Below are 57479 nucleotides of genomic sequence, written 5' to 3'. Positions count from 1 at the left end.
ACGGCGTACCGCCGTCTTGAGCTCGGTCGCCTGACGGCGATCGAACTGGTTGCGCAGTGCGCTGGCCTAGGCGTGGCTGTCGTCCTGGCAGTACAGACGAGGTCTGTCTGGTCCTTCGTTTTTGCGACACTATGCTCTGCCGCTCTGACTACCGCGCTGAGTTTCCTGTGGCTTTCCGGTCGCGGGAACCGGTTCAGGCTCGATAGGGATTGCGTGAGAGATCTGATCCGCTTCGGAAAGTGGGTGATGCTTTCCTCCACATTCACCGTGGTAGCGAGCAACGGTGACCGGATCTTGCTAGCAGGATGGGTGGGGCCGGCGACGCTTGGCCTCTATATCCTGTCATTCAACCTCGTGTCGATGTTGGAGGGCGCGGGTAGTCGCCTGTTCCACTCTGTTGCCGTCCCGGCTTTGAGCCAGATCCGCCGGGAAAGTCCGGAGGGGCTTGCTCAGGCCTATTGGAGGCTAAGACTGCCGTTTGACGTCTTATTCGTCACGGCAGCCGGTGCCATTTTCGCTACGGGCGATGTCCTGGTAGCGGTGTTGTACGATTCTCGTTATGAAGCCGCCGGGTCGATGCTGAAAATCCTCTCGTTCAGCCTGCTTTTCAGCCGCTTCGGTATCTTTGCCAATGTCTATTTCGCTATGGGTGAGCCACGTATACTCACCGCCTTCAACTTTGTCCGTGGGCTCTCGATCTTCCTACTTCTTCCGATCGGATACCTCTTGTTTGATATGGATGGGGCTGTCTGGGCCGTGGCTCTGCATGGAGCGCCATCTTTCTTATTGCTCCTATTCTTCCAGGTGCGGCATCGACTGAACAATCTGAAGCTCGAGCTCTTGGTTCTTCTGGCATGGCCGCTCGGCTATGTTGCAGGGCTATCAGCCGAATGGATGCTCTCCCCGGTTGTATCCTGCCCCAACTGGCCGATCGGTGATTCGGTAGTAGCTTAACTACTCCGATGGGCGGAGATCCTTAGCGCATCTAGTGGATTGCTCTACCCTGTACGAGCACCGTAGGATTTCTCTGGTTGGGGGATGCGTAGCGACGCCGAATTCGCGGACGTCAAGCGATTCATCCTTTTGGTCAAGATTCTGAGAAGAGGCCGCAGTTCGCCAGCGCGGACTGCGGGGACCGGTCGGCTCGCGATGATGAACGCTGCAGAAATGACTTGCGCAATTCGAGCGCCAACAGCGGGAGCCGTGTTGGCAAGTGGTGACGGCAAAGCCATGCCTGACCGTCGTCGCCGAGTTCTTCTCATCGCCGAGGCCGCCAATCCCGATTGGCCAAGTGTGCCCCTCGTTGGATGGAACCTCTCACGGGCGATAGCGCAACGTGTCGACGCCCTGATCGTCACGCAGGTGAGGAATAGATCTGCCTTCCTCCGCGAAGGTCTTATTGAGGGCGAGGATTTCATCGCCGTCGACAATGAAACGACGGCTAGGCTCTTTCATGGGATCGGCGAGATCCTACGGGGCGGTGACAATAAAGCATGGACGCTGGTGACGGCGCTATCGTCCTTGGCCTACTACAGCTTTGAACGAGAGCTGTGGCGAAAGCTCAAGGACAGGATTCGAGCCGGCGAGTTCGCTCTGGTGCATCGCATCACGCCGCTAAGTCCGACCAGCCAGAGCTTGTTGGCCCGCAAACTCTCGAAGATCAACGTACCATTCGTGATTGGCCCCCTGAACGGCGGCATTGCATGGCCACGAGGCTTCTCCGAGGTGCGCAGCAGAGAAGGGGATTGGCTTTCGTTCGCGAGAGGGCTCCATCGGCTCTTGCCTGGCTACCGGGCAACTCGTGCAAAGGCATCGGCAGTGATCGCAGGCTCGCGTGCCGCCTTGGCCGAGTTACCGACAGCATGCTCCGACAAGAGCTTTCTGTTGGCTGAAAATGCTATAGATCCAGCGCGCTTTCCATTCACACGACGACCGCTTCGCCATGATCGCCTACGAGTTGCGTTCGTCGGGAGACTGGTTCCGTACAAAGGGGCTGATATCCTGCTGCAGGCGATTTCTTCGCTCGAGGCGCGGGCAGATGTCGACGTGACCATTGTCGGGGATGGACCCCAACGGCCCGAACTCGAGGCGCTAGTACGGGTTCTGAAGCTTGAAAGTCAGGTGCGCTTCGCCGGCTGGGTTGCCCAGGAAAAACTCGCGATGGAACTATCCGACTGCGATCTTCTGGCCTTGCCGAGTATTCGGGAGTTCGGAGGCGGAGTGGTGGTCGAGGCGATGGCACTCGGACTCGTTCCGCTCGTCGCGAATTATGGAGGACCGCCAGAGCTGATTGATGGCGCAAGCGGCCTTGCAATCGATTTTAGCGATCGCGGAAGTCTGCGTGCCGGCTTTACCGCCGCACTTGAAGGGCTCCTGGCCGACCGAGCCGCGATATCCGCGATGAGCCGTGAAGCGGGCCGGCGCGCCCGCGCCTATTTTACGTGGGATGCCAAGGCTGAGCAGATCCTAGCTATTTACGACTGGGTCTGCGGCGATCGCAGTAAGCCGCTGTTTTCCATCGACTCCGAGCAGGGGCTAATGGCGGCAAAGTTGACGAAGAGCAAATATTACGAATTCCTTAATAATCGTGGACAAAATTATCCTAAAGTAGTAAGTAGATAGTCTATTTGTGTCAGATTATGCGGGACCAGATAGAGCCGGCGACATAGGAAGAACACTGGAAGCCAGATAAGTATGGCGTAACTGTCGAAACAAAGGGGGAGACCATGGACTCGGCAGCAAGTGTACATGAAGCATCAGCCTTCGCTAGGAGGGCACCTACGCCCAAGGATGTCTCACAGCTAATCCGGGAGAGTAGCAGCGCCGTATCGACAGTCGCCGGTGATGGCTGCCTGCTTGTCCTGGACGGACGGGTCTTAGACCGCGAGTGTCTTGCAAAAGCGTTGATCAGCCGGGGCATTGAGAAGGAAGTTCTTGCTGTCGGCTCCATTGATGAATGGAAGAAGGAGAAAGACGTTCATCCTCCTATTCAAGCCATCCTTTTCAACATCGGCGGCAGGCGCGCAGACGATGAATCGATGGCTACGGAGATGGACCGGTTGATGAGCGAGATGGGGTCGGTGCCCATAGTCGTTCTTTCCGACAACGATGACCTCCCTCAGGTGCTGAAGATGTTGGAATATGGGGCCCGCGGCTTCATTCCGTCATCAGTCGGGGTTGCTGTTTGCATCGAAGCATTGTCATTGGCCATGGCGGGCGGCATCTTCGTTCCGGCCAGCACAATACAAGCAATGAGTCACCTGGTTCCGGAGCCTCCATCGGCGGACCGCCGTCCTCTGTCTGGGATGTTTACTCCGCGTCAAGAGGCGGTGGTCGAGGCTTTGAGGAGAGGCAAGGCTAACAAGATCATCGCTTATGAACTCAACCTCCGCGAAAGCACGGTTAAAGTCCATATCCGCAATATCATGAAAAAACTCAAAGCAACCAACCGGACGGAGGTTGCTTACAAGCTCAACGATATCTTTGCGGACGGGAGGCAGCGGCACTGAGACATGGCAAAACAAGTGAACCGATGTCGCCACTCGTGAATAGCGGGTGGCGCTTCTTTTTGTCCGAAGGCATCCGTTCGCCGGGCCTCGACCATAGAACCGCTTGAAAATTGGTCACAATACAGTCTCTCAGTTCTACGTCGGCGCCGCGCCCCCCCGGTCACCCATAACCGACCGCCGCCAGGCTCGAGCGATTTGAGGCTCCTGCCGTCGCGGCGGCTTCTAATTACCAGCTGCAACAAAGGTTTCGGCAAAGACCGAGGGACACCGTCTCTGGCTATTGCAGACACGCCTCGTCCCGGACCTCGGAACGAGTTGCAGCCCTTCGTCCATGTAATCGATCCGGGGAAATCTCGGGGGCACGATAGCCTTGGTCGACAGTCGTGCATGCGGAGTACGCCTTCCTATCTCTTCGGACGCGTGTTGCGAATACCAGTACATCCTAAATAGGTAGGGGGGAGCCGATTTGATACGGCCAATTTGCCCGTTAAACGAAGCTGTTACTGTAAGAAACGGGTAATATATGGATGGGTAAGGTACGTTAAAACTATTCATTTCATTGTCGAGAACTGAAGTCTGTCAGCTAATTGAAGACTCAGTTCTGGTTGGGGCGGAATGGGGGACGCATGTCTGTTTATGTTGTCACGGTAGATCTCGATCGATTAGGAACTAACTATAGTGTACTTCGAAAGAAATTGTTTGCGCTGCATGCCTTGCAGGCTCAAGGATCGGTATGGTTGGTGAGATATGATAGTGGGGCTGACGCCTTGCGGGACCACCTGCAGACTGATCTCGATCAAAATGACCGCTTGTTCGTGGCAGCACTCAACGACGAGTGGGCGACTTTCAACATGGCGCCTTCTCGCCGCTGGCTGGAGGAAGCCGGTCCCCTTTCTGCCCCGTGAGCTGTTGCTAGGCACTGCCGTCCGTGCGGCAGGAGGAGATGGGCGCAGGAATATCCCCAGCAACTTGGTTTGATGCTGCGGCATCCAGCGGTGCGGTGATTGACGTTATTGCTCTTACTCCACATCGCGCTGCCGTCAGGGCAGCGGCGACATAGGCAGCTTTCCAAAGGTGAACCGGCAAGCCGGAGCTCGTATCGCAGCCCCTCTGGATCAACACTACGACGGGCCGAGGATGGTCGGCCGACCGGTTCCCTCGCAAGACTTTTCGACCGCGAAGATAGCACAGGCCACAATGCGGCCTTTCCAAAACACGCGGTCAGAGAGGCATCAGCGGCTGAACCACATTCAACGAAGTGAGGTAAAAATCCTCGCCCTAAGCCAAACAGCCGAGGCCCATACCCTCTTCGATGCCTTGAGCCAACAGCGCATCTGATGCATCATGAAATCTCAAGGTTGGGGGAAGAACGGGCCCGGGGACGCGTAGATGAGACGTCGCCGGGCTCTTCTTATGAAGGCGCGCAAGGGCTCCAAAACGCAAAGCGTCCCTGCGAGCCGGGTAAGGGTCAATGGGCCGGCGCCGCAGAAATAGTCACTCTGTAGGTCAATCCAGCAAGCAAGCTTCCTGAGCCGCTGATATAAAGACGCTTCGCGCTTCTTCAACACTGGCTCGCCGGGACATCGCTGCGCGGCACCCGCTTTCGGCAAGGTCGTGGTAGGTGCCACCGAGGAAGGGCCAGCGGTCAGCAAGGTACCGACAGGCCTCCGCAGGTCCTTGCACCAGTTCAATCGGACCGTAGCCAATCCTTATTGCAACCGGTACCCGCCACTGGACTATGTCTTCGCGAGCTGATGACGAGATCATTTTCTGCCCCCCCGACAAGAAAATGGCTTCAATTATGCCATCGCTGCCTCCTCGAAGCGATCAGTGCAGCATACCTAATCGTGCTGATGTCAGGGTTCCTCTGCCACCCCATCAGGCTGTCGTGATCGCCGGAGGTACAATACTTCCGATTGCGGATTTCCTTCGAAGGAAGGATTTGCCCCGGCTGCCATCCGCAGGTGAAAGTTGTTCTTGCTCTGCAGGAGAGAGACTATCCGTGGCATCACATCGACTGGCATTATTCGTTACCGCTCCCGTCATCGAACTCCCTGGGAACAAAGTTGTTCTGGACAAGAAGTTCGTGCGTGGAATCGAGGCACATCTCGAATACTGGAACGGGCCCCTGCGATGTTTCTTGCGGCGGGGCGCTCGGGAAATACCTTTTGGACAGGCGTTCAAGTCCGACGCCCTCGGCTTCGACCTGTCTTTGCTGGAGCCTAACCACCGGGTGACCGATACCTGTCTGGCCAACTTCGATGTTGCATTGCTTTCGGGAGACAGTACTGCCGACCTGCTGTCGCCCACTTCCATCGCGCTGTCCCGATGCCGTCTCGCTTATGGAATCGAGTATACGCATCAAACGCGCCAGCGGATAAACCAGCTTGAGTCGATCGGTTCGATGAGAAAGGCCGTTCGTGCGCTTCGTATAGCCATGACGGAGATGCGTCGTCGGAGCGCCTTCCGGCATGCGGCGGGTCTGCAGTGCAACGGGTATCCGGCTCACGAGGTCTATGGGTCGCTGAACGCGCGCAGCATGCTGTATTTGGACAGTCGTGCCCTCCCTGAAATGATGGCGACAGAGAAGGAAATGTACGCCCGGGAGCGATGGTTGTTGTCGGGGAAGAGCTTGCGGCTTGTCCACTCTGGCCGTCTTGAGCCAACGAAAGGCGCTCATCAACTCGTTCCCATAGCTCATCGCCTCAAGAAGGCTGGTCTCAACTTTACATTCGACATTTATGGGGCGGGGAGCCTAGCAGGACTGATCTCAGACGCGATCAGGGCACATCACCTCAGCGATGCTGTACGTCTTCATCCATCGGTAGATTACGTTCGCGAGTTGGTTCCTACGATGCGCCGCAGCTATGATCTCTTCGTGAGTGCACATCTCCAATCTGATCCTTCGTGCACCTACCTTGAAAGCTTGGCCTGCGGCGTGCCTGTCGTCGGCCATTGCAACCAAATGTGGCGCTCTTTATCTGAGGCATCGGGAGGGGGATTTGCGGTGTCGCCCGCAACGCCGGCCGCCATGGCTGAAATGATCTTAGACTTAAACAGCAGACGGTGGGCCGTCGTGGAGGCAGCACGAAGAGGCCTAGCGTTCGCGAAACGCCACAACTTTGCCTCCCAGTTTCGGTTGAGGATGGAGCATCTGGCAGACCTGGCTAGATGAGTTACCGGCTCGCCTTGTAAGACCAAGGCAGTAATCCTACGAATCCTTGGATGAGGTGTAGGGGGCGAGCCCCCAGGGTTGGGGGGGCGGGGGCTCGCCTGCATGTCCGGCCCGGTCAGGTCAGACATGCATTTTTGGGCTGCAGCTATTGCTCCGAGCGCCAGAGCTAGCGTCAGTCGTAAAACTCACTGCATTTTCAGGGTAGCGCGAGATTCGTGGCGATGCATCGCCCGCCTTCGGAGGCGGCAGGGTATAAATCAGGTGACATACACACCTTCAAAAGGTTTATATTTTCTTGGGTTGCCTAATTTCCGGCGTCAGTTCACCGGGGCCAGCTGTGTTTCCACCATCAATGTTCTGCTGACTTTGTCGACAGCTGTCTGACGAGATTGATCGCTTTCCAGCTCCAGTAATCTTATCAAATAACGACCGTACGCGCTCTTGGCCTGAGCTGCTGCACACCGTTCGAATTGCCGCTCATCTATCAAGCCTCTTCTCAAGGCGATTTCCTCAGGACAGGCTATCTTGAAGCCTTGGCGGCGTTCGAGCGTGGCAACGAACTCCGCCGCCTCGAGAAGACTATCGGGCGTTCCCGTGTCTAGCCAGGCATAGCCGCGTCCCATACGTTCAACATGCAGGTTTCCCTGTTGAAGGTAGAGATTGTTGAGATCGGTGATCTCCAGCTCCCCTCGTGCGGAGGGAACGAGATCGGCGGCAAGATTGACCACCGTTTCGTCGTAGAAGTACAGGCCGGTTACGGCCCAGTTGGAACGTGGTCTCTGCGGCTTTTCCTCGATCGACAGGGCCCGCATCGACCTGTCAAATTCGACCACACCATAGCGTTCAGGATCGCTCACCTGATAGGCAAAGACAGTCGCACCGCCCGTTGAATGAGCTGCGGTAGCTAACAATTCGGGGAGCCCGTGGCCAAAGAAAATGTTGTCCCCCAGGATCAAGGCCGACCGGTTTCCAGCAACATGATCCGCTCCGATAATGAACGATTGTGCAAGCCCTTCAGGCTTGGGTTGAACAGCATATGTGAGGGTGATTCCCCACTGTGTCCCATCGGACAGTAGGCGCTGAAAACCGCCGAGGTCCTGCGCCGTGGTGATAAGAAGAATGTCTTGGATGCCAGCCAGCATCAAAGTTGTCAGCGGGTAATAGATCATCGGTTTGTCGTAGACCGGCATCAACTGCTTGGAGATGGCTTGTGTAATAGGATAGAGCCGAGTCCCTGATCCCCCGGCAAGGATAATACCTTTCATTGCGCAGTTTCCTTCGCCGGGAGTTGAACACAGATCTCCGCTATGTCCCTCGCTGAAGTCTGCCAGTGAGGCATAGTGATCCCGTATCGTTCCTTGATCTTCGTGGCGTCGAGACATGAGTTCTGCGGCCTCATAGCGGCGGTCGGGTATTCCCTCGACGACACTCGTTCAATCCGGATGCGTCGCGCGGTGGCCGCCTCGACAACCCCAAAGATGAACTCGGCGAAGTCAGCCCAACTGGCGTCGCCGGCAGGCGCAAGATGAAAGAGGCCTCGTAGTTCTGGATGATCATCCTGCAGGAGCCGATGTGCGAGTGCCAGGATGGCTGATGCAGCAGCAAGCGCGGAGGTGGGTCGGCCTCTTTGATCGGCGACGACGCGAACAGTATCTTGCTTCGCTGCGAGCGCCAGCATCGTCTTTAGGAAGTTCTGCCCGAAGGGAGAGTAGAGCCAGCCCGCTCGAATGATCACATGATTGGCTGTTGCCGCTCGAACTTCGGCTTCCCCAAGTAGCTTCGATGCACCATAGACTGACAAGGGCTCCGTATGGTCAGCCTCGGTGTAAGGCGCGGGTTTGGAGCCTGAAAAGACGTAGTCTGATGAAATATGGATTATTGGAACATTGAGCGCGGAAGCCGCCACCGCGACAGCGCCTGCACCCTTCGCGTTCGTTGCATAGGCTAAGTCCGGAAGATCTTCAGCTTTGTCGACAGCGGTGAAAGCCGCTGCGGAAACGATGAGGTCGGGTTGCTTGCCAAGCACCGCCGTCATAACCGTGTCGGGCTTGAGAAGGTCAAGTTCGGGTCGCCCGATAGAGATCAGATCCAGACCGTGAATCGGCGCAAGGTGCCGTAGGCACTGAAGCAATTGCCCGTTGTTTCCAGTGACTAGGACACGCATAAGCTTCCTCCCACGAACCTGCCGACGCCGCGCGGAAGGGGTGGTTCGAGACTATCTCTTAGGGGTTGCCACCACCAAGGGTTGTCTGTGAACCACTTGACCGTCTTGTAGAGGCCGGACTCGAAGTCTTCCTGGGCCTGCCATCCCAGCTCAAGCTCGAGCTTGAATGCATCGATGGCGTAGCGCGCATCGTGCCCGGGCCGGTCCTCAACGAACCGAATGAGGCGGCTATGCGGAGCCGCCATAGGCATGAGTTCATCCATGATGGCGCATATTTGATTGACCACTTGCAGATTGGAACGCTCGTTACGACCACCGACATTGTATCGGGCCCCCGGACGTCCGTGCGCGGCAATCAAGCCGAGCGCGCGTGCGTGATCATCGACATGAAGCCAGTCGCGCACATTCGATCCGTTACCGTAGATTGGAAGCGCACGACCCTGAACCGCATTGAGGATCATCAAAGGGATTAGCTTTTCTGGATACTGGAAAGCCCCATAGTTGTTGGAGCAGTTGGTCACGATGACTGGTAGCCCGTAGGTTCGATGCCAAGCAAAGGCCAAGTGATCGCTCGCCGCTTTCGATGCCGAGTAGGGCGAGGACGGATCATATGAACTTTCTTCGGTGAAGAGGCCTTCGTTGCTCAATGAGCCGTAGACCTCGTCTGTTGAGACATGGACGAACCTAAAGGCATCTGCAGCGTCCGCATCCAGGCTAGCGCGATACCGCCGTGCCGCTTCCAGGAGGCTGAACGTGCCCACGATGTTGGTCTGCACAAAATCAGCAGCACCGTTTATCGACCGATCGACATGGCTTTCAGCGGCGAGATGAAGAATGGCTTGAGGGCGGAACTGCACCAAGGCGTTCAGGACCCGTTCAGTCTCGCAAATATCGGCCCGGATGAAATTGAACTGCGACGTATGCGCAACGGCCGAAAGCGATGCGAGGTTGCCGGCATATGTCAGCTTGTCGATCACAAGTACGTCTGTATCGCAGACCTGAATGAGGTGCCGCACCACCGCCGAACCTATGAAGCCGGCTCCTCCTGTTACGACTATACGCATGGGGCAACTTCCTGATGGTGGACTGGCGCGTCGGCGTGGATCTCTTTCAGGCGTGGCTGCGACGCATCCTTTGGTGAGACAATCACCGGCCCTACGATGGGCCATCTGATGCCGATATCCGGATCGTCCCATGCAATCCCGCCTTCATGCGACGCGCTATAGGGTGCTGTTACTTTGTAATTGGTGATTGTATCCGGCTCGAGGCTCATGAAACCATGAGCAAATCCTTCCGAGATCCAGATCTGAAATCCGTTCTCGGCTGATAAGACCATTCCGAACCAGTCCCCGAATGTCGATGAATTGGTCCTAAGGTCAACGGCGACATCGAAAATGGCGCCTCGGGGGACGGTAACCAACTTGCCCTGTTGAACCGGTGAACGTTGGTAGTGGAGCCCCCTTACCGTCGCCGGGCGGGAGCAAAGTGATTGGTTGTCCTGTACAAATCTCACGTCCGCCACCTGGGACCTGAAGAAATCCTCGCAAAAAAGCTCGCAGAAATATCCGCGGTCATCAGAATGTCTGCTTGGGATGATCACGACGACGCCTGCAAGTATGGTGGGTTCGATCCTCATGGTGACTCCTGTTGGCGATCAGGCGCTTGACCTGATTACGGAGACGTCAATTTCGAGGATTGGCCGGATGCGGTACGTTGAGATGCACCTTCAGCTGCATGTCTGAAGCGCACTCTCATCGATCAGTCCCAACCCTAAGCGGATGGTACCTTGGATCGGATGGCCTCGCGCAGTTGACCGTTCGGACGAACAGCAGCACCTTTCGGCTTAGAAATGGGCGAGGCCGCCGACGCTGCTGGCAGGCTACTGTGGGAAGCCATAGCGCACGGTTATCTCCCAAAGCTCGCGATTTATGCTAACCAGGGACGCAATGCTGTCTTTGATCCGTCCCACTTCGGCATCATCAAGGGCTTCTACCTTGCCATACTTTATAGCGTCCTTGCTTTCAAAAATGCGCAGGGACTGCGTCAATCCGATTTCTCCTGCGGGATCGAATGAATAGATACAGTGATTATACTTGTTGCGCAGCTTAGCCTCGTCGCCTAACCGGCGGGTCACGTCAAGGACATCTGCGCGGCAGCGCGGCTCTGTCCTTTTCATCTTTGCCAGACGCTCGACAAGATCCATGCGCGCGCGGGGCGTATTGAGGGTCAGGAAAATGACAATTGCTGTCTCTTTGTCGACACCTGCCAAGCCGGCGATCATGTGGATGAGCAGGCTCTCGGTATTGGTCCACGTGTAGTTCATCTGACCGACGAGGAGGAGTACGTCCTTGAACTTGGGCATTGTTCTTTCGATCCTGAAGACCGCGTGAATCGTATATTGCCTTGGGTATGATGAGAGCGTCCGCGGTGAGCCATTTTACTGTGCCAAGCGAGCTTCGTCATCCCGTGCTGTAGTCGGACCAAGGATCGCGACAGACGCGACCCATGAGGGCAGCCCGGCAAGAGATGACAGTGGCACATGGGCCGGCGAAGGGGAGGTTTCCCTCCCGTAGCTGAAATCCATGAGGGTCAGTCCGTAAGATCGGTTTTTCAGGCGTAGTTGAGGTCGAAGGCCCCGAAACCCTCCAGCTCCCTCTTCCGACGTAGTCAACCTTCCAATGGCTTAGTTCAAGCGGGCCAGAAGGGCAGGGGGCTAGCCCCAATTGGCAACTTATCGATCTCGCCTGACGGGCACACACTTCGGCCCGTGGATTGGCCTGCGTCCGGCGAGGAGGCTGGTGTGCCAACCACTCCCCGCAACAAGCACGGGAGGACCGTCGATCAAACCAGACACAGGTTTCGCTGCGGGCCTTTTTCGCCCGCGATTTCACAACCTCATTCGCCCGACCAAGGCCCCAAGGAGATGAAGGGTGGTCACGTTGCGGCAATGGAACGACAAGGGACATCATCATGTCGAGCAAGCGTAGCAACCACGAGATGAACCTGTTTCCGATCTTCAATGATGACGATCAGGAACAACAGCAGCAACAGCAGCAGAGGCAGAAGGAGCAGCAAGAGCAGGCTCAGGACCAGTCACAATGGTCCAATCAGAACCAGCATCAGACGAGTGAGTCGACCAACCTGAACGGCAACGGCAACCTTAATCTGAATGGTAGTGCTAATCTGAATGGCAACGCCAATTTGAACGGCAATGCCAACTTCAACGCCAGCGAGAACATCAATGAGAACGTCAATGAGACCACGGTCGATGTTGGTGTAACCGTTGATGTTGCCATGGATGGCTACCTTCCGGATGACGACGACTTTGCAGACATTGACGTCAGCGGTGGCAGCTCCGTGGAAGGCGTCTTCAACATCAAGTTCGAAGACATCCTGAACGAGGCGCTCGACGGCGAAGGCAATGACGTCGGCAATGTCCTGAGCCAGGTCGCCAACATTCAGGACGACGACCATCTTGGTTCTGCGTCCGTCAACAACAACGGAAACTTTGAGCTCCATCAAGGCGCTTCCGGAGGATTCGCGATCGCCAGTGATGGCATCGACGCCGGCGGCTCCGGAGGAGACGGTGGCAACGATGCTGATGCGGATGGCGGTGATGGTGACGACGGCGGCGATTCGACCGCCGGAGGAGCAACCGGCGGCGCAGGCACCGGGGGATCTGCTGGAAGCGCAGCGCTAGGCGGCATCAGTGTCGGCGGTCTTGCAGCCGGCGGCTATGGCGACAGTGGTGAAGCCACAAGCGGTGACGCGGACGGCGCCCGTGGCGGAAGCGGCAACGGTGCCCGCGGTGGCGACGCCCTTGGCGTTGGCCTTGGGCTGGGCCTTGGCCTGGGTGCGGGTCTGGCGTTCGGTGGAGAGGGTGACTCCGGTGGAGATAGTGAAGGCGGCAATGGCGGCGACGGCGACGACGGCGGTGATGCCGACGGCGGCAACGCTGGTGCCGGCGGCGCTGGCACCGGTGGAGACGCGATCCCCGTCGTGGGCTCGCTGGGCCTGATCAACCCGATCCTGGTCGGCGGCAATGACGGCGGTGATGGCTATGGCGGTGATCCGACCGGTGGCGCCGGCGGTGGCGGTGGTACCGGTGGCGACGGTGGTTACGGCGGTGCCAGCGGCACAGCCGGGGCAGGCGGCGACGGCGGTGCAGCAACCGGAAGCGGGAGTGGCACCGGCAGTGGCAGTGGCAGTGGCGCTGCGACCGGTGGCGCCGGTGGTGCTGGGACAGGCGGGGCCGGCGGTGACGCGGACAGCGGTGACGCGACGAGCGGAGCGGCCACAGGTGGAGCCGGCTGGGCCGGCGGCGGTGACGGCGGCGCAGCCCTCAGCGGTGCCTGGGCGGACGGCTTCGGCGGTGATGCCTTCGGCGGCTGGTCCATGGGTGGTGCCGGTGGTGCCGGCGGTGCCGGTGGCACGGCAACGACAGGCTACGGCGGCGCCGGTGGCTCAGGCGGTACCTGGGGTTCGAGCAATGGCGATGACGGCTTCGTCACCGGCACGAGCTCGGCATCGGCGGATGCAGCCATCGACACCAATGCCTTCAACCAGGAGATCGTGCTGGGAGCAAACCTGCAGCAGAACGCCATCGATATGACGATCGTCGGCGGCAGCCTGACCAGCAACGTCATCGGCGAGGATGATGACGCCGCCTAAGGGTGGCGCATCGCCCCAACATTGAAATGGATCTGCGCGATGATTTCGCGCAGATCCACCCACTGGGACCTCGCCACCGACGAGATCCAGCCAAGGAGTGCTCATCATGCTTGGTATGGACAAGACCACCGAAGAGATTTCACACTTTATCGGGATATTCCACACAAGTTTGGAGGCGGCTCGGCAAAGGGATAGTTACGATGACTTCTCCTTCTCGCTTCCTCGACAAGACGTTCAATCAAACACCAGCGAAAGCCAAACGTTCGCCACGCCGTTCGAGCTTCTAGGCTATGACCCATTCCTCTTCTACCGGCCGGTTGCGCCGCTCTTTCCTAAGGCGACTTTCTGGGAAGTTCCTTCACCTGTGATGGCGGCTCAGTCGGTGGTCGAATGGCGAGAGTCGCCCCCCCCCGACACGCAGCTGATGGTGCGAATGCCGGCTCCCGTACCGGCGGCCGAAATCGAGATGCCCCCGATTGAGCCAGTTGGCTCCGTGCTCAACTACATCCAGCAGCATATCATCCTCAGTGACAATGACGTGTTCTCGGTCGGAAACCACGCCTTGGCGGTCGTCGGGACAACAATGGCCACGAAGTCGCTGCTTGATGCGGCGGACATGATCACGTCCATGTTCCCGCTCTCGGACGTCGAAGCTCCCGGATCAGCCGATGAGATGATCTCGCTTATAAAGACCGCCGCGGAGGCACTCGATGTTGCGGCCCAGGAGGGCGATTTTCTCGTTGCCCAGACCGGCGCTCTTTCGGGAAGCTACGTCAACGGTGAGCTGGTAACGGAGGTCCCTCGGCTTGAGGACTATCACTCATTTGAGGATGAAGAAGATGAAGGGTCAGACGATGCAGCCGGCGATGCCGGCGACCTGGCTCTAGCCAACAGTGGACCTCTTGCGGAAGCGTCGGTTACCATAGAGGCCGGCGAGAATGTGCTAGTCAACAATGCCGTACTGAAGACGCTCTGGACCGGTGCGAAGGTCACCGCCGTCCTCGGCGACCATGTGGAGGTGAATGCAATTGTCCAGATCAACGCGATCTGGGACGAGGACGATCTCGGGGTGGCATTCGCCGGCTGGAACAGCGGCGATCCGAACCAGCTCTTCAACATAGCGAGCTTTGAGCGGGAGGGTGGTTCTACTGATGGGCAAGACACCATATCAGAAGCATTTCCCGCCTTCTGGACGGTCACGCAAATCAGCGGTGACCTGATGATCGTCAACTGGATCGAGCAGTACACCTTCGTCAGCGACCAGGACATCGGGATCGTCTCCGCCTCTGGAGGGCATGCCCATATCGTCAGCGGCGGCAATACCGGCGTCAACCACGTGTCGATCTACGAGCTTGGGTTTGCCTATGACCTGATCATCATTGGCGGGTCGGTATATGACGCAAGCACCATCCAGCAGTTCAATATCCTGTTTGATTCCGACACAGTTGATGGCGCCGGCGGCTTCGAAACCTCCGGTGCGGGCACCGTTTCCTCGTCTGGCAACCTCCTTTGGAACCAGGCGACAATCTTCAACATCGGCGCGGCCGACCGGTTCGAGGGGCTGTCGCAAGACTACGTAAATGCGGCGATGTCGGCCGCCGGCGGTGAATTGGATCTATCTGCTGAGATCCTCGATGATCCTGCATTCGCGGGCTTGGCGGGCTTGCGCGTCCTCTACATCAGCGGTGATATGATCAACCTGCAACTGGTGCGGCAGACGAATATCGTCGGCGACAACGACCAGATCGCGCTGGCAATGGACGCGATGGTGCCGCGCACGGGCGCAAGCTACGTGGTTGAGACCGGTGGCAATACGCTCGTCAACAATGCTGCCATTCTAGACCTGGACTCCCTCGGCAAGACCTATGTCGGGGGCGAGCAGTATTCCCAAGAAACGCTCATACAGGCTGAGTTTATCTCCTCACGCCCGGACCTGGGCGGGCAAGATCCGACGCTTCTTGCAAGTGAAGCGGTACTTTTCCTTGATGACAGCATGCTTGAGCCGGATCCAGACCCGGCACCTGGGGTCCTAATCGTTGCTGATCATACCCAGAGCCAGGACGACGGCCTGCAAACGATACTGCAATAGGGGAGACAGGTCTTGAACATTCGACATGAGAGCTTTTCACAAGGGGGCTCGTCTTTGCCAAGGGTCGGTAACGTTGGGCTGACGCCGGCTGATCTGAAGCTCCGAGACTCCTTCGAGAAGATCGACCGTGCGGTCGAAGCCTGTCTGCGAGTGGCGGAAGGTCCGCCTGCTTCCGAGGTATTGCTTCGCGAGGTGCCGGATCCCCAAGAGCGGCCGGAGGCTTCTGATGATGATATCATTTCGGTCGACGCTGTGTCGCCCGAAGACTTGGGTATGCAGGGGACGGTCGCACGGGATGACGGTCCTCGAGCGAAGACAGTCGAGGGCATGACCACGATAGACGGAGACTGCGGTCCGATCGAAGCCAAGAGCAGTCGTGAGGATGTGGGAAAGACGTTCTCTTCTGGAGGCGGCAAGGGCTCCGGGAATGGCAATGGGACGTTTCACAAGCGTCTGGGTCCGATCGACTTCGATGCCAGTCTCAAGGCGGCACTGAAAGCGGTACGTCATAACCTGGCAGTCGTTATGCTGTTCACGGTGATCAGCAACATCCTCGTGCTCGCCATCCCTATCTACCTGTTCCAGATATCGGACCGGGTGCTGACCAGTCGCTCGATCGAAACTCTGGTCATGCTTACGGTGATCATCGTGGGGGCGATCCTGCTGCAGGCGATGTTCGATGCACTCCGGCGCTTCATCCTGATGCGTACTGCGGTCGAGGTCGCTGCCAATCTGGGAGCGCCCATTCTTGGCGCCGCGGCACGCGCTTCGTTGCAGGGGTCGGGAAAGGAGTATCAGACGCTCGGTGACCTGCAGCAGGTTCGCTCCTTCCTCGTCTCTCGCACTCTCCTCGCCTTCCTGGATGCACCGATAGCACCGCTATTCGTGCTTGCAGTCTTCCTCATTCACTTTGACCTCGGCCTGATCGTGGTCGCCACGGCCATCGTTCTTCTCATCCTGACGCAAATCAACCAGAAGCTCACAGCTACACCGTTCACTGAGGCCAACACAGCGCAGGTGAAGGCCAATCTACATGTCGAGTCGATGTCCCGCAATTCTCAGATCATCAATGCGCTGGCGATGATACCGGAGGCGGTGCGCATATGGGGGAGAGACACCGCAACGTCATTGAGAGCACAGGTGGTTGCGCAGGATCGCAACATCGCAATTGCCGCTCTTTCCAAGGCAGTGCGTCTGCTGACACAAGTAGCCCTTCTCGGCTGGGGCGCCTTCCTGTCGCTAGAAGGGCAATTGACCGGAGGGATGGTCATTGCCGCCTCTATCATTGCAGGGCGGGCCCTGGCACCGATCGAGGGCGCGATCGAAGGGTGGAACCAGTATAGTCAGGCACGTGCGGCTTACGGCCGGATCACCGCACTCCTGACATCCTCACCTCTTGCGTTTGAACGCTTGAGCCTGCCTAAGCCGGAAGGTCGGCTGGATGTGGAGCGGCTACTATATGTCCCACAAGGCACGAAGCGCGTCGTATTGAACGGTTTGTCCTTCTGCCTGCAACCGGGAGACTCTCTGGCCATCATCGGCAACTCCGGCGCCGGCAAAACGACGCTTGGCAAGATGCTGGTGGGGTCAATCCTGCCTACGTCCGGAAGTGTTCGCCTCGACCTGATGGACCTGCGAAACTGGGATCAGCGGCAATTCGGGGAGAATATCGGCTATCTGCCTCAGGATGTGCAACTCTTTCCAGGAACGATCAAGGCGAATATCGCCCGGATGCGCACGGATGTGGACGACGAAGCAATCTATCGCGCTGCTGTTCTTGCTGATGTACATGAAATGATTGCCAACCTGCCACACGGCTACGAAACCATGGTGGCGGGGGACGGCTCACCGCTGTCCGGTGGTCAGAAGCAGCGGGTCGCATTGGCGCGCGCCTTTTTCGGTGATCCACGCTTCGTGGTGCTGGATGAGCCGAATTCGAACCTTGATAATGCTGGGGATGCTGCACTCAAGCGTGCGCTCAAGCATGCAAAGGAAAACGGTATCACCGTTGCTACCATCACGCAGCGCCCCGAGCTGCTTCACATCGTCGACAAGATCCTCCTTTTGGTAAATGGCACCGTGGCGTTGTTTGGAACGCGGGGTGACGTCCTGCAGGCTCTGGAGGGCCGCGGCATCAGCGTAACCACCGGCTCCTTCGGCCATCAGTTGCAGTAGGAAAGTGCCATGAGTGACATCGCCAAAGTTCACGACATTCAATGGTATTCCGAAGTTCCGCGCTCCATCTGGAAGCAGACGCTGATCGGCTTGCTTCTGATGGCGCTGTTCCTCGGTGGGTTTGGCACATGGGCCCTGACCGCGCCCCTCGCTGCTGCGGTGATCGCACAAGGAAGTTTCGTCGCCACAGGCCGCAACAAGATCGTTCAGCATCTGGAGGGCGGCGTGATCCGCGAGCTTCTCGTCAAAGAAGGCGATCGTGTTGTGGAGGGGCAACCGCTCGTAATTCTGGATGAGACGGCGGCCCGTGCCAAGAGCAGGGAGCTGTTTCTGCGCCGGGTCCTTCTGGAAGCCACGGCAGCACGGCTGACGGTGCAATCGGAACAGGGGGGGCGCTATGTGCCGCCGCCCCTCGTCGCTGGCCACCGCAACGATTCCGAGGTCAATTCCATCCTTCGGAGCCAGGAACTCAATTTCAAGGCCCAGCAGGTGAAACTCTCGGGAGAGCTGTCCTTGTTGGTGCAAAATATGGAGGCTCTTCGATTCAGGGCCAAAGGTTATTCGCGTCAGAGGGATGCGTACCTGCAGCAACTGAATTTGCTCAAGGCAGAACATGAGAGCAAGAAGCTGCTGCAAAAGAAGGGTGTTATACGCGCGAACGACGTCCGAACCTTGGAGCGTGCCATGGCCGATGCGACGGGGCAGATTGGGCGGCTGGAGGCGGAGGTTGCGGAAACCGAGGCCCAGATAGTCAAGACGAAGCAGGAAATGGAGAGGGCACATCAGTTATATAGGCAGGATGCTCTCGATCGCCTGCAGGATATTCAGAGTGAGCGGGACATGGTGCGCGAGCAACTCACACAGGCGGAAAACGTCTTGGAGCGGGCCACAATTCATTCTCCGGTGACCGGCGTCGTGGTACGGACTCACTACAATACGACAGGCGGGGTCATCGAAAGCGGGAAAGGAATCCTTGAGATCCTGCCCTCTGGCGTGCCGCTTATCATCGAGGTCCAGATCCCCCGCACTTCGATCGACCGCGTGAGGGCGGGACAGACGGCAACCGTCCGTCTCATCTCACTGAACCAGCGGACAACGCCGGTTTTGAACGGGAAGGTCATCTACGTCTCGGCGGACGCGTTACAGGACGCCCGCGAGGCGAGCCAGGACGTCTATGTCGCCCGCGTCGATGTGCCTTCCCAGGAATTGGCCCGGGTTCATGGCTTCAGTCCCACGCCAGGCATGCCGGCTGAAGTGATGGTCCAGACGGAATCGCGAACGTTCTTCAATTATCTTGCCAAGCCGATTACAGACAGCATGTCGCGGGCATTCACGGAGCGATAGGTCGGGGCAGAGGAGTTCGCGCCGTGGCCGCTTATTTGCTTGGCATAGGTGCGGCGGATGCGATGACGGCGGCCATCGGAGGGCTATAAGCGTAGCCACCTCCGATAGCGATGTTCAGCGACACGAAGTCCTGAGCCATCTGCCGCACAGCCTCTGCGAGGTTCGCCTGAGCCGTGGATACTTGACGTTGGGCGTCCAGAACGTCAAGCAGGGACGAGGCGCCGTCGCGATAACTTGCGGTGGCAAGCTCCAACGCTTCCTTATAGGAGCGCACGGTATCGCGCAGGGCCGTGACGATGCGGGTATCCCTCGCCACGGCGGCGAGAGCATTCTCGACTTCCTCCACTGCACCTAGAACAGTCTGCTTCCACGCGAGATAGGCTTCGCGTGCTATGGATTCCGATGCGCTTACGTTGGCTTTCAGAGCGCCGCCGTCGAAGATCGGCAGGGAGAGGGCAGGCCCGAACGACCAAGATAAGATACCGCTCTCGCCACTGCTGATGCGCGTGTAAGACGGGCGGATCGAGCCGCCTAGGGTGATGGCGGGGTAGAGTTGTGCCTCGGCAACTCCAATCTCGGCAACGGCGGCTGCGAGTTGCCGCTCGGCTGCTCGAATGTCGGGTCGGTTGCGAATGAGGTCCGCCGGTACGCCGGCATTTGCTTTGAAGCGGGCCACCGGCTGGCGAGCTCCCTTCTGCAGTTCAGGCAGAAGTGCGGAGGCCGGAAGAGCCAGTAGCGTGGCGACCCGATGGGCGGCACTGCGGAACTGCGTTTCAAGCCTAGGGATCTCTGCGAGTGTGGTGTTGACCAGACCTTCAGCCTGAACGACATCCAGACGCGACGCTGCACCGGCTTCAAGCTGAAGGCGCGTCAGGTCAAGTGTCTCTCGACGTGAGGAAAGGCTCTGCCGGGCGAGCGCCATACGCTCCTGGTAGTAGCGGACGTCGATGTAAGCGGCGACGACCTGGGAGAGCAGGGTGAGCCGGGCCACGTCCACGCTTGCATAGGAAGCATCGAGCTGTGCAAGCGCGCTCTCCCGCGACCGCTTGTACAGCCCGAAGAGATCCAGCAACCAGGACGCGTCGAGAGCTCCGGCCACCGTCGTTTGCGGAGAGGTGGAGGTCGGGCCCAGAGAGCCGCCGATGTCTCTGGTGCCGTTCCGTTCTGCCTGTGCTCCGAAGTCAAGTGCTGGTAATCCGCCGGCGCCGGCTTGAATTACGGCAGCCTCGGCCTGATTGATCCGTTCAAGCGCCTGAAGAACGTCCAGGTTCTGAGACAGGCCCTGTTCGACATAGCCGTTAAGGCGGCTGTCATTGAAGGCGGTCCACCAGGCGTGCGCCGACACATCGCCATTGCTGCTGGCTGAACCTTCCACGAACTGCGCGGGAAGAGCAATTTCTGGCGCAGCATGCTCCGGGCCGACGACACAGCCGGAAAGGAAAAGCAAAGCGAGAGGTGCCGCTAAGTGGATGGGTTTCATGTACTGCCTGCGTTCCGCCAAACAAGATTTGTCTCCCGATGGTTATCGGGACCCGCCGGAACTCAAGGCGTCACGTTCATATTACCATCTAAGCTTAATTATTAGTTACACTGGCGTCCAGGCGGCATGCGCGGGCGGAGTCGCCCTTGATAGTCCCGGCCCTTTGTTATCCGAAGACCGGCCGCTTGCCTCCCAGTACTGTTGACACGCTGGAGAATAATCGCTCACTCGGATCGCGCTGCTTATAAAGTCGCATCGACACAACGTCGGTCGATATCTTATCGCCCATGTCCTAGACTATCCAATCCATCAGGGGCTGAGGAGAAATCTGGCTTAGCTACGCTCGGACGGGCAACGAGCGTGCACGACAAATTGCCGTTATGCTCGTGCTTTGCGTCACTGTCGTTTCGCTCTGCCTTGGTGGAAGTTACTCTTAGTTGCTGTATCTGTTCCTCGTCCAGGAACTCTTGCGTAAGTTCTTCCCCGCCCCTGGACGTCCGACCAAACACATACCACGCGATCAGGGCGAAAAGGAACCCAACCAGAACGAGCGCGAAGAACGCCATTGCCGCCTCCCAAAGCAGCTGCTTATTGTCCAATAATAGCTGCGGATATGGTGTGGTAGGAGGTGACTATTGGTAGATACTACCTTTGCGGAAGCCCAATCTGGACCTCAAGGCAGAAGTGATATCGGACGACCGACATAGCGATGTTAACTATCCAACGGAGCGCCCGGCGACCCTCTTCGCCACTATGTGCACCCTTTGCATTCACTGCGGCTCCTCTGATCTCATTCTTTAAACCGCAGGAGAATAGGTTTTCCCGCCTTTTCATGATGGCCGGCTGGTGAAGCCATCATGATTGAGCAACGAATTCGGTAACGAAATGCCCTTCAGAAGGCACGCAGTAACTTCGTTGAACATCAACCTACTGCGTGCCTTCCGAGAAGGTGAGTGCTTAGCGATTGCGAACGACACCCTCGTAGTAGTCGCCGCTGTCGATCGTCCTGCTATCCGTCATCGGACGCGGCAGGACCGGGTTGATACCCTGGGTCCTGAAGAAGTCCACGCCCGGCGTGTGTGCCGCACCAGTCGAGCCCCCCGCACCAGGATAGTACTCACCCTCGGCCGCAGACGCTGCGGTCCCCAGGGCTGCGGCGGCGATGAATGCGACTGCAAAGATTGTGTTCTTGATCTTCATTGTTCTGTCCTTTCGATTTCAAGGCAGGGGCTGTCCTGCCCTGCGGTTGGGTTTTTGGTTGAAGTCTTCGGGGTGCGATGTTGGTTACCGGATGCCTCTGAGGTCATCGTTCGGTAGACGGTTGTCTCTCGACGTCGGCATGCGCGGTATCTCCGAATGCTTCCATCGCGGGCCGTCCGTCACCACATGGTCGACGGGCATGAACCCCAGTGCGAGTTGGGTACCCCGGTAGTATTCGCCCTCGCCGGCGAATGTGATCGGCACGCCTGCCACAGTGAACAGGGCGGCCATCAATAGTGTCTTCCTCATTGGTTTCATCCTCCTACTTCATTCGCTTGCCTTCACAGGGAGTGTATTTTCATGCTTGCAAGGCGGTGGGCGCTACGGGGGAAGCGCCCCCTCATAGTAATCGCCGGCTCTATTTGATCCGAAGACCAGCCTTTCTCGCTTGGTAGCCGTATCCCAGGTCTGCTGATCGCGCTGAAGACTGATCACCGACTGGCTGGCGGGGTAGATCGCATAGCTCTCATGGCTACCGCCACTCAATGCGATCCAGGCCGCGAAGGCCGGAGCGACCCGGTGGATCGGACTAATCATTGTTCTTCTCCCTTCTTTCGGCTCGGCACGCGGTCCGTATGGCCGCGTTGCCTTTGTTGTTGGTGCGAGCATCCCCCGCAGGCGTCAGTCAGGCGTGAAGTCAGCGTCAATGCCGCGTCAAAAAAGCGCAAAAGAGAAAGAAAAACGAAGGTACGGCGAAAGTCGGCGGTATCAGTGGCGCGGATGGGAGCGCCCGCGCGACCCGCGATGAGCCGCTGCCGATCAAGATCGAGACTCGTTGCCGCTTCGGCTATGTGGCGAGGGCTGCCTGAACCGCTGCTGCTGCGTCCGGCAGTCCTGCTCCGAAGAAGTAGGCGGAGCCCTTGCCGTCCTCATGGTCTGAATTCATGCAGTCAGGGGTGAGCGGACGAAACCCTGGCGCCACGACCCGGTGAGGGTCAGAAGCTGCCACGAGGAGTGCCTTAACCGTCACTCCGTCGAGGCTGGTACTTTGCCCATGCTTGGTCTTGTGAGCCCTCTGGATCAGAGAACAGATACCGCCGATCAGCGCCGAGGCTCCGGATGTTCCTCCGAAGTTGGTGTAGTAGCCGCCTCCGATCCCGCGGTTCTCTTCGAACGGGACCGACGACCATGGATCATCCCCGCTCTCATAGCCCCAGGAGCCGGGAAGGTCCGTCGTCAACAATCCGAGGCCGGAGTAACGATACTCTTTGGAGCGGCCGGCAATATGGGCGTGGCGGGCGTGAAACGGGAACTGATGGTCGACGCGCAACTGGTGTCGGTTGATCACCTCCTGGTCATCAGAGGGAGCAACCAGGGTAAGTCGGTTGCCGTAATTGCTGTATCCGGAGCGAAAGCCTTCGGCCGTCACCGAGCCGACAGCGATTATCCCATTGTCTTCTTCGGCAAGGTTCGCCGGATAGATCAGCTGGCTCTCGCCGCTGTTTCCGGCCGCGCAAACGATCGGGATTTTCCGGCTGACGCCGAGGATGACGTGCCGGAGGATCCTCCAGAGCCTGCGGCCGCTCTCGGCGGGCTGTGGTGAGTTGGGATCAAGCTCTTCCGCTTCACCAACGAGCGACAGGCGCCTCACAAGGTCCCCTGTCAGGCGGTTCTGGTAGAGTCCTGCATCGGTGGTGAGCTCTGCTTTCGGTTCCAGGCGGAGGTGTTCGGGGTCTGGAAGCCCACGAGGGAGCACGATGACGTCGGCGTGCTGGTGATAGGCATACAGGAACGCGCATATAAACTGCGCCGGATCCGTGTCGAAGGAGGTGCGGATCGAGATCAGGCGGGAAAAGGGGTCGACGCCGAAATACGGAAGAACATTTCGGTTCTTGTTCGGCTCGGCTTCAGATCCGGTCTCCGTAAAGAGCGTTTCAGGGCTACTCACTTCGCTCGTGCCACTTGTATTGGCCGCTGGTTCGCCCGCGATCAGACCAGCACAGGCAGTCCCGTGTGCGCCGAAGAGGGCTTCCGGGTTCATCAGTCGCCGGACGCATCCCCGTGATGCAGCGAGTTCTGCGGTGAGGCTCTTGAAATACGCCGTGTCATCGTTGGAGAGGCCAAGGTCACCAAGTCCCGTCAGGTCCAGACCGCCGAAGAAGGCTTCCTGTTGCTCTGGGCTATAAGGATCCAGCTCGTCGTATTGAGCGATAGTTCGCGCGCCGAAAGGATGCGAGGCCAGGTCGATCGAGCGGTCCTGATCAAGACGCGTCTTCAGGTTCGGGTGATCTGGACAGATGCCGACGTCGATGAGAGCTACGCTGGCAGTCACCATGGTTCCGGTTCCGGCCGCAGCGATCTGATCCCAGACGGTGGACTTGACCGTGGGTCTACACGCCTCTCGTACTGCAGGAATTTCTAGATTGGGAGGAGTGGAGGGCGCCGGCCCGAAGTCTGCGTCGATAACCTTCAACGCGGCGAGGTGCCATAGATAGTAGTAGGGTTCGGGAACTTCGGTTGAATGCTCAGATGTGACTGCCATGCTGACATCCTCCTTGGTTCACCGCGGATCGCGGCGTTCTACATCCATTCTGCTCGTACCGCCTGGAAGCTCTGGCCAAACGCATCGTGAAGATAGGGTGCGAACCGGCGGGCAAGCTCGCGGCCGGCGGCCGTATCGCTTGGATAGTGCAAGCCTGCCCACTCCCGGTTCTCTGCAACGTTCTGGGCGATCCGCGCGAGTTCGTCCGTGGCCGGATGCTCTGGCAGGATCGTTGCGAAGGCAAAGGCCACCGAATAGCACTGAAACGCGTGATTGCTTGGGAAGGCCGCATGCGGCGGGACAGCAAGAAGGGGTCTCAGCAGCGGCTCAAAGTGGCTGGGCCTCAACCGGTCAAACTTGTCCTTGTAGATGAGGCCGACATACTCGCAGGCGGTCAGGATCGACTGGAACAGGCCCTCGGTGGCTGAATAGCCGCTGACGTCCTCGACGTGAAGCGGACGGGTGAACTCCGACAGTGAGATCGTCGCTTCTCTTTCGATGTCCGGCAGTCGCCGTGCCCGCTCTCGATCCCGCCTTTGCATCGATAGAAGGACCGCAGTTTCCAGCCGCGTGTAGTCGGGACCGGGAGGCGGCAGGATATCCAGCGTCTCCCAGCAGAACCGTTTGGCAGCAGTGAAGGCGTTGCGGGATGGCTGCTGATGGAGCCGCCGTAGTTCAAAGGCCGGAACGAGTTGACCGGACGCCTGAGCCGTAATGCCCCCCGCGGCTTTGTTCTTGTTCTTGTTTTTATTCTTGTTCTTGTTCTTGTTGAGTACCGCTTTGTTGGCAACGCGCATGACAGCCATAGCCATCATGACGGTGCCCGGTCCGAGGATCGGGCCCTCATCCCCTGCTTCATCCCGAGCAGCCGAGCTTGTTAGGGGAGCAGGCTCAGGCGATATCGGTACGACCGGATCGTCGCCACAGGAGAGAACCGTATCGGGCTCGACCTTGAATGGGAATGCGTTGAGAAATGCTACCGCTGGCGACTGAGCTTCCGGCATCTCGTCCCTCCTCATTTCATCGACATCTGAGGGTCTATTGTGGGCGGATGCCCGCCTTGATCAGGCCCTCGATCAACAACTGTCCCCCCTCGGTTCCCAGCAGCGGGTAGCGGCTTTCCCGCAGAGCGCTGACGGAAACGTCAGGTTCGATTGCCTGCAGCCGCGTGAGGTATTTATGCGCCTCTCGGGTATGGTTGGCATGGGCGTGGCTCGCCGCCAGGTAACGTAGAACTGAGTTGAATTGGGGCCGCTCCATCAGCGCCTCCTCTCCAGCCGCGATCGCCGCTGCGTAGTCGCCCGCAAGAGCTGCGCTGACGCATCGGGTCGTATCGAAGTAATACTTGTAGCGGCTATGGGGGACCAATTGGCTGACCCAGCGGGAGATTGCCACCGCCTTGATGGGTTGGCCCGTGAAGCAATGCAACATCGCGTAGAGGTCCCAGCCCAACGGCTGGGCAGGGTTCAGATGGATCGCTTTTTCGAAGAGCTGGCTGGCGCGGTCGTAGTCGGCAAAGAGAAAAGAGTGCACATGCCCGACCAGTGCCAAGGATACAGGATTTGTCGGGTCAAGTTCGAGCGCCTTGCGCGAAAGTTCGCGTGCCTCCTCGGTGATGCGAGCATCGGCAATACTAAATCTTTGGCCGACCTGAAACGTCCGGATGAAAGCCTGCCAGGCATAGGCGCCGCCGCTTGGTGATTGACGGATAGAGCGATCCAGCAGCCGTTCTGCGCGCTCGAGATCGCCGCGGGAGAGCCTGAAGATGGAATCGATAGCGTGGATGAGGTCGGCGCCCGCACACGCGGAATCCTCCACCCAGGGAGAGAGCAGATACTGCCCCACCTGATCGACTATCTGGGTGATGATAGGATGCAGTTCCGACATGCTGCCACACCGGACCGCGAACCGGTGGGCCAGCTGCTCGCCCGACCAGATATGCGCACCATCGGATCTCCGTCGGATGACAGCCTGCGCAAGGACTGCATCGCCCTCGAACGTGAGACGCATGCGGGCGGTGATCGGGAGAAGCTTGGCAGGGGATGGATCCGCCGCCATTCCGGAGGGCGAGAAGGTATCGAACGACAGATCGGCAACGCCGATACCCAGCGTTTCATGGAGCGATCGCGTCAGGAGATCCTGCAATTGCAGCGCCACCATCCGGCCCTTGTCACCGAGCCCGATCACCTGCGGGGGTTGCAGGCGCATCAACACCGGCCTCAAAGGTTCTGCATCGAACAGCCTCGTGTCCTCTCGGTCCTCCCGGAGAAGAAGATCGGCCCCTGAACGGTGATACTGCCCGAGAGGGGACAGATCACTGGAGAGGGCAAGATCGGAAGGTATCTTTTGATATCGGGCGTCACGGCCGTCGCGATCACGTTGCAGCCTTGTCTGCCAATTCTGCCGCTCGAGCGTGAGCCACTCCTCGAACTCCGGGTCACCGACGTCGATCCCCTCAAGGAGCTGATCATTGGCACCCTCCGGAGCCGTCGCCTCGTTGATGTCCAGCTCCACCCGGTCAAGATCCAGCCACACGGCGAGCTTGTCGGCCTGCACGAGTTTCCGTGCGGAGCCCAGCGACTTCCGGATCTCCAGCAGAGCCTGGCGTAGGCTCGCGGAACCCTGCTCTTCGGACCGGTCGCTCCAGAGCTTGTCGCGCAACCAGACTCGGGACCGCGAGCCTCGCCGAGATAGGGCGAGCATCGCTAGTAGCGCCTGCGCCTTCTGCGATTTGGGGGCGAGGGACGTACCGGCGAGATCCGTCAGGGCAAATGAGCCCAGAAGGTAAAGCCTGTATTCCGCACGTATGCCCTCAGCTCGGTGCATCGGAGCGCGCCTTGCAGTTCCACCGCCAATCTCAACCCTGCATAGCGCCCCTCTTTAGATTAGCACGGCGCAAGTCCGCTGGGTAGCGTACAATCGGCACCGCAATGTCCGCTTTCTCAGGGGATGGATCTGGAGGCGGATATTCCGCTCCCGGCCTGAAGCGGAAATAGCTCCGTTCTGTTCCGGGCCTAGGAACTGCATCTTCAAATGCGCGAAGCGGAAGGAGCTTTTCCGGCACTTTACCGGATCGCCGTTGCTGCTCGGCAGGACCAGGCTTCAGCGGGTTAGTCGTGATGAAAGACCTCTTCCATCATCGCCCACCATTCCCCCCTTCCTGACGGGTGTACAAAGGTGTTTGGCAGGGGTTGGTGGCCAACGGCTGGAACTCCAGCTTCTGGATTTTCCACCAACTTCTGCATGACGTCATCCTCCCTCTGTCGGTATTCTCCCCCGCCACAATCAATGGTCAGACTTTGTATCAGAAAGTGGCCAAGCCAATTTTGATTGGTAGGAGCGGAATTTGCCGATGGCCGCATGAGAGATCTCGGGGGAGACTTTGATAAGTCTTCATGTTTTTGTTAGGCTTGGAAGAAATAGACGCTGCGGTCAGGCTAATTAGATGCCTATCCCAAGATCGCCCTTTTGTTGTCTGTACCAGAAGCATAAGCGCCCAGGACTGCAAGTCTCGGTGCAATCAGGCCCCCGCAACCAACAAAACTGGTAACCGAAGCCAATCAGCCTCCTTCTCACCAAGGATTCCCCGGCACCGGTTCAGATACTTCACATTCTCCTGCATAGTCTTGAACTCACCGGCAGCCTACTGCCGGCGGATGAAGTCGGGGTTTGTGCAGCGGCTGCAGTTCCCGCGAAGCTTCCTGCCACGCCTCCTGGGCTGCCATGATGGCGGCGAGGTGGCCGTGGATCGCAAGGGCCGCCGACTCGCCATCGGCAGAGGGCTCGACGACGACCTTGCTGATGATCCGTCGCAGGAAATCGATCCAGACCTGGCTGCCACGGTCGCCGGTGTAGGACAATCTGGCTTGCTTCAATGCTCCGATCGCCGCCTGCAACATGCTGGAGTTGATGACGGGCGGGGTACCGCCTGACGTCACTCCAGGTGGGGTTTCTCCAGGCGCTCTTGCAGGGCAAGGCGTTGCTTCTCCAGTTCATCAGGCTGGGTATCGAGCGCCGGAATCTTTTGATGGCCCGCCATGATCCGCTCCACAATTGTCTCCCCCAATGCCCTTTGCTTGACCTCAAGACCTTGATCTCTGCCGCCAGCCTGGCGGGTTCTGCCGATGCTTCAATTCGCTTCTGTCCGAGCGAAGTGGACATCTCTCGGTTCAACCGGTCAACGTTGTCCGCTCCGAGAAGATTGTCCGGGATCGCCGCAACAACCCGCTTCTCCACTCCCCCCCGACTGATTGTCTTGCTGTTGGTGCAGACGATCCCGCCCAGGTGCTCGATTGGCAGCTTCTTCTGGCGATTGGTACAGCCATAGCGGTCTTTGGCCATGATGGCATAGGGGCCAAGGCAGTGGCCGCATTCGAGCCTTCCGCTGAGGAGATACTGGGGGCGGTGGGAGCGAGCCAGCTTGTTGGTGTGCGTTTTGGCGAACGCCTGACCCACCTCCGCCTGCCGGCGCTTGACCGCAGCCCATAGGTCGTCGGAGACAATCCGCAGCTGCGGCTGTTCGGCGACCACCCACTGAGCAGGCCGCTTTAGTCTCTTTCATTCGGATGACGTCACTCCGCACGCGGCACCGGGGCGAAAATGATTTCCGCGGAGCGCCCTCATTTGAAGAAGGTGCCTCCGATCCTCAGAGGACATTAACGCGATGGCGGTACCACGATGCGCGACGGGCGTAGAAGGCAATCGCTGCCCAGACGGCGGTGCGCAGAAGCAGCGCGCCGACGGTCCTCATTTCGTAAAGCCCGCCCGTGATGACGTGTATGGCAAACCCCACCAGGATCAGGAACGTCGCAACGAACAGGGCGAGTGACAGACCGACCGCCCAGTCCTTGCGCAGGAAGAGACCGAGTCCTGCCGCGACATAGGCGAAGCCGGCCAGGAAGTTGAACCACAGCACGAAGGGTACGACATTGCCGAGCGCGTCCGTCGCCGATGGTCCGAAGAGGGCAGTCCCACCCGAGACGACCGTCAGCACGCCAAATACAAGCCCCACTCCGGCGAGGACTTTCAGGTGCATCGGCGATTTGGGCAATTCATCCATGTCATGCACTCCCCTCTATTCCTTCCAGACGCCCGTCTCTCAAATGGTACAGCCTGTCGAAGCGATCATAGATCTTCTCGTCGTGGGTGACGGCGATGATGCAGGCATCGTGCTCGGCGGCCAGCTTGCGAAGCAGATCCATGACGATACCGGCCCTCTTGGAATCAAGTGCAGCGGTCGGTTCGTCGGCGAGGATGATGCGCGGGCTGTTGGCGAGCGCTCTGGCGATGGCGACGCGCTGCGCTTCGCCTCCAGACAGCAGCGCCGGCATGGCGTCCTTACGATGGCCCACCTCGAGATGGTCCAGAAGTTCGACGGCTCGCCGCTGCGCTTCGGCGGCCGGTTTGCCGGCCAAGTGCAGCACAAGGGCGACATTGTCGCGTGCGTTGAGGAAGGGCAGGAGATTGTGGAACTGGAAGATGAAGCCGATCTTGTCGAGCCGCAGGCGGCGGAGATCATCCCTCAGCCAGCGATCGTCGTAAACCGTTTCCCCGTCGAGCCGCACGCGGCCTTCGCTTGGATCGATGATGCAGCCGATGACGTTGAGCAGGGTCGTCTTGCCTGATCCGGAAGGGCCGAGCAGTGCCACGACCTCACCCGGAGAGACTTTCAGATCGACATCGCGCAAGGCATCAACCCGGGTCGGGCCCTCGCCATAGTGTTTGGAGAGCGAGGCCACTTCCACGACCGGTTTCCTCTCGGTATCGGTCATGGTCATCCTCCGATCGCCGTTGCCGGATCGATCTTGAGGGCCGCACGTACACCCAGGCCGCTCGCCAGCACGCAGACCACGAAAATGATGCCTGCCAGCGCAAGTGCATTAACGGGTTCGAGCATGACCCGGCGCGGGAAGAAGTCCTTGATCAGCAGGATCAGGACCAGGCCGAGGCTCCATCCGACGGTGCCGAGTGCTACGGCCTGCTGCACGATCAGCGCGATGATGGTGCGATCGGGGGCGCCGATCAGTTTGAGGGTAGCGATCTGCTTCAGCTTTTCCATGGTCATCGTATAGATGATGAGTGCGATGACCACGGCGGAGACCGTCAGCAGGATCCCGAGGAACAGCCCGATCTGGCGACGGGCCCGGTCGACGACGGATCGTACCAGCAACTCCTCCTGCTCCACCTGCGTCATGGCAGACAGGTGCTTCCATTGGCGAACCGTCTGCGCGATCGATGCGACGTCCGCATCGGGTTTGATTCGCGCGATCACGGCCGCGATCGTGTTGCTGCTGGAAGACACTTCCCCACGGGCCGATTGAAGTCTTGCCGCGGGCGGGGCGAGTTGGGACTGAAGCGCCTGTGCATCCGGCAGCGTGACATAGGCGACGGGATCGCCGCCTGAATTCACGGCATCTTCTGTCAGTCCGACCACCTTGTAGCGGTCGCGACCGAGGGTGATCCGGTCGCCGATGGTCAGCCCCGCCTTGCGGTCGACGACCAGCTCGAAATGGCTGCGCTCGATCTGCCGGCCTTCTACGATTTTTGGCGGACCGCCGAGATGGCCATGCTCGTAACCGATCACGTAGAGTCTCAGGGTACGCCCGGCGAAGGGCGCCTCGACGGTCTGGTAGGTGATGCCGCCTGCATCGTCCACGCCATGCAGACGCGCTACCGCCTCACGGGTGTTCGCGGGTATCTTCGACGCCTCCGCGAATGGGCCGAGCCGGCCCGCTTCCACCACCCACAGGTCAGCCTGCGGAGCCCGCACGATGTTCAGCGCATCCGCAACAAGGCCGTTGTAGATGCCCATCATGGCGAGGACGACCGCCATCAGCAAACCGAGCCCGAAGCAGGTTAGAACGAAGCGGAAAAGGTTGTGGCGGACGTCGCGATAGGCAAGGTTCATGGCGAAGTCTCATCGATCGCACGTGCCCTGCGCCCCTCGGACAGTCCTTTGGCCGGCGCCGTGACGATCATGGCCCCCTCGGGCAATCCGTCCGACACTTCGACACGCCCGTCTTCGGTACGATGGCCGAACGTCAGCTCGACCTCGACCAGCCGACCATCCTCGATGATGAAGACCTTGCCCCTGTTGCCGTCGAACCCCCGGATTGCCGCCTCCGGAACCAGAAGTGCCTGCTCAAGCTTCGCCACCGTCACCAGGACCTCGGCCTGTTCCCCGAGATAGGCGCGGGGAGGGCAGACCTCGCACGCAATCCAGACGCGACGTTCCTCGTTGGTGCGGTCACTCTCTATGCCGATCCGGGCCACCTTGCCGCGATAGACATCGTGCGGCATCGACCGCAGACGCACCTCGGCATCCTGGCCGACCGCCAGCGAACCGGCACGCTCCTCATCGATATAGGCGAGCACCCACACGCTTGTCGGATCCATGAGCGTGTAGATGACGTCGCCGGCACGAACAACCGTTCCCGCCTCCACATGCCGATCCACGACGATCCCGTCGAACGGTGCCGTGAGCGTGTGCTGCTTCAGGATGGCCTGCTCGTAGGCAAAGGCGGCAGCGGCATCCTCTGCCTGAGACCTGACAACGGAGACGTCGGTCCGTGCGACGGTGACATCGGCGTAAGCAACGTCGACATCCCGTTTCGCTTCCTCGGCTGCCTGGCGAGAACTTACATTGCGTCCTGCGAGCTCCTGTTGTCGTTCGTTGGCTGCGCGCCTCTGCTCAAGAACGGCTTCCGCCCTTCCAACATTCGCCTCGGCCTTGGCGAGATTGGCCGTTGCGGCATCCCCGGCCGCTTGGGCGCGAGCCACACGGGCTTCCTGGGCGTCCTGATCGAGACTTGCGAGCAGGTCTCCTCGGGTGACGGCGTCGCCTTCATCGACACGCAGTTGCGTCAACGCCGCGCCCACCTGGAACCCGATCTTGGAAACGATCCGGGCTTCCACCGTGCCAAGGCCATACACTCGGATGGCGACGTCACTTTCGCTGGAAGCAACGGGGAGGGGCAGGGGCCTTGCAACAACAAAGGCGTAGGTGCCGCCTGCGATGATCACGAGCGCTGCAATTACCAGATAGGTCAGTGATTTCGTCTTCATACTAAGCCCTCCTCTGAGGAGATGCCGCAAACAGCCGGAGTTGCACCTGGAGGAGGCGCGCGCCTTCCTGCCTGACATCGAATTCGCGGGCGCCGAGGGACCAGCGGATCGCCAGCCCCTGAACAAGCGACAGAAGCAGCGCGGCTGCGTCGGATGGCTCGAGATCACGGCGGAATGTTCCCGCGTCACGCCCCTTGGCGACTTCATCATGCAGAAGCCTGCGGAAGGCAGCCATGGCTCCGGAAAATGTCTTGCGCAGGTCACCATTCTCGACTTGCAGTTCGCGCGAGAAGAGGACTGCAGGCAGCGCGGGGTTTTCCTCGATCGTGTGCAACTGCGTGTCGATCAGCGTGGCAATGCGAACCTCAGGGGACATCTGCCCTCCAAGCGCGGCTTGCCATGATGAGGTCATCTCTCGACAGATTCTCTCCGCCAGAGCCGCCCATAGGGCCTGCTTTGTCGGGAAGTGGCGAAAAATGGCCGGCTGCGTTAGCCCGATGGTATCAGCAACTGCGCCAGTCGTCAGGCGATCCGGCCCCAACTCGTCCGCGAGCCGAAGTGCTACTGTGAGAATCTGCTCCTTGCGCTCTTCCGCTGTTTTTCTCATGACTATCGCCACAGTTAGTGACTAATAACTAACTGGCTTTCTCTAGTGTGTCAATGAATGTATCACTGGGCGAGGGACCTACTGCGGACCGCCAGCCGGTGTCTTCAAAATCGGAAGCTGTAGGCTTGCCTGGAACCCAGATTTCCGTCCAGCGCGGGGAGACTTGAGAACTAGTTTGCTGCCGATGCGCTCGGCGATTGCCGCAACGATAGCGAGGCCCAGCCCGCTTCCTTCTGTGCTCCGGCCCCCGCGCTCGAAGCGGGTCGCAAGCCGCGACAGGGTCATTTCGGGGATGATGGCTGCCTCGTTGGCAACCGTCAGGGTCCCGTCGTTCAGCAGCGACACGTCGATCGGCTCGTCGTCCGATCCATGACGCAAGGCGTTCTCGATGAGATTACGCAGGACGATACCGAAGGCGTCCGGATCAAGGTCCGACATCACGGGGCGATCGGGAAGCTCCAGCACAATGCGATCCGCGTCGATGGAGCGCGCCAGGTCATCGATCACGATCTGCGCAGCAATCCGAAGGTCTTCTGCCTGGTCCAGCCGCAACCGGCCTCCTTCAGCTCTCGCGAGTTGCATCAGACGTTCGGACAGTCGGGTGAGACGCTTGAGCGTGGTTTCGATCTCAGCAGCCCGCGCTGCCGCCGCTTGATCCTGCGTTTCCAGCCTGAGGCGCTGTGCCTGCGCAATGGCGCCAGCAAGCGGAGTGCGCAATTCATGCGCGGAATTGGCAGCGAAACTGCGCTCTGCGTCGAACGCTGCTTTAAGCCGCTCGAGCAGTCCGTTCAGCGTCGTGGCCACGGGCGCCATCTCTTCGGGGATGTTGTCAGCGGGAACGGGCGACAAGTCGCGCGCGCTGCGCCCCTCCAGCAGATCGCGAAAGCGTCGAAGCGGCGCAAGACTTGCCTTCACGGCCAGAAGGACGAACAGGAACGCAAGGGGGATCACGATCAAAAGAGGCAAGCCGAGGCCCATCTGTATCTCGCGGGCTGCGTCCCTTCGGTGATCGAGCGGCTCGGCTACGGTGATCCGGATCGTTCCCTGAAGTGCCTCGTCGCTATAGAGCCTGTGTGTTGCCGTCTGCCCGAAGCCCGGGCCCTCCCAAGGTGGAAACGAGGTCGGTTCGGCTGCATGTGATTGCAGCAGGATACGGCCCTCTTCGTCGCGGACGATATAGGTGAAGAACTCCTCGTGGTCGCGGGCAGACGCGAGGCGTTGCGCCACGCCCTCGTCTTCACGACCAACAATATCGACGACGGCTAGGGGCAGGATTCGCTGCGCGGTCTCCTGAAGGGCGGAATCAAACACCTCGTCCATTTCGCGCTGCAGGGTCACCGCGGTCACCGAGGCCGCCGCCAGCCAAAGGAGGGTCAGCAATATTCCGAGTGAAAGCCCGAGGCGGGTCTGGAGGCTTCGCAGCGGTCTCATGGCCTGCCGAGCCGATAACCGAGACCCCGTTCGGTATCGATCACCTGAGGGCCAAGTTTCTTGCGCAGCCGGCTGACGTGAACCTCAATGGTGTTGCTCTCGACGTCGGCGTCGAATGCATAGATCTTCTCTTCCAGTTGCGCCTTCGACAGAAGCTGGCCAGGCCGGGCCAGGAAGGCTTCAAAAAGAGCCCATTCCCGCGCCGTCAGGGGAACCGGTTTCCCTTCTCGATGGACACTCCGCGCCGCTAGATCGATTTCGAGGGGCCCGTGCACGACAATCGGGTTGGGATTGCCGGAGTAACGGCGGGCGACGGACCCGATCCGGGCGGAAAGCTCCGCAAGGTCGAACGGCTTTACGAGATAATCATCGGCGCCAGCGTTCAGCCCCTCGATCCGGTCGGAGACCTGGTCCAGCGCCGTCAGGACGATCACCGGCGTGACAGAGCCGTGGGACCGCAGGGTTTTCAGGAAGGTGATCCCACGCCCGTCGGGTAGCATCAGATCAAGCAGGATCAGATCGTAGACTGCGCCTTTGGTTGCATCACTTGCAGCATCCAGACGCGTGACCCAATCGACAGAGTGGCCGTCAGCCATGATCTGGTCGCGCACGGCGGCGCCCAGCACTGTGTCGTCTTCGATCAGCAGGATTCGCATTGGAACTCCTTAATGTCGGCAAGACCAATGATCCGTCTGGCTGACACGGAACTGAAGCTGTTGCTTCCAGAGCTTAAGGATGCCGTCAGCTTCGTCACGCATACAGTGCTCAAGTGGCCGCCATGGAAGTTATCCTCATGAAGAAGACACTGACAATTCTCGCTTTTGTCGCGGCCTTTCCTGCCGGCATAGCCGTTGCAGACGATGATTGCTTCGTCCCGATGGCCGAGTGGCAGCCGCGGGAAGCGGTCCAGCGCCTTGCCCTCGAAAAAGGCTGGACCGTTCGGCGCATCAAGATCGACGACGGCTGTTACGAGATCGATGGCACGGACGGACAGGGCCGACGCATCGAAGTGACGGTTCATCCCAGCACGCTTCAGGTCATGGAGCTCGAATACAAACAGGAAGGTCGCGGCCGGAACGGGCGCAGCGACAAATGAACTGAGCCGATTCCTTACTTATACCGGAGTGGCTACAACCCCAGCGGCTCCGGCGGATACTCGTTCACGACCGGTTCGAGCTTCCTATGGACGGGGCGAAGCGACGAGACGAGACGCTCCTTCACAGCGCGCAATGTCGACCGGTGCCGTCAGGTGCGAACCAAGTCTCTTTATCTCCTTCCATCGGCACTGAGCAGCGTCCCGCACATCCGACACGGTTTGCCCTCGGCGAGTTCATCTTCCTGACGCCGACCTGAAGCAAAAACCGCAAACCCGTCAGCAAAGCCTCAGGTCGCGGATCCAGAATGGTCACCAGCAGACCAAAGGAGATCCTGCCATGAAGAAGATTGCTGCAATTCTGTTCACCTCCACGGCACTGGCCGTCGCAGTCGGTGTGCCGGTCTGGAGCGTGACACGCGCCGACGACAGGCCTGACAGCGCATCGCGCCCATCCACGGCGGCCTTGGTGGACGGGTGGCGCAGCTTGCCCTTTGAGGTGGCGAGCAGCGACGATCGGTCAAGTCGAGAGCGCCACCGCGAGACCTCGCGCCGCGATCATCACGACGACGACGATGATCATGACGACGATGACGATGACGATGATGATGACGACGATCGGCGGCGGCGTGCGCCCGGGCCGGTCCCTTCCGGCACCGGCGAACCGCCCAAGAACATCCTCTTCGGGACCGGCACTCCGCCCCAGGTGCATGTGAAGTAGTCCCCAGCTGTAACAAGAAAGGAATGCAACATGAGAGCTCTCCTCGCAGCACTTGCCTTGACAACCGCCCTCACCACCCTGCCGGCCCTTGCAACGGCTCGGCCGGTTACCTTGACCACAACGCTCAGCAACTACGGTGGCGATGGAGCCTACCTGGCATTTTATGTCACCGATGCCTCCGGCGCCTATGTCGGCAGCCTGTGGATGGCCGGCGGGAAGTCCAAGTACTATGAGCATCTGAGCGACTGGTATCGGGCGACCGGTGGGGAGCCGGCGCAGATCAACGGAATCACCGGTGCCAGTGTCGGCGCGGGCCGAACGCTCGAAATCACGCTGGACTTGGCGGATGCCCTGTTCGATGCAGGTTACACCCTGCATATCGATGCTGCGGTCGAAGACATGCGCGACAGCCCCAACGAGGTTGCCGTACCTCTTACGGCAGCAGGCGCGGGCACACCGGTTTCCGGCCGCCGCTACGTGGCAAGCTTCGCCTACGGCATGTGAGGACAGGTCATGATCCGCATGCTTCATCGCTGGCCGGGGCTTCTCGCTCTTGCCCTCCTGACCTTGCTCGCGATCAGCGGGGCGGCCCTGTCCGTCTTTCCTGCGATCGAGCGCCTATCGGCGCCGCAGGCGGACGCAGGACAAACCGTAGCGGAGCTGGCGACGCTCGTAGCGGAACGACATCCGGGGGTCGAGCAGATCCGCCGCGCGCCTTCCGGAAGGATCACCGCCTACTGGTTCGATGGCGGTACGCCCGGAGCGGCCGTGATCGATCCGTCAACCGGAAATGACATCGCGCCTGCGGATCCGGACCCGTTCGAGCGGTGGCTTACAAACCTGCATCGCTCGCTGTTCCTGGATGATACCGGACGCCTCGTCACGGCAGGCGGGGCGGCGGCGATGCTGATATTGGCACTATCTGGCGTCATGCTCGTCGCGAGGCGTACCGGAGGCTGGAGACGCTGGCTCGCTCCAGTACGGGGGCCGACTGACGGGCGCCTGCACGTCGAAATCGCGCGCTTCGTGGTGCTTGGCCTGGTCCTCTCCTCTGTCACTGCACTCTGGATGACGGCGTCTACATTTGACCTTCTGCCGGATGCCCCCCTGCACCCTCCGATGCCCGAGAGAATGAGCGAGCAGACTGGCTTCCCGCCTGCCGACATGGACATCCTGCGGTCGACATCGGTCATGCAGTTGCGTGAACTCAGCTTTCCCTATGCCGGTGACGCCTCCGACGTCTTCACGCTGAAGACAGGCCAGGGGACCGGCTATGTCGACCAGGGGACAGGCCAGCTCTTGGTATGGAGCAATGTCACCGCCTGGCAACGGCTGTCGGAGATCATCTACATGCTCCACACGGGCCAGGGTGCGACGGCTCTGGGATTGATATTGGGTGCGATGGCGCTGGGCGTACCGGCGATGGGTGCCACGGGCGTTCTCGTATGGATGAGAGGCCGGCGGGGGCGGCCGAGGCTTGCCCACAATAGCCCGGCTTCACAGGCCTCCAATGTCGTCCTGGTCGGATCCGAAGGTGGCAGCACATGGAGCTTTGCCGCAACGGTTGCGAAGGAGTTGCGCGCCCACGGTCAATCCGTCCACATCGCGCCAATGAAGGGCTTTGATCCGAGGCGGTTTCCCGTAGCGAGACGGTTCTTCATTCTAGCCGCAACCTATGGCGAAGGCGATGCACCGGCGTCGGCGGAGGGGTTCATCGGTTGGCTGGACGAGACCGCTGACATCCCCGCCGCTCCGTTGGCCGTGCTGGGTTTCGGCGATCGCAGCTTTCCCGCATTCTGCGCCTTTGCCGAAGCGGTCGCGAAGGCTGCCCACGCCAAGGGTTGGAGCGAGCTATTGCCTTTCGACACCGTGGATCGGCAGTCGCCGCAGGACTTTGCGCGCTGGGGCAGGGCGCTCGGCGACGTTCTGGGCATCGAGCTGGAACTGGCGCATCAACCCGTCGTGCCGGCAACCGAAACGCTGACCCTGGTGTCGCGTCGTAATTACGGAGCGGATGTACAGGCTCCCGCCGCCATCCTGCGCTTCGCCACGCCGAGCGTCACGCTCTGGGAGCGACTGACAGGCAAAGGCTTCAGCCACTTTCAGGCGGGCGATCTTCTCGGCGTCCTGCCGGAGGGATCGGACATGCCCCGGCTATATTCGCTTGCCTCATCGCGCGGGGACGGGTTTCTGGAGATCGTCGTAAGAAGGCACGCCGGTGGCCTCTGCTCCAGCCAACTCACCGCTCTGGAGCCGGGCAGCAGCGTGCAGGCATTCCTGCGCCGGAATTCCCTCTTCCGGGCGGGCGCTGGCCGCACTCCGCTAATCCTGATCGGCGCGGGGACGGGTATAGGCCCCTTGGCGGGCATCGTACGAGCAAACCGCCAGTGTCGTCCCATCCACCTCTTTTTCGGGATGCGTCACCCCGGCAGCGATTTCTTCTACGGTGAGGAAATGCCGGGATGGCAGGCGCAAGGCCGCATTGCGCGGCTCGTCACCGCCATCTCGCGAGGAGCCCGGCCACATTATGTGCAGGATGCGCTGCGTGCGGAGGCGGTCGCCGTTACCCGCCTCATTCGTGACGGTGCACGGGTCATGGTCTGCGGCGGGCGCGACATGGCGGCAGGGGTTGCCGATGCGATGACCGAGATCCTGGCTCCCGTCGGGCTGAGCCCCGCGACGCTCAAGGCTGAGGGACGATATGTCGAAGATGTCTACTGATCTCGTACGGCATGCGTTGAATGGACCTACCATGGGCACCCGGTGGTCGGCGCTGTTCTTCGCGTCGCCGGAGTTTGATCCTGCGCCCGTGCGGCCCGCGCTTCAGACGGCGGTGGAGGCCGTGGATCGCAGCATGTCCACCTGGAAGTCGGACAGTGACCTCATGTGTCTGAACCGGGCACCGGTTGGCGAATGGGTCTCGGTTGCCGCCGACCTCCGACTGGTTATTGAGCTCGGGTTGAAGATCGGCCGTGAATCGGGCGGCTTGTTCGACATCGGCCTGGGCGACGCGGTTGGGGCCTGGGGGTTCGGTCCCGCCGCAGCCGACACGCATGCGATCAAGGCAGCGATGAGAGCAAGGCGTCGAGCCCCCGACGAGATCCTGGAATTCGGTGACGACGGTATCCGCAAGCTTGCGCCCGTCACGCTGGATCTGAATGGGATTGCCAAGGGTTATGGGGTGGACCGCCTCGCGGAAACGCTGCAGGCGTTGGGCATCTGCCAGGCGCTCGTCGGGATCGACGGCGAGATGAGGGCGATCGGCACGCGGTCGGATGGGGAAGGCTGGACGATAGCCGTGGAGCAGCCCGACCCGGAGCGGCGTGCGCCGCACTCAATCCTGGCGCTTCAAGACGCCGCGGTCGCGACATCGGGCGATTACCGGCACTGGGTCGAGGTGCAGGGGCGACGGCTGTCGCACACGATGACCCCGCAAACTGGAGCCCCGCTTCTCTCTTCACCCGCTTCTGTCACCGTCGTCGCCCGGACTTGCGCGGAGGCGGATGCCTGGGCCACGGCGCTGATGGTGGCGGGTCCTGAGGCCGGACTCGTGCTCGCGATGCGGAACAGGCTGCAGGCACTCTTCCTCATGCGCCAGCCGGAAGGCGATTACCGGAGCCTTGGCATCGGAGACCTGTTCACGAAAGGCCTCGAACCGATGGCTGCAGCGGCGGGTCTGTAACTGGAGGCGTGGGAGCCGTGCCTCGGCTGAAGGGCAAGGCACGGCTTTAATGGATCTTCCGCCTGATGTTCAGGCCCCTGTGGCCAACATAGTCTGGCGGCGAAGAGTGTGCCGTCGATCGGCCGGACCTCCCGCATATTGGCAGCGGCACCCGAGGTCACATAGGAGGTGCCAACCCTTTTGATGTGCTGCAGGTCATGGTCATGGCCGTTGATATAGAGTTGGACCCCGTACCGCTCGATCGGCGGGGAAGGACGGGCCTCGGCTTCATACCGTTGCCCGAGGAGCACTAAGATTTTGTGGTGGCCGCGGAGAAAGGAGCACGAACCGGTCCACGCCTTCCTTGAAGCGCTCTTGTCAAACGAAATGCTGGAAGTGCCGGAGCAAATGAGGCTTGGTCGGGCGGGCTGACGCACACAGCAGAATGTCCATAATCACGCGAATCTCGGAAACAGCTTCGTTTTTTCTAGATATATGTGCGCCACGACATCAGCCGCAAATTTTTCTATTCCCGCATAGAGCGCCCGCCACGAGTTGCAGGCTCCTTGCGGCAGCGAAAGTCCGTGGGTGATGTGCTCGATCTCTCGGATGTGGAACCCCTCCGCCTCATGTTCTTCGCGGATCCGCGCGATCGGGACACAGAGTGTCTCTCCAGCGCCAGCCTGCATGATAGGAAACAATACCTGCTCTTCCTTGCGCATGTGTTCTTCCAGGTCCTGCTGCAGCCTCCCAAGTGCCGCGGCAAGCCCGAGCGGTGCTTCCGGATGTTGGGCATGAACCCGCTCGACCTTCTGCGCAAGCGGGATTAACCATTCCAGTTCCGCTCGATGCGTTTCGTGATAACGACCCAGAATATGCGAGATCAGCAGTGAGGTGTCATCAGGAGCATCACGGTCGGCGTCATCGATGAGCGCTTGCAACTCCTCTCGCAGCGCCTCTACGCGCACGCCCACATCGTTGGCAGCCTCTTGCAAAGAAAAATGGCCGCCGCAGCAAAAGCTGATTCCATGGCGGCGGAAGACCTCTGCAGCGCCTGGGAGGCTGGCGGCGAAAGCAGCTACTGTCCGGTCGTTGTTGATATCGATCATGTCTGGACCCCGATGCTATTGACAAGCGACGGATGGAAGTCTCGCAGCCGCAGCTTGTCCGCATATGAACTCACGGGAGAGAACCGGTCTTTGTGCCAAAGCAAATACTGCCAGGGAGGGTGATTGTGGCCGTCAGCGCTGACGAGGGAGACGCAAAGGTAGGCCCTAGAATCCGGCCAAGGAAAGAAGGACGTCGATGTCCATGTCTTTGTCCTGGATCAACGCCGACCGTGGACATGCAGTCTAGCGTGAAATGATCGTTTTGGAGCTGACGGAGAGGATCATGGGTATCGCTGTACGGATCGAAAAGCGTCTGGAACGGCAGTCGAGCTTGATGGGCCTGATGATGACGCATCTTGATGTCGACCAGGAAAGCGCGGCACAGGAACGGCTTGGGCTGAGTCTGGCGCGTGCTGTACGAGCCTGCTTGTTCTGCCGTCACGGGAACGCTTGCGAAGCATGGCTGTCGTCGAACGCGCAAGCCAGAGAAGGCGTTGCTCCGGGGTTCTGCACCAATCGAGATTTCTTCCGGGCGCACAGCTAAACGCTAGCTACAACGGCGACTTGCAGCCTGCGTTCGTCACTAGCCGTTGCTGTGCATTTGCCGAGCTTGCCCTGCAAAAGCAGGTGGTTGCTGCAGGTGCGTCTCCTCCATCCGCGGGCTTGCCACTTTGACCTGCGTTGTCGCGGGAGGGCTCCTTGTTCAACCAAGCCGCATATGTTCGCCCGCTGACGTAACGAGATCGACAGATATTCCCGTCCGTTTGGCGACAAGATCGCGAATATGGTCTGGCTCCATCAGCGTCATAGCGGTTGAGTAGCCATCAGCGGTGGTCGCGTTACCGCAAATAGTCGTCACGCGCCGGCAAGGCGGCGTGACGGAGGTTGCGCGGGGGTGGAGTATGTGGCCAAACTTAGCTGCAGAATCGAAACGGAAACCATCGGGACTTGAGGTTGCGAGTGCCTTGTCAACGAGCGGTATCACCATATCGCCTGCCGTGAACCCACCTGGAGTGTCCGCAAGCCCGACCTGCCAGGGAGTGCCATCATCGCGACGTCCGATGGCACTGATTTCTCCCATATCGACGAGACTGCTGGTGATCCCGGCCTCGCGGAGGAGGGAGACGATCCGGTCGGCGATATAACCCTGCGCGATGCCGTTCAGCGTCAAGCCCATGTCCGGCTTGGCGAAAGCGACCCGGTCGCGGTTGAAGCTGACTTTTTCAAAGCCGACAAGACTGCGTGCTCGCTTGATCTGCGCCGCCGACGGCCCCGTCGCATCGGCGTCCGGTTGTGCGAAATGGCGGGCGTGAAGTGTCCACAAGGGCTGGATCGTCGGGTCGAACAAGCCATCCGTGTCCTGCCAGACCAGCCGGCTGGCCTCCAGCAATGCGACGAGTTCTTCCGAAGGCATGGCCAGTGCGCCAAGCCGGTTGAGCTGACTGAGTTCGGACTCCGGTCGATAAAGGCTGAAGATCGCTTCAAGGCGCGCGACCTCCTTGACGACCTGGCCGATCAATTGCTCCGCCTTGGCGCGATCCGGATGGTTGAGCACAAGTGTTGCAACCGCGCCCAGCGCTTGTCCCTTCCAGATGACTGGTTTGGCTTCGGCATGCGCCATCGTTCGGTCAACAAGCGGTAGTCCGCAGGCGGCGGCGCTGACGAGGATCATTCGCCGGCGGGAGATCAGCTTAGCCATGATCATGGTTCCCTTCACTTGACTCCAAGTCGATCGGTCCAGGACCAGCCTCTGACGCGGGATCGGATCCCAGGATATAGTCCTGCGGAACACCATCAAAGGCGACGATGCGTCCGCCATGTTGCTTGGTGAAGGCCTGTGCGTCTGTTTCTTTGGCGAAAGGAACGGCTTCGGCTGTGCCCATGCCGCCGACCTCTGTGCTGTCGATCACGTAAAATGCCTGACGTGCGTCCACCCAGTTCGTGGCGCCGGGTTCTTCCCAACTCGGCGCCTTGCCCATGTCCGAGACATAGATCGCGGCGATGTCACGGGGCTCTTCCGGCAGCATCGTGAACGCGAGAGTGTCGCGCGCCGACGAGAACCAGATCGCCTCGTGGGTATGCTCGAGGATTATCTGTCCTTTCGGGCCGGGATGTTCGAGTACATTCATCCCGCAATATCGCCCCATTGCATCCTCGGTCAGGGCAAAGGGTGGCGGCGGAGCTTCTGCCTCCTCCTTGCTGCAGGAGAGCAGTACCAGCGAACTCGCGAGGACAGCAGCGAAGATCGGGAGCCTCATGCTTCTCTCCTGGAAAAGATCAGGTTGGCGACGGCAAGCGGCACGATTGTCCAAGCCAGCAAGGCAATCGTCAACACGGGAGGTGAAAGGCGACTGTTCTCTGCAATTCCGGCAAGCCCGGAGAGGGCTCCGGCGCTGCCGGTTCCCAGGTTGAGCAGGCGGTAGGCGTCGGTGGGGTTGGCGACCAGCAGGAGATCCAGAAGCAGCGGCGGCACGGCGTGGCCTTGTGCTGCAACCAGACCGCCGAGCAGCGCCATGTCATAGATGAGCACGAAGAAGAGCCAGATGCCGATGGCGATACCGCCCGCCGTGCTGCGTTCGCTGGCCAGGGTGCTGGTAAGGTAGCCGATGGCGAGGAAGATCGCCCCCAGCAGCACCGAATAGCCCACCATGAAGCCGAAGGCGATCCAGCTCTGCGATCCAACCTCCGCACCGGTCCCGCTCATCGCCAGAGCCGCAGCGCCGTAGCCGCAGAATGTCGCGAAGGCAAGGATTGCGAGATGCCCCAGGAACTTCCCGAGGATCACCTCACTGCGACCGATCGGATAGCTGAGCAGCAGCAGCATCGTGCCTCGCTCCGCTTCCCCCACGACCGCATCGTGTGAAAGTAGAAGCGCGATCAGGGGAACAAGAAAGATGGTCAGGCTCGAAAGGCTGACGATGACGACGTCCAGCCGGTTGACGCCGACGTTGCCGGTCGGCGCACTGCCGAGGAAAGACAGGGTCAGGGCGAGAGCCGCGAGCAAAAGGGTCGTTGCAAGCACCCACCTGTTGCGCAGGCCCTCCTGGATCTCCTTCCGTGCGATTATGAGGATGTTTGTCATGCCTTCCCCTGCCCATTCAGGAAGTGTGCGTAGAGATCGTCGAGCGTCGGTTCCGCTACGGCGAGATCCGCAAGTTCATCGGGATGAGCGGTAATGTCGTGCAGCAGGGCGATCTTGTCCTCCGGGAGGACGTCCGCCTCCAGCGTCTGCCCGTTCCTCTTCCAGCGGCTGCCGCCGTTCGCCCATGGGGGTACCGGCCTGCCGTTTGCCAGCCGGATGCTGATCCGGGTGGGGAGCCGCGCGATGCGACGCAGTTCGTCGAGCGTACCATCGGCGATCTTGATGCCGCGGTTGACGATGATCACACGGTCGGCCCGCCCCTCAAGTTCGGTCAGCGCGTGCGAGGACAGCAGTACCGTCGCGCCTCGATCACGAAGATCGGCAACGAGATCATAGAAGCTGCGGCGAAGCGCCGGGTCAAGACCGCTGGTTGGTTCATCGAGGAGCAGGACGCGCGGCTCTCCCAGGAGTGCTTGCGCCAGCCCAAGTCGTTGCCGCATGCCTTTCGAATAGGTACGGACCGGGCGGTCTGCCGCTTCGGGTGTGAGGCCGACGCGCTCGAACAGCATATCGGCCTCCGAGACGTCGACCCGCTTCAGTCGAGCGTAGAAGGAAAGCGTTTCCCGTCCCGTCAGGGCGAGATGGAAGGAGACACTCTCGGGCAAATAGCCGAGCCTCTGCCGGACCTCGAAATCGCCCCGGGCCGGATCCTCGCCGAGCACCCGAACCTGCCCGTCGGTGGGACGGATGAGGCCGAGCATCAGCTTGATCAGCGTGGTCTTTCCTGCCCCGTTGTGGCCGACGAGGGCAATCGTCTCGCCGACATTGAGGTCGAAGGCGACGTTCTTGACGGCTTCGACCTTGCCGTAACGCTTGGACACCTCGTCGATTTTAACTGTCATCGTCATTGCACTACTTTCTTGCCCGCGGGCGGAGCCATGAGAGGGTGGCTGTCCACCACTCCGCCCGGCAAGAGGGCAGGAAACTGCGACTGCGCCCACCGGATGACCTGAACCGCGGGACTGGTGGTAAGTACCTTCGCCTGAGGCGAGGTCCACAGGACGCGGTCGATCAGATCGTTCGGACGGTAAGGATTGTCGCCGAGGCCGTCGCCGTTCAGGTCGAAGGCAGGGTTGTCGCTCCAGTAGTTGCCGCGTCCCTCACTCGACCAGTCGATATACCTCGTGCCAACATACTTGACCTGGTTGCGGTTGGCGATGAAGGCATTGCCGCTCACGGTGTTGCCCTCGGAGCCGGCGGTGAAGTGGATTCCAATCGAGCAGCCTTCGAAACGGTTGTCCGTGAAGTGGTTGCGGTTCGCGTTGTACATAAAGACACATTTTTCCGGGCCAAGGCGCTCGCCCTCGGAGGTGTCGACCTCTTCGTCGGATTGCGGCACGCCGTGCTCGCCGGACTGGACGCCGGCGGAGAGCCAGCGGTCGATCGGTTGCATCCGACCGATCACGACGTTTTCGCGAATGTCGGAATTGTTTGCCGAGTTGAGCAGGAGCCCGTGGTCGCGGTCGCCATCCGAGATGTTCCCGGTGATCTCCAACCGGTTGGAGAACATGATCGCATAACCCACGGAGTTGCCGGTCGAAACGTTGTCGCTGACGACGCTGTCATTGGTATACATGTAGTGGATGCCGAAACGCAGGTTCGAGAAGTGGTTGCCGCTGAAGACATTCTTCTTGCTGGCGGTTGTCGCAATGCCGTCACGACCGAAGCTGATGTCGTTTCCGATGACCTTGGCGCCAGGCGCGTTCCACACTGTCACGCCGCTGCCGGCCTGGCTCATCCGTCCGGATTTCAGTCCTACGACCTTGTTGTTGCGGGCGATGGAATCGACCGCGCCGTAGAGATAGATGCCGAACATGTTGCCAGTGACGGTGTTGTCTTCGATGATGGCACCCGTTGCTGTCTTGTCGGCATATATGCCGGAATCGCGAAGGGTCAGGTCCATGCCGGAGCCTGTAACCGAGAGTCCGCGGACGGTCACATCCGGTGCCGTGATGGCGATGACACTTCCCCTGCCGTTGCCGGTCACCGTTGCGCCAGCTTTGCCTGCCAGCACGAGCGGCTTGTCGATGACAACCGGACCTGAGTAGTCACCGGCCTGAAGTGTGATGACATCCCCGGGGGCTGCCTCGGCGACGATCTCCTGCAAATGTCTGTCTGTCGGGGAGACGACGCGTTCTCCTGCGACGACCACGACTGGAAGGGCGGCCATGAAGGCCGCCATCCCGGATATTATCAATGATCGACGGATCATCATGCCGCTTGCGGCTCGACGAGCATGCGGCCCTTCATCTCCATGTGCATGGCATGGCAGAACCAGGAGCAATAGTACCACCAGACACCGGGCTTGGTGGCCTTGAAGGTCACGGATGACGTCGCCTGAGGACCGATCTCCATGTTGACGCCGTAGTTGATGATGGCGAAGCCATGGGTCAGGTCTTCCACCTCATCGATGTTGGTCACGTAAACGGTAACCTCATCACCCTGCTTGACGGTGAACTCTTCCAGTCCGAAGGCGGGTGCGGCCGACGTCATGTAGACGCGAACCTTGTTACCGTCGCGGATGACCTCACTGTCCATCATCAGGTCAATACCGTCCGCTTCTGCCTGCTTTACCGCATCCGCGAAGAACGGGTCGTTACGATCCCAGACATGCACCGGATTGATCTTCGAGGCATGGACGATGGTGGCGTCATGTGGTTCCGCGAAGGACGGGCCATCATGGACGATCACCATCTCATCGCCGGAAATATCGATCAACTGGTCGTTCTCCGGCTTCAGCGGACCGACGTTGAGGTAGCGATCCTTGGAGAACTTGTTGAGCGAAATCAGCCACTTGCCGTCTGCTTCCTTGGTCTGTCCCATGGAGGTGTGGTTGTGGCCCGGCTGGTAGTGGACATCGAGCTTCTGGCGGATCGGATCGACCTTCTCGCCGGCATAGGCCTTCTTGGCGTCCTCGATGTTCCACTTGCACACCTGGCTGTCGATGAACAGGGTGGTGTAAGCATTGCCCTTGCCATCATAAGCGGTGTGTAGCGGCCCGAGGCCCAGTTCCGGCTCGGCAACGACGCAATCGCGCGGCTGGATCTTGTCCTCGAAAAGATCATCAAACTTGCGGACGTCGAAGACCGTGACGGTCGGCGACAGCTTGCCGTTGGCAACCACGTGGATGCCATCGGGAGCCGTATTGATGCCGTGCGGGCTGTTCGAGACCGGGATATAGCGGGTATAGGGCGAGCCCTTGCGACCATCGATGACCGGCACGCCACCCATTTCCGTGTAGTCACCCTTGGCGACCGCTTCCTCGATGCGCTTCAGGTTGAAGACGACGATCCAGTCCTGTTCGTTGCCCATCATCTCGGCGAGATTGACGCCTTCCTCGGAATTGTAGCACGTCGCGAAGCAGTACTTGCCCTGGTAGTCGGCATCGACGTTGTCGAGGTTGCCATCCACCATCACCTGCCAGGCAACCTTCATCGTCTCGCCGTCAATGGCGGTGAAGATCGCATGATACTGCTTGTGGTCGCCGAGGATCTTGCCGTCGTTCGGGATCGGCACGCGATCTTCGCCATTGGCAAAGACGTAGCCGGTCTTCGGATACTTCTGCACGCGCAGGCCATGAACCGTATGCTGGTTCGGCAGTTGGATGATCTTGTCGCACTTCATGACGTCGAGACGAATGCGGCAGACGCGCGTGTTCGCCTTGTCGTTGGCATAGAGGTAGCGGCCATCATAGGTGCCGTCCGTCTGGGACGGATGCGGATGGTGAAGGTCGCCGTTCAGGAAGATGCCGCCCTGATCCTTCAGGAATTCGACGTCCTCGGGCAGCAGTCCCTCGGTCAGGACCTTGCGGCTTTCGTTCGTCTGTCCCCAACCGGTCGCACTGCAGCGGTTGAAGACCGGAATGCGCATCAATTCTCGCATGGACGGCAGGCCGACCACACGCACTTCACCCGTCTGGCCACTCGAGAAGAATGTGTAGTATTCATCGAGCTCGCCGGGCTTTACCTCGTAGCTGTTGTCGCCGGCTGCTTGCGCGGCGGCCGGTGTGGCGGATCCCGCGGTGAGGCTGAGAGCGCCCCCAACAGTGGCGGATCCCGCGGCGGCGGCAAAAGCTGCCGATCCCAGCATCTGGCGCCGGCTGAGGCGCATCTTGTTTTCTTCTGTAGACATAACTTCCCTCTCCTTAGGTCGTTACTCGGGTTGAACTTCAGACGTCCGTTCGATTGGAGCGCCCCTGTGAGTCACGACGGTCTTGGCAGGCTTCTCGCCCCGAGATGCCGGCGTCGAAAGCGCCATGAATTTCTCTCGCTTGAGCCGCACCTGGATCATGTGCGGACAGCGCTGGTCGTCGTGGTAGAGTTCCTGGCAGTGCATGCAGTAGATGCACTCGTTGACGTTGATCTGGCCCTCCGGATGGATGGACTGGACGGGACATTCCTTTGCGCAGCGCTGGCAGGGGGAGCCGCATTCCGGCCACCGCTTCAGCCATTCGAACATGCGGATGCGCCCCGGAATCGCGAGAGCCGCGCCCAACGGGCACAGGTAGCGGCAGTAGAAGCGCTCGATGAACAGGCCGGCCGCCAGCATGGTGAGGGCGAAGATCACGAACGGCCATTCCCGTGCGAACTTGAGAATGATGGCCGTCTTGAACGGCTCTACTTCGGCGAAGACCTCCGCCAGCGCAATCGAATAGAGCGACAGGCCGAACAGGCCGAGGAAGATGATGTACTTGATCGGCCATAGCCGCTCGTGCAGCCCCCAAGGCAGGCGTAGTTGCGGTACCTTCAGCCATTGCGCGATGTTGTTCGTCAGTTCCTGAAGCGCGCCGAACGGGCAAAGCCAGCCACAGAACGGTCCGCGGCCCCAGAACAGCAGGCCGGCGGCCACCGCTGCCCAGAGAATGAAGATCAGCGGGGCAGACAGGAAGAATTCCCAGTTGAAGCCCGTAATCAACGAGTTCACGAAGGTAAGGACATTCACCACCGACAGCTGCGCATTGGCATACCAGCCGAGCCATACGAGGGTGAACAGCAGGTAGCTGCGGCGAATCCAGGCAAAGAGCGTCGGCCGTTTCACCAGCCAGTCCTGGAAGAAGAAGATGCCGGTCAGGACGAGTAGTGCCACGATCGTGATGGCGATCTTCACGCGGTTCATGTCCCACATCCGCATCCACAGCGGCTGGCCATCGGCGATCTGCTGGTCCGTCAGGAGGTCGCCGGCGGGGGGAGCACCGGCGGCACTTTCCGTCGGTTGCGCTGCAGGTTCTGTCGGTGGAACCGGCGACGGCGGCGTTTCAATTGTCACGTACTTGTCCGGCAGGGCGTAGCCGAGATTGTAGTTCAGCACGGACTTGTTTCTGCCTTCGGCGTTGCGCTGCACCAGCATCTGCAGTTCGAAGGGTTGGGTGACGTCAAAGGCAAATTCGGAGGGGACCACGAAAAGGGCGATCTCCCGAAGCCGCGGCGCACCATCGGCGGCGAGCGCCGGAATGCGCGTATGGTCGCGATCCCGAAAACGCAGGCCCTGGCCATTCTGCAGAAGTTCGATCCGGTCAAAAATGCCGCCGCGGACGTAGCCGGAGCCCTTGAACGAATAGGCGCCGTCCCCCGCAACGAGGATCGCCGCTTGGCCCGGCTGCAGTCTGCCGGCCAGCCGCTCATAGGCCACATCGCCGAGCAGCGAACGGCCGATGGATGGCACGCTTACCGGCGCCAGATAGAGATCGATGAAGCTGTCGTCGGGATTGCGCGTTTCCGGCTTGTCTGCGGCGATCGTCTGCCCCGCGTCGCGGAACGCCTGCGTCACCTCGCCGACCGTCATGCGCAGGCTGCGGACAGAGCCGTCGCCGAGAAGCGTCTGCCAGTCGGCGATGTCGGACTTGGACAGGTCGAGCTTGCGAATTTCGGCGGCTGCCGCGGCGCCAGGTGTGATCTCGACCCCGAGACGGTTGCTGCGGATAAGCTGGACTGCTGCGCGGGAGACACTGTCTCCCATGACAAGGACCGTCACCGTCGCTCCGCTCACGATGTCCACCTGAGGCGGCCGTTCGGCGCCGGACGCGACGCGCCCCATATCCTTATCGATAAGCGCATTCATCGAGGCAATCACCTTCGCCTCTGGTATGCCGATAAGGACGATGGGCTCCTTGTGGTCGACCAGCTTGAAGCCGCGGATCACGCCTTGCGTGTCGATGCCGACGACGATGTGGATGGGCTTGCCAGAATAGCCGATAGAACTCGTGAAGTCGGAGTTTAGATAGGCATAGCCCAGGATATCGTCGCCGCGCATGACCGGCACGATGGGCGGGTCTCCGCTCAACTCCCCGAACCGATCCGCTCCTTCGAAGAGCTCACCCGGCTCGACCTTGTCCAGGAACGTGCCAAGTTGGCCTGCGGCATGGGCCGGAGGAACGGCATGAAGACCAAGAAGCAATGCCAAGAGAAGGACTGCTACTGCGGCTGATAGTCTGCAAAGGCCGTTCAGCAAATTCGCTCGTGCCGCCACACCAACCTCATCGTCTTTTCATCGTAACCATCCCCGTGTTTATGCGCCTTGGGGAGGGGAACGTTGATCCACATCAATAAGCGGGCCAATATGCTCTTTCATGATCTAGGCTTCGAAACGATTGTTCAAGGCACTGGAGGAAAGATGAGCCGTCGCGAGCAGGAGCCCTGGAAGGTCGCATCACTGGATGAGGTGCTGGCCCTGGCGCGCGCAATGGAGCAGGAGGCGATCGAAGGCTACCGATCTCTTTGCCTTCGCATGCAAAGGGAAAATCGGCCGGATCTGGCATCGGTTTTCGAAAAACTGATCGCCGAGGAGACCAGCCACCTCGACAGCGTCGCTCGCTGGCAGGAGGCAGTTGGTTCTCCGTCCACTCCTGCTCGAACGCTGGATGAGCCCTTGTTCGATGATGAGGGAGCGGCGCTCGTGGCGCCGGAGCTGCTGGACGCGTACAAGGCCTTCTCCATGGCGGTTCGCAATGAAGAGCGGGCTTTCGTATTCTGGACCTATGTTGCAGCACATGCGCCCTCGGAAGAGATAAAGGCTGCGGCGGAGCGCATGGCCAGGGAAGAACTGGGGCATGTCGCAACCCTAAGGCGTGAACGTCGCAAGGCGTTTCACAGCCTGCGCTCATCCGCGATCAGATCCCAAGGCGCCGACATCGGTGCGCTGGAGCTTGAGCTTTCCGTAAAGCTGAGGGAGAAAGCACGGCAAGCGCCTGCTGAAGACGCGACCGAGTTGCAGGCTCTCGCGGACAGCGCGCAAGAGAGAAGCACGGCTGTCGCCACAGGGGCGATACAATCTGGCGCTGTCCCGGCCGCACCTTCCGGCATAAGCGACAGGCTCGTGCCGCTATGTGAATTCCTTCTGGACAGCTACCTTCTGCTTGCCGAGCAGGCAACCGATGGCGACAGACAGCAGTCCTTGCAGGAGGCTGCTGGAGCCGTCCTGAGGACCTTGTACGCGGTTCGGAAAATTCCGTGAGGCACCCGCTGCCGGTACGCGGCATGCCACGAACTTCTAGCTTGCTTCGTTGCCTCCACATCCATCCAGCCCCTCAGCGGCTGAGTCCAGCACGGTAAGCCTTGGTTGACACGACGTGGTGGGTGGGCACTTTCAACCGAATTTAGCAATCGCGGCACCGCTGGCCGGTTCGAGAAAGGGAGAGTCGCGGACGCTACCACTCATATTGCCTCGATCCAGGATCTCGCCGATCATGCGAAGGAGGAAAGGTGGTTCGGGCGGTTGGGATCTCCGTCGGAGACCTTCGGAGCGAATGGCTCTGCGGCGACTTGACCCAGAGTCGCAGATCAAGGGTTGTCCGTCGCATGGCTTGTTCTAGTTGAGACGAAAGGGGCGAAGGGACCGCCCGCAAGCAGGAAGGGGAGGGCCGAGGATGATCGGACAACTAACTGCCGGAGAAAGACAGCTTTCGGTTGTTATCCTGATAGCGCTGGTGATCATCGGTATCGCCATGGCAGCCGCAGGCCGCTTCGATCCGCTCGGCATACACGGCGTTGTCGTTCTCTTGTGCAGCGGCGTGCTTTTGGCGCGGCTGCTGTCGTCGCTCTTCGAGCCGGAGCCGCATCCAGAGCGTCTGTCGAAATATTACGATGATCCGATCAAGGTGGGCATTGTCTTCACGATGATCTGGGCCGTCTTCGGCATGTTCGTCGGCGTCTGGGCAGCCGCGCAACTTGCCTGGCCGTCGTTGAACTTCGATACGTCGTGGACGAGCTTTGGAAGGATCAGGCCCGCCCACACGACGGGCGTCATCTTCGGATTTGGGGGCAATGCCCTCATTGCAACCTCATTCCACGTCGTCCAGCGGACGTCGCGAGCGCGACTGGCAGACCAGTTCAGCCCCTGGTTCGTCCTCTTCGGCTACAATCTCTTCTGCCTGGTAGCGGTTACCGGCTATCTCATGGGTGTTACCCAGTCCAAGGAATATGCCGAGGCGGAATGGTATGCCGATCTCTGGCTGGTTATTGTCTGGGTCACCTACTTCGTTCTCTACATACGCACCCTCGCGCGCCGGAAGGAGCCGCACATCTATGTGGCCAACTGGTACTACATGGCCTTCATCCTGGTCGTCGCGATGCTGCACATCGTCAACAACATCGCGATCCCGATTTCGCTCAGTCATGCAAAGAGCTACACGGTCTGGCCCGGTGTTCAGGATGCGATGGTTCAATGGTGGTATGGGCACAATGCCGTGGCATTCTTTCTCACGGCAGGCTTTCTGGCCATGCTGTATTATTATCTTCCCAAGCGTGCGGATCGGCCGATCTTCTCCTACCGGCTTTCGATCCTGAGCTTCTGGGGGATCACATTCTTCTACATGTGGGTGGGCTCGCACCACTTGCACTATACGGCGCTTCCACATTGGGTTCAGAACCTTGGGATGACCTTCTCGGTCATGTTGCTCGTCCCCTCCTGGGCCTCCGCGGGCAACGCACTTCTGACCTTGAATGGTGCTTGGCACAAGGTTCGCGATGATGCCACTCTCCGGTTCATGTTCATCGCGGCTATCTTCTACGGCCTCTCCACGTTCGAAGGTTCGTTCCTTGCGATCCGGCCCGTGAACTCTCTGTCCCATTACACCGACTGGACCGTGGGTCACGTCCATGCGGGCGTTCTCGGTTGGGTCGCCATGATCACGTTCGGGGCTCTTTACACCCTCGTCCCTAGCCTGTGGCGTCGGGAGCGAATGTATTCCTCGATGCTGGTGGAGGCTCATTTCTGGCTCGCCCTTGCCGGGACGCTGATCTACATCTTCGCAATGTGGAACTCCGGTATCATCCAAGGCCTGATGTGGCGGACCTACACCGAGCAGAACACTCTCACGTATTCCTTCATCGACTCCCTGGTGGCGATGTATCCCTACTACATCGCGCGTACATTCGGCGGCCTGCTCTTCCTGATCGGGGCGATCATCGGTTCGTACAACATCTGGATGACGGCGCGGGGAGCACCCGTCTCACGCGCTGAACAGGATCTGCCTGTCGTCGATGGTCCTGTCTCGCCAGTGACCCCAGCGGAGTAATCACGATGAGAGAGCTCTTTCACCGGAAGCTGGAGCGGTCCGCACTCGGATTTGTCTTTGCCATCATCGCTGCTGCCAGCGTTGGCGGCATCGTCGAGATCGCGCCGCTGTTCACCATAGACGAGACTGTCGAGGACGTTCCCGATATGCGCCTCTACACTCCACTCGAGCTCGCAGGGAGAAACATCTACGTCCGCGAGGGCTGCTATGCCTGCCATAGCCAGATGATCCGCACGCTCAGGGACGATGTGGAGCGCTATGGCCCTTATTCTCTGGCTGTCGAGTCCAAGTACGATCGGCCAATGCTATGGGGCTCGAAACGCACTGGCCCGGACCTGGCGCGGATCGGCGGCAAGTATTCCGATTTCTGGCACGTGGCGCATCTGACCAATCCTCGCGAGGTAGTGCCTGAATCCAACATGCCTGCCTATCCCTGGCTTGCGCAGAACGAGCTCGACCTCGAGGATCTCGGGCTTCACCTGAAGGCCCAGCAGGCGCTGGGTGTGCCTTATACTGATGAGATGGTCGAAAATGCTGCTCGGGACGCCTATGGTCAGGCGTCGCCAGACACAGACTTCGCCTCAGGCGTGACCGAACGCTACGGCGAACGGACGCAGGTCAGTACCTTCGACGGGGTGACGACGCAGGTGACCGAGATGGATGCTCTGGTGGCCTACCTTCAGGTGCTTGGACGCCTTACCGACGCCGCCTACCAGGGAACGGCTGCGGAGGAATTGCCTCCGGACGCAAGCAACTGACGGAAAATGGAGGATTCCATGGACCTCGACCATGACACACTCGTTTTCTTCTCCAAGAGCTGGGGGCTTTTCTATCTCATCGCCTTTGCGGTCGGTGTCCTGATCTACACCTTCTGGCCCTCGAACAAGAAGCGATTTGACAAGGCCAAGAAGGACATTCTCGACAAGGAAGACAGGCCATGGACGTAGAGGAAGTCGATCCCGTCAGCGGTCGAAAGACGACCGGTCACGAATGGAACGGCATCAAGGAGCTGGACACACCGGTGCCGCGCGGCGTCCTGATCTTCCTGGTCGTGACGCATCTGTTCGCCCTGCTTTGGTGGATCCTGATGCCGACATGGCCGCTTGGCACGACCTATACGAAAGGCGTGCTGGGCACCGACCAGCGGCAGAGGATCGAAGAGGATCTCGCTCAGAGCCAGACCGCTCGCGCGCAATGGACGGCAGCCATCGAAACGCGCAGCTATGACGAGATCATTGCCGACGAATCCCTCATGGAGTTTGTCCGCGCCTCCGGTCGCCAATTGTTCGGCGACAACTGCGCGGCCTGTCATGGCACCGACGGCACGGGACGGTTCAACTATCCGGACCTGACCGATGACGACTGGCTCTGGGGCGGGGGCGCGGAGAACATAGCAGAGACCCTTCGCGTCGGTATCAATGCAGCCCATGATGAAACAAGAGTGGCGGAAATGCCTGCCTTCGGACGCGACCAGATGCTTGACCGCACCGAGGTCCGGCAGGTGGCCCTGTATGTTCACTCGCTCACCAATCCAGAGACCTCCACGCCGCAGAATGCGACGGAGATACAGGCGGGCAGGGAGGTTTTCCTTTCGACTTGCGCTGCCTGCCACGGAGAAGATGCCGGCGGCAGCCAAGACATGGGAGCCCCCAATCTGGCCGATGATTACTGGGTCTATGGTGGCGACATGCAGACGCTGATCACCACGATCCATGGCGGCCGCCGCGGGCATATGCCGACATGGGACGAGCGACTGACCGAAGTCGAGATAAAGACGCTTGCGCTCTATGTGAACGACCTGGCCCTGGAGAAACGCTGATGTCTGCGCGTCAATGGCCACTGTGGACGCTGGTTGGGATTGCGGTTGCCGTCTTCGTCGCCGCCAACGCCCATCTTGTCTACATTGCAGTCGCGAGTGACCCGGGCTGTGTAAGCCATCTGAAAACGGCAGGATCGGGTGAGGGCGAGTATCGTGCAGCAAAATCTGCCTGTTAGCCCTTCAGGGAGAGACGAATGAAGACGCCTGGCAAAACCTATGGGCTCCTCAGCGAGACCTCGACGATCGAGGAAACGCGCAATCCCCTCTTCAAGAGGAACCTGTCTGCGCACGCGCCTCTGCAATGGCTTTCAAGAGGCTGGTCCGATCTATGGATACAGCCGGTACTGAGCTTGGGCTACGGCCTTGGGGTTTTCCTCCTGTCGGTGGTTTTCGTGTGGCTGCTGTTTGTCGGCCAGCGGGACTACTATCTGTTTCCGGCCATGGCCGGGTTTCTGATCATCGCGCCTCTGCTGGCTGCGGGGCTCTACGCCAAGAGCCGCGCCACCGAGGCGGGTGAACGGATCAGCGCCCGGCGGATGCTGCTCATCCGTGTGGAAACCGGGGCGCACATTTTCTTCACCGGTCTGCTCCTCGTTTTGTTGTTTCTACTCTGGATGAGATCGGCGGTTCTGATCTATGCGCTGTTTTTCGGGGTAAGTCCGTTCCTCGGTTTCTCGCAGATCGTGCCGGTCTTGCTGACGACGCCGACGGGCTGGGCCATGCTTCTGGTGGGCGGCTTCGTCGGTTCGCTGTTTGCCGGCTTTGCCTTCGGCGTGAGCGTGTTCTCGATCCCGATGCTTCTCGACAGGCGGGTGGATAGCCTGACCGCCATGGGGATCAGCATGGCGCTGGTCTGGAACAATCTAAAGCCGATGCTGGCCTGGGGCGCGATCGTGCTGAGCCTGTTCCTGGCCTGCCTGGCGACTGGATTGGCGGGGTTGGTCATCGTCTTCCCCTTGCTCGGTCACGCCACCTGGCACGCCTATAGGGAGATGGCCGGAGGAGCTGCCCATGATGATGCGCCGCTCAAGTGAGGGAACCGTAGGCCCCACGGGATCATTCCCGTTTGAGGGATACCCACACGGCATCGACGACCGCAACAGAAGGTAGCCTGCAATGAGCCTTTTCCTGGTTCTCGTCCCGATCTCGATCCTCATGGGAGCGGTTGGCCTTGGCGCCTTCCTGTGGTCGATGAAGGATGGCCAGTATGAGGATCTTGATGGCGCAGCCGTTCGCGTCCTCCTGGATGACGAGGATGAGTAGGAATAAAGGCCTTGAAGGGAGCAGCATCGTCTTAGCTTATCGTGATAGATCGTCGTGGAGGATCCGATGCCAACGGTAGCCGCTCTGTTCAAGGATCTTGAAGCCGCCCAACTGGCTGCTGAAAAACTTTCCTCTTCTGGCGTCCCGGAGGAGGATATCAGTATCATTTCCAATCAGAGCGAACACCTAACAACCGACATCGACCCTATCGAAAGCACGACAGCCGGAGCCAGTATCGGTGCCGTCGGAGGTGGAGCTCTCGGTCTCGTCGCCGGGCTTGCTCTCATGCCTGTCTCGGGCCTGGGCCTTGTGGGAGTGCTGGGATGGCTTGCCACAAGCCTTGCCGGAGCCTCGGCGGGCGTCGTAGCGGGCGCAACGGCCGCAAGCGTCTATGACATCTTACGCACCAGCGGTGCTCCGGAAAAAGAGGCGCACTTCTATACGGAGGGGTTGCGCGCTGGAGGTACCCTGGTCGCCGTCAAAGCGGCTGGGAACTCCGATAGCATTGCGGAGATCCTGCGCTCCGCGGGGGGCGCCTTCGCCGTTCCTGAGGATGATAGTCCATAGTCGCAACGGCGGTCATCTCCATCGCTTCCGAAGATAATCCCTCGCTGTGGGAACGACTGTAATCATGTCCTCGGCCAGGCGTCTCGAGGAAAGTATCGGCCTGGCTTCCGCCTCAGAGGACATAGGGCGTACTTCCGGGTAG

General features: G+C 59.9%; 53 protein-coding genes and 1 pseudogene (1 of these 54 only partly in view). 24 read left to right on the top strand and 30 right to left on the bottom strand.

Annotated features, from left to right (window positions below; all coding sequences use genetic code 11):
- The 4 genes from FN060_RS18730 to FN060_RS18715 all read left to right on the top strand — a co-directional run.
- Window positions 1-954, top strand: the 3' portion of a protein-coding gene (locus FN060_RS18730; protein WP_142589514.1) for an oligosaccharide flippase family protein. It extends 543 nt beyond the left edge of the window; the window shows 954 of its 1497 coding nt (coding positions 544-1497); its start codon lies off the left edge, out of view; its stop codon occupies window positions 952-954.
- Between the two features lie 252 nt (window positions 955-1206).
- Window positions 1207-2622, top strand: coding sequence for a glycosyltransferase family 4 protein (locus FN060_RS18725; RefSeq protein WP_183949802.1), 1416 nt, complete (start codon window positions 1207-1209; stop codon window positions 2620-2622).
- Window positions 2623-2726: 104 nt separating this feature from the next.
- Window positions 2727-3509 (top strand): LuxR C-terminal-related transcriptional regulator, encoded by a 783-nt coding sequence (locus FN060_RS18720; protein WP_142589512.1) that lies wholly within the window; start codon window positions 2727-2729, stop codon window positions 3507-3509.
- A gap of 626 nt (window positions 3510-4135) precedes the next feature.
- Window positions 4136-4414 (top strand): hypothetical protein, encoded by a 279-nt coding sequence (locus FN060_RS18715; protein ID WP_142589511.1) that lies wholly within the window; start codon window positions 4136-4138, stop codon window positions 4412-4414.
- A gap of 601 nt (window positions 4415-5015) precedes the next feature.
- Here FN060_RS18715 and FN060_RS18710 read toward each other — a convergent pair.
- Window positions 5016-5276, bottom strand: a complete 261-nt coding sequence (locus FN060_RS18710) for a DUF982 domain-containing protein (RefSeq protein ID WP_142589510.1) — start codon at window positions 5274-5276, stop codon at window positions 5016-5018.
- Between the two features lie 235 nt (window positions 5277-5511).
- Here FN060_RS18710 and FN060_RS18705 point away from each other — a divergent pair, with 235 nt between their 5' ends.
- Window positions 5512-6684, top strand: coding sequence for a glycosyltransferase (locus FN060_RS18705; RefSeq protein WP_183949800.1), 1173 nt, complete (start codon window positions 5512-5514; stop codon window positions 6682-6684).
- Between the two features lie 317 nt (window positions 6685-7001).
- On the opposite strand, the gene rfbA is transcribed toward FN060_RS18705, so the two are convergent.
- The 5 genes from rfbA to FN060_RS18680 form a co-directional block, all read right to left on the bottom strand.
- Window positions 7002-7949, bottom strand: coding sequence for a glucose-1-phosphate thymidylyltransferase RfbA (gene rfbA, locus FN060_RS18700; RefSeq protein WP_142589508.1), 948 nt, complete (start codon window positions 7947-7949; stop codon window positions 7002-7004).
- Window positions 7946-8848, bottom strand: a complete 903-nt coding sequence (gene rfbD, locus FN060_RS18695) for a dTDP-4-dehydrorhamnose reductase (RefSeq protein ID WP_142589507.1) — start codon at window positions 8846-8848, stop codon at window positions 7946-7948. Before rfbD ends, rfbA begins: the two co-directional genes overlap by 4 nt.
- Window positions 8836-9912, bottom strand: coding sequence for a dTDP-glucose 4,6-dehydratase (gene rfbB, locus FN060_RS18690; RefSeq protein WP_142589506.1), 1077 nt, complete (start codon window positions 9910-9912; stop codon window positions 8836-8838). The genes rfbD and rfbB overlap by 13 nt, the downstream gene beginning before the upstream one ends.
- On the bottom strand, window positions 9903-10484 hold the full coding sequence (gene rfbC / locus FN060_RS18685; RefSeq protein WP_142589505.1) for a dTDP-4-dehydrorhamnose 3,5-epimerase: 582 nt from the start codon (window positions 10482-10484) through the stop codon (window positions 9903-9905). Before rfbC ends, rfbB begins: the two co-directional genes overlap by 10 nt.
- A 243-nt stretch (window positions 10485-10727) precedes the next feature.
- Window positions 10728-11210 carry a hypothetical protein gene (locus FN060_RS18680; RefSeq protein WP_052640176.1) on the bottom strand — a complete coding sequence of 161 codons (483 nt, stop codon included), beginning with the start codon at window positions 11208-11210 and terminating at the stop codon, window positions 10728-10730.
- Between the two features lie 608 nt (window positions 11211-11818).
- Here FN060_RS18680 and FN060_RS18675 point away from each other — a divergent pair.
- The 4 genes from FN060_RS18675 to FN060_RS18660 all read left to right on the top strand — a co-directional run bounded on the left by FN060_RS18675 (window position 11819) and on the right by FN060_RS18660 (window position 19127).
- Entirely contained in the window at window positions 11819-13519 is a 1701-nt protein-coding gene (locus tag FN060_RS18675; RefSeq protein ID WP_142589504.1) for a hypothetical protein, read from the top strand.
- Window positions 13520-13625: 106 nt separating this feature from the next.
- A complete protein-coding gene (locus FN060_RS18670; protein ID WP_142589503.1) occupies window positions 13626-15608 on the top strand; it encodes a hypothetical protein in 1983 nt (660 codons plus the stop codon).
- Between the two features lie 12 nt (window positions 15609-15620).
- A complete protein-coding gene (locus FN060_RS18665; RefSeq protein WP_244665856.1) occupies window positions 15621-17783 on the top strand; it encodes a type I secretion system permease/ATPase in 2163 nt (720 codons plus the stop codon).
- Between the two features lie 9 nt (window positions 17784-17792).
- The gene (locus tag FN060_RS18660) at window positions 17793-19127 is read left to right on the top strand and encodes an HlyD family type I secretion periplasmic adaptor subunit (protein ID WP_052640168.1); all 1335 of its coding nucleotides are present in this window, start codon (window positions 17793-17795) and stop codon (window positions 19125-19127) included.
- 31 nt (window positions 19128-19158) lie between these two features.
- On the opposite strand, the gene FN060_RS18655 is transcribed toward FN060_RS18660, so the two are convergent.
- The 16 genes and pseudogenes from FN060_RS18655 to FN060_RS18585 form a co-directional block, all read right to left on the bottom strand.
- On the bottom strand, window positions 19159-20607 hold the full coding sequence (locus tag FN060_RS18655) for an efflux transporter outer membrane subunit (RefSeq protein WP_142589502.1): 1449 nt from the start codon (window positions 20605-20607) through the stop codon (window positions 19159-19161).
- Between the two features lie 957 nt (window positions 20608-21564).
- Window positions 21565-21807 carry a hypothetical protein gene (locus FN060_RS18650; RefSeq protein ID WP_142589501.1) on the bottom strand — a complete coding sequence of 81 codons (243 nt, stop codon included), beginning with the start codon at window positions 21805-21807 and terminating at the stop codon, window positions 21565-21567.
- An 84-nt stretch (window positions 21808-21891) separates the two neighbouring features.
- Window positions 21892-22116, bottom strand: coding sequence for a hypothetical protein (locus tag FN060_RS18645; RefSeq protein ID WP_142589499.1), 225 nt, complete (start codon window positions 22114-22116; stop codon window positions 21892-21894).
- Between the two features lie 72 nt (window positions 22117-22188).
- Entirely contained in the window at window positions 22189-22404 is a 216-nt protein-coding gene (locus tag FN060_RS18640; protein ID WP_142589497.1) for a hypothetical protein, read from the bottom strand.
- A gap of 250 nt (window positions 22405-22654) precedes the next feature.
- Window positions 22655-24349, bottom strand: coding sequence for a S8 family serine peptidase (locus tag FN060_RS18635; protein ID WP_142589495.1), 1695 nt, complete (start codon window positions 24347-24349; stop codon window positions 22655-22657).
- Between the two features lie 38 nt (window positions 24350-24387).
- Window positions 24388-25368, bottom strand: a complete 981-nt coding sequence (locus FN060_RS18630) for a phosphatase PAP2 family protein (RefSeq protein ID WP_210310712.1) — start codon at window positions 25366-25368, stop codon at window positions 24388-24390.
- 19 nt (window positions 25369-25387) lie between these two features.
- A complete protein-coding gene (locus tag FN060_RS18625) occupies window positions 25388-27175 on the bottom strand; it encodes an SARP family transcriptional regulator (RefSeq protein ID WP_142589491.1) in 1788 nt (595 codons plus the stop codon).
- A gap of 284 nt (window positions 27176-27459) precedes the next feature.
- Window positions 27460-27542, bottom strand: a pseudogene (locus FN060_RS23560) (L-rhamnose mutarotase); the annotation flags it as partial.
- A gap of 439 nt (window positions 27543-27981) precedes the next feature.
- Window positions 27982-28287, bottom strand: coding sequence for a hypothetical protein (locus FN060_RS18620; protein ID WP_142589489.1), 306 nt, complete (start codon window positions 28285-28287; stop codon window positions 27982-27984).
- Between the two features lie 707 nt (window positions 28288-28994).
- Complete coding sequence (locus tag FN060_RS18615) at window positions 28995-29408, bottom strand: hypothetical protein (protein WP_142589487.1); 414 nt, start codon at window positions 29406-29408, stop codon at window positions 28995-28997.
- A gap of 1 nt (window position 29409) precedes the next feature.
- Window positions 29410-30120 carry an ABC transporter ATP-binding protein gene (locus FN060_RS18610; RefSeq protein ID WP_142589485.1) on the bottom strand — a complete coding sequence of 237 codons (711 nt, stop codon included), beginning with the start codon at window positions 30118-30120 and terminating at the stop codon, window positions 29410-29412.
- Window positions 30121-30122: 2 nt separating this feature from the next.
- Entirely contained in the window at window positions 30123-31256 is a 1134-nt protein-coding gene (locus tag FN060_RS18605) for an ABC transporter permease (protein ID WP_142589483.1), read from the bottom strand.
- Window positions 31253-32413: an efflux RND transporter periplasmic adaptor subunit gene (locus FN060_RS18600; RefSeq protein ID WP_142589482.1), complete on the bottom strand. Its 1161-nt coding sequence runs from the start codon at window positions 32411-32413 to the stop codon at window positions 31253-31255. The genes FN060_RS18605 and FN060_RS18600 overlap by 4 nt, the downstream gene beginning before the upstream one ends.
- A gap of 1 nt (window position 32414) precedes the next feature.
- Entirely contained in the window at window positions 32415-33020 is a 606-nt protein-coding gene (locus FN060_RS23420) for a TetR/AcrR family transcriptional regulator (RefSeq protein WP_142589480.1), read from the bottom strand.
- Between the two features lie 78 nt (window positions 33021-33098).
- On the bottom strand, window positions 33099-34451 hold the full coding sequence (locus tag FN060_RS18590; RefSeq protein WP_142589478.1) for an ATP-binding protein: 1353 nt from the start codon (window positions 34449-34451) through the stop codon (window positions 33099-33101).
- A complete protein-coding gene (locus tag FN060_RS18585) occupies window positions 34448-35107 on the bottom strand; it encodes a response regulator transcription factor (protein ID WP_142589476.1) in 660 nt (219 codons plus the stop codon). The genes FN060_RS18590 and FN060_RS18585 overlap by 4 nt, the downstream gene beginning before the upstream one ends.
- Before the next feature lie 122 nt (window positions 35108-35229).
- Between FN060_RS18585 and FN060_RS18580 the strand changes: the two genes are divergently transcribed.
- From FN060_RS18580 to FN060_RS18560, 5 genes are all read left to right on the top strand, one after another.
- On the top strand, window positions 35230-35547 hold the full coding sequence (locus FN060_RS18580) for a PepSY domain-containing protein (protein ID WP_244665855.1): 318 nt from the start codon (window positions 35230-35232) through the stop codon (window positions 35545-35547).
- 337 nt (window positions 35548-35884) lie between these two features.
- Window positions 35885-36265 (top strand): hypothetical protein, encoded by a 381-nt coding sequence (locus FN060_RS18575; RefSeq protein ID WP_142589474.1) that lies wholly within the window; start codon window positions 35885-35887, stop codon window positions 36263-36265.
- A gap of 30 nt (window positions 36266-36295) precedes the next feature.
- Entirely contained in the window at window positions 36296-36769 is a 474-nt protein-coding gene (locus FN060_RS18570) for a DUF2271 domain-containing protein (RefSeq protein WP_142589472.1), read from the top strand.
- Window positions 36770-36778: 9 nt separating this feature from the next.
- On the top strand, window positions 36779-38986 hold the full coding sequence (locus FN060_RS18565) for a PepSY domain-containing protein (protein ID WP_142589470.1): 2208 nt from the start codon (window positions 36779-36781) through the stop codon (window positions 38984-38986).
- Window positions 38967-39947, top strand: a complete 981-nt coding sequence (locus FN060_RS18560) for an FAD:protein FMN transferase (protein WP_142589468.1) — start codon at window positions 38967-38969, stop codon at window positions 39945-39947. The genes FN060_RS18565 and FN060_RS18560 overlap by 20 nt, the downstream gene beginning before the upstream one ends.
- A 434-nt stretch (window positions 39948-40381) precedes the next feature.
- Here FN060_RS18560 and ric read toward each other — a convergent pair whose 3' ends face one another.
- Window positions 40382-41035, bottom strand: a complete 654-nt coding sequence (ric, locus tag FN060_RS18555; RefSeq protein WP_142589466.1) for an iron-sulfur cluster repair di-iron protein — start codon at window positions 41033-41035, stop codon at window positions 40382-40384.
- A 283-nt stretch (window positions 41036-41318) separates the two neighbouring features.
- Here ric and FN060_RS18550 point away from each other — a divergent pair, with 283 nt between their 5' ends.
- Entirely contained in the window at window positions 41319-41579 is a 261-nt protein-coding gene (locus tag FN060_RS18550; RefSeq protein ID WP_142589464.1) for a DUF6455 family protein, read from the top strand.
- Window positions 41580-41738: 159 nt separating this feature from the next.
- On the opposite strand, the gene FN060_RS18545 is transcribed toward FN060_RS18550, so the two are convergent.
- Genes FN060_RS18545 through FN060_RS18515 form a run of 7 tightly spaced genes read right to left on the bottom strand, consistent with a single transcriptional unit; the run spans window position 41739 to window position 50576 of the window.
- Window positions 41739-42734 carry an FAD:protein FMN transferase gene (locus tag FN060_RS18545; RefSeq protein ID WP_142589461.1) on the bottom strand — a complete coding sequence of 332 codons (996 nt, stop codon included), beginning with the start codon at window positions 42732-42734 and terminating at the stop codon, window positions 41739-41741.
- Complete coding sequence (locus FN060_RS18540; protein WP_142589459.1) at window positions 42727-43293, bottom strand: nitrous oxide reductase accessory protein NosL; 567 nt, start codon at window positions 43291-43293, stop codon at window positions 42727-42729. The genes FN060_RS18545 and FN060_RS18540 overlap by 8 nt, the downstream gene beginning before the upstream one ends.
- Entirely contained in the window at window positions 43290-44117 is an 828-nt protein-coding gene (locus FN060_RS18535; protein ID WP_142589457.1) for an ABC transporter permease, read from the bottom strand. The genes FN060_RS18540 and FN060_RS18535 overlap by 4 nt, the downstream gene beginning before the upstream one ends.
- Window positions 44114-45025 carry an ABC transporter ATP-binding protein gene (locus FN060_RS18530; protein ID WP_142589455.1) on the bottom strand — a complete coding sequence of 304 codons (912 nt, stop codon included), beginning with the start codon at window positions 45023-45025 and terminating at the stop codon, window positions 44114-44116. The genes FN060_RS18535 and FN060_RS18530 overlap by 4 nt, the downstream gene beginning before the upstream one ends.
- The gene (locus FN060_RS18525; protein ID WP_425312186.1) at window positions 45022-46347 is read right to left on the bottom strand and encodes a nitrous oxide reductase family maturation protein NosD; all 1326 of its coding nucleotides are present in this window, start codon (window positions 46345-46347) and stop codon (window positions 45022-45024) included. Before FN060_RS18525 ends, FN060_RS18530 begins: the two co-directional genes overlap by 4 nt.
- 41 nt (window positions 46348-46388) lie before the next feature.
- Window positions 46389-48308 (bottom strand): TAT-dependent nitrous-oxide reductase, encoded by a 1920-nt coding sequence (gene nosZ, locus FN060_RS18520; protein WP_142589453.1) that lies wholly within the window; start codon window positions 48306-48308, stop codon window positions 46389-46391.
- Between the two features lie 21 nt (window positions 48309-48329).
- Window positions 48330-50576: a NosR/NirI family protein gene (locus FN060_RS18515; RefSeq protein WP_244665854.1), complete on the bottom strand. Its 2247-nt coding sequence runs from the start codon at window positions 50574-50576 to the stop codon at window positions 48330-48332.
- A gap of 210 nt (window positions 50577-50786) precedes the next feature.
- On the opposite strand from FN060_RS18515, the gene FN060_RS18510 reads away from it, so the two are divergent.
- The 9 genes from FN060_RS18510 to FN060_RS18470 all read left to right on the top strand — a co-directional run bounded on the left by FN060_RS18510 (window position 50787) and on the right by FN060_RS18470 (window position 57337).
- A complete protein-coding gene (locus tag FN060_RS18510; RefSeq protein WP_142589449.1) occupies window positions 50787-51626 on the top strand; it encodes a ferritin-like domain-containing protein in 840 nt (279 codons plus the stop codon).
- Between the two features lie 415 nt (window positions 51627-52041).
- Window positions 52042-53688 carry a cytochrome-c oxidase, cbb3-type subunit I gene (gene ccoN / locus FN060_RS18505; RefSeq protein ID WP_183949817.1) on the top strand — a complete coding sequence of 549 codons (1647 nt, stop codon included), beginning with the start codon at window positions 52042-52044 and terminating at the stop codon, window positions 53686-53688.
- 5 nt (window positions 53689-53693) lie between these two features.
- Window positions 53694-54446 carry a cytochrome-c oxidase, cbb3-type subunit II gene (gene ccoO / locus FN060_RS18500; protein ID WP_142589445.1) on the top strand — a complete coding sequence of 251 codons (753 nt, stop codon included), beginning with the start codon at window positions 53694-53696 and terminating at the stop codon, window positions 54444-54446.
- Between the two features lie 18 nt (window positions 54447-54464).
- Window positions 54465-54635 carry a cbb3-type cytochrome c oxidase subunit 3 gene (locus FN060_RS18495; RefSeq protein ID WP_077548898.1) on the top strand — a complete coding sequence of 57 codons (171 nt, stop codon included), beginning with the start codon at window positions 54465-54467 and terminating at the stop codon, window positions 54633-54635.
- A complete protein-coding gene (gene ccoP / locus FN060_RS18490; RefSeq protein WP_142589443.1) occupies window positions 54626-55507 on the top strand; it encodes a cytochrome-c oxidase, cbb3-type subunit III in 882 nt (293 codons plus the stop codon). The genes FN060_RS18495 and ccoP overlap by 10 nt, the downstream gene beginning before the upstream one ends.
- Window positions 55507-55683 carry a hypothetical protein gene (locus FN060_RS18485; RefSeq protein ID WP_183949798.1) on the top strand — a complete coding sequence of 59 codons (177 nt, stop codon included), beginning with the start codon at window positions 55507-55509 and terminating at the stop codon, window positions 55681-55683. Before ccoP ends, FN060_RS18485 begins: the two co-directional genes overlap by 1 nt.
- A gap of 18 nt (window positions 55684-55701) precedes the next feature.
- Window positions 55702-56541 (top strand): DUF2189 domain-containing protein, encoded by an 840-nt coding sequence (locus tag FN060_RS18480; protein WP_142589442.1) that lies wholly within the window; start codon window positions 55702-55704, stop codon window positions 56539-56541.
- An 82-nt stretch (window positions 56542-56623) separates the two neighbouring features.
- Window positions 56624-56770, top strand: a complete 147-nt coding sequence (gene ccoS / locus FN060_RS18475) for a cbb3-type cytochrome oxidase assembly protein CcoS (protein WP_077548895.1) — start codon at window positions 56624-56626, stop codon at window positions 56768-56770.
- Between the two features lie 66 nt (window positions 56771-56836).
- Complete coding sequence (locus FN060_RS18470; protein WP_142589440.1) at window positions 56837-57337, top strand: hypothetical protein; 501 nt, start codon at window positions 56837-56839, stop codon at window positions 57335-57337.
- Window positions 57338-57479 lie beyond the last annotated feature (142 nt).

Source organism: Pseudorhizobium halotolerans (genome assembly GCF_902153235.2).
Taxonomy (GTDB): Bacteria; Pseudomonadota; Alphaproteobacteria; order Rhizobiales; family Rhizobiaceae; genus Neorhizobium; species Neorhizobium flavum.
This window is presented reverse-complemented; position numbering and strand designations above follow the sequence as displayed.

Bases quoted from the DNA above. Each gene is read 5' to 3' on its own strand.
- FN060_RS18720 (WP_142589512.1), top strand. From the start codon at position 2,727: ATGGACTCGGCAGCAAGTGTACATGAAGCATCAGCCTTCGCTAGGAGG.
- FN060_RS18715 (WP_142589511.1), top strand. From the start codon at position 4,136: ATGTCTGTTTATGTTGTCACGGTAGATCTCGATCGATTAGGAACTAAC.
- FN060_RS18710 (WP_142589510.1), bottom strand. From the start codon at position 5,276: ATGATCTCGTCATCAGCTCGCGAAGACATAGTCCAGTGGCGGGTACCG.
- rfbA (WP_142589508.1), bottom strand. From the start codon at position 7,949: ATGAAAGGTATTATCCTTGCCGGGGGATCAGGGACTCGGCTCTATCCT.
- rfbD (WP_142589507.1), bottom strand. From the start codon at position 8,848: ATGCGTGTCCTAGTCACTGGAAACAACGGGCAATTGCTTCAGTGCCTA.
- rfbB (WP_142589506.1), bottom strand. From the start codon at position 9,912: ATGCGTATAGTCGTAACAGGAGGAGCCGGCTTCATAGGTTCGGCGGTG.
- rfbC (WP_142589505.1), bottom strand. From the start codon at position 10,484: ATGAGGATCGAACCCACCATACTTGCAGGCGTCGTCGTGATCATCCCA.
- FN060_RS18680 (WP_052640176.1), bottom strand. From the start codon at position 11,210: ATGCCCAAGTTCAAGGACGTACTCCTCCTCGTCGGTCAGATGAACTAC.
- FN060_RS18675 (WP_142589504.1), top strand. From the start codon at position 11,819: ATGTCGAGCAAGCGTAGCAACCACGAGATGAACCTGTTTCCGATCTTC.
- FN060_RS18670 (WP_142589503.1), top strand. From the start codon at position 13,626: ATGCTTGGTATGGACAAGACCACCGAAGAGATTTCACACTTTATCGGG.
- FN060_RS18660 (WP_052640168.1), top strand. From the start codon at position 17,793: ATGAGTGACATCGCCAAAGTTCACGACATTCAATGGTATTCCGAAGTT.
- FN060_RS18655 (WP_142589502.1), bottom strand. From the start codon at position 20,607: ATGAAACCCATCCACTTAGCGGCACCTCTCGCTTTGCTTTTCCTTTCC.
- FN060_RS18650 (WP_142589501.1), bottom strand. From the start codon at position 21,807: ATGAAGATCAAGAACACAATCTTTGCAGTCGCATTCATCGCCGCCGCA.
- FN060_RS18645 (WP_142589499.1), bottom strand. From the start codon at position 22,116: ATGAGGAAGACACTATTGATGGCCGCCCTGTTCACTGTGGCAGGCGTG.
- FN060_RS18640 (WP_142589497.1), bottom strand. From the start codon at position 22,404: ATGATTAGTCCGATCCACCGGGTCGCTCCGGCCTTCGCGGCCTGGATC.
- FN060_RS18635 (WP_142589495.1), bottom strand. From the start codon at position 24,349: ATGGCAGTCACATCTGAGCATTCAACCGAAGTTCCCGAACCCTACTAC.
- FN060_RS18630 (WP_210310712.1), bottom strand. From the start codon at position 25,368: ATGAGGAGGGACGAGATGCCGGAAGCTCAGTCGCCAGCGGTAGCATTT.
- FN060_RS18625 (WP_142589491.1), bottom strand. From the start codon at position 27,175: ATGCACCGAGCTGAGGGCATACGTGCGGAATACAGGCTTTACCTTCTG.
- FN060_RS18615 (WP_142589487.1), bottom strand. From the start codon at position 29,408: ATGGATGAATTGCCCAAATCGCCGATGCACCTGAAAGTCCTCGCCGGA.
- FN060_RS18610 (WP_142589485.1), bottom strand. From the start codon at position 30,120: ATGACCGATACCGAGAGGAAACCGGTCGTGGAAGTGGCCTCGCTCTCC.
- FN060_RS18605 (WP_142589483.1), bottom strand. From the start codon at position 31,256: ATGAACCTTGCCTATCGCGACGTCCGCCACAACCTTTTCCGCTTCGTT.
- FN060_RS18600 (WP_142589482.1), bottom strand. From the start codon at position 32,413: ATGAAGACGAAATCACTGACCTATCTGGTAATTGCAGCGCTCGTGATC.
- FN060_RS23420 (WP_142589480.1), bottom strand. From the start codon at position 33,020: ATGAGAAAAACAGCGGAAGAGCGCAAGGAGCAGATTCTCACAGTAGCA.
- FN060_RS18590 (WP_142589478.1), bottom strand. From the start codon at position 34,451: ATGAGACCGCTGCGAAGCCTCCAGACCCGCCTCGGGCTTTCACTCGGA.
- FN060_RS18585 (WP_142589476.1), bottom strand. From the start codon at position 35,107: ATGCGAATCCTGCTGATCGAAGACGACACAGTGCTGGGCGCCGCCGTG.
- FN060_RS18580 (WP_244665855.1), top strand. From the start codon at position 35,230: ATGGAAGTTATCCTCATGAAGAAGACACTGACAATTCTCGCTTTTGTC.
- FN060_RS18575 (WP_142589474.1), top strand. From the start codon at position 35,885: ATGAAGAAGATTGCTGCAATTCTGTTCACCTCCACGGCACTGGCCGTC.
- FN060_RS18570 (WP_142589472.1), top strand. From the start codon at position 36,296: ATGAGAGCTCTCCTCGCAGCACTTGCCTTGACAACCGCCCTCACCACC.
- FN060_RS18565 (WP_142589470.1), top strand. From the start codon at position 36,779: ATGATCCGCATGCTTCATCGCTGGCCGGGGCTTCTCGCTCTTGCCCTC.
- FN060_RS18560 (WP_142589468.1), top strand. From the start codon at position 38,967: ATGTCGAAGATGTCTACTGATCTCGTACGGCATGCGTTGAATGGACCT.
- ric (WP_142589466.1), bottom strand. From the start codon at position 41,035: ATGATCGATATCAACAACGACCGGACAGTAGCTGCTTTCGCCGCCAGC.
- FN060_RS18550 (WP_142589464.1), top strand. From the start codon at position 41,319: ATGGGTATCGCTGTACGGATCGAAAAGCGTCTGGAACGGCAGTCGAGC.
- FN060_RS18545 (WP_142589461.1), bottom strand. From the start codon at position 42,734: ATGGCTAAGCTGATCTCCCGCCGGCGAATGATCCTCGTCAGCGCCGCC.
- FN060_RS18540 (WP_142589459.1), bottom strand. From the start codon at position 43,293: ATGAGGCTCCCGATCTTCGCTGCTGTCCTCGCGAGTTCGCTGGTACTG.
- FN060_RS18535 (WP_142589457.1), bottom strand. From the start codon at position 44,117: ATGACAAACATCCTCATAATCGCACGGAAGGAGATCCAGGAGGGCCTG.
- FN060_RS18530 (WP_142589455.1), bottom strand. From the start codon at position 45,025: ATGACGATGACAGTTAAAATCGACGAGGTGTCCAAGCGTTACGGCAAG.
- FN060_RS18525 (WP_425312186.1), bottom strand. From the start codon at position 46,347: ATGGCCGCCCTTCCAGTCGTGGTCGTCGCAGGAGAACGCGTCGTCTCC.
- nosZ (WP_142589453.1), bottom strand. From the start codon at position 48,308: ATGTCTACAGAAGAAAACAAGATGCGCCTCAGCCGGCGCCAGATGCTG.
- FN060_RS18510 (WP_142589449.1), top strand. From the start codon at position 50,787: ATGAGCCGTCGCGAGCAGGAGCCCTGGAAGGTCGCATCACTGGATGAG.
- ccoO (WP_142589445.1), top strand. From the start codon at position 53,694: ATGAGAGAGCTCTTTCACCGGAAGCTGGAGCGGTCCGCACTCGGATTT.
- FN060_RS18495 (WP_077548898.1), top strand. From the start codon at position 54,465: ATGGACCTCGACCATGACACACTCGTTTTCTTCTCCAAGAGCTGGGGG.
- ccoP (WP_142589443.1), top strand. From the start codon at position 54,626: ATGGACGTAGAGGAAGTCGATCCCGTCAGCGGTCGAAAGACGACCGGT.
- FN060_RS18485 (WP_183949798.1), top strand. From the start codon at position 55,507: ATGTCTGCGCGTCAATGGCCACTGTGGACGCTGGTTGGGATTGCGGTT.
- FN060_RS18480 (WP_142589442.1), top strand. From the start codon at position 55,702: ATGAAGACGCCTGGCAAAACCTATGGGCTCCTCAGCGAGACCTCGACG.
- ccoS (WP_077548895.1), top strand. From the start codon at position 56,624: ATGAGCCTTTTCCTGGTTCTCGTCCCGATCTCGATCCTCATGGGAGCG.
- FN060_RS18470 (WP_142589440.1), top strand. From the start codon at position 56,837: ATGCCAACGGTAGCCGCTCTGTTCAAGGATCTTGAAGCCGCCCAACTG.